This is a genomic window from Hydrogenivirga okinawensis, from assembly GCF_055385515.1.
This window is the reverse complement of the sequence record NZ_AP042386.1, coordinates 328,404-383,015: the sequence shown is the minus strand read 5'-3', so window position 1 is coordinate 383,015 and position 54,612 is coordinate 328,404. Positions and strand designations below refer to the sequence as shown.

Annotated in this window: 60 protein-coding genes, 1 tRNA gene and 1 pseudogene (2 of these 62 running past the window's edge); 31 read left to right on the top strand and 31 right to left on the bottom strand. The window is 49.0% G+C overall.

Annotated elements, in window-relative coordinates:
* Together ACZ483_RS02250 and ACZ483_RS02245 are read right to left on the bottom strand one after the other, a co-directional pair.
* On the bottom strand, window positions 1-1,415 hold the 5' portion of the coding sequence (locus ACZ483_RS02250) for a vWA domain-containing protein (protein ID WP_464324548.1). The gene continues 460 nt to the left of window position 1, outside the view; the window shows 1,415 of its 1,875 coding nt (coding positions 1-1,415); the start codon lies at window positions 1,413-1,415; the stop codon falls past the left edge of the window.
* A gap of 38 nt (window positions 1,416-1,453) precedes the next feature.
* Entirely contained in the window at window positions 1,454-1,999 is a 546-nt protein-coding gene (locus ACZ483_RS02245) for a phosphate-starvation-inducible PsiE family protein (RefSeq protein ID WP_464324547.1), read from the bottom strand.
* Window positions 2,000-2,024: 25 nt separating this feature from the next.
* Between ACZ483_RS02245 and ACZ483_RS02240 the strand changes: the two genes are divergently transcribed.
* Window positions 2,025-2,189, top strand: a complete 165-nt coding sequence (locus tag ACZ483_RS02240) for a hypothetical protein (RefSeq protein WP_464324546.1) — start codon at window positions 2,025-2,027, stop codon at window positions 2,187-2,189.
* A gap of 91 nt (window positions 2,190-2,280) precedes the next feature.
* Window positions 2,281-2,433, top strand: coding sequence for a hypothetical protein (locus ACZ483_RS02235; protein WP_464324545.1), 153 nt, complete (start codon window positions 2,281-2,283; stop codon window positions 2,431-2,433).
* Here ACZ483_RS02235 and merA read toward each other — a convergent pair.
* From merA to ACZ483_RS02210, 5 genes are read right to left on the bottom strand one after another with little or no spacing between them, the layout of a single operon-like run.
* A complete protein-coding gene (merA, locus tag ACZ483_RS02230; RefSeq protein ID WP_464324544.1) occupies window positions 2,408-4,039 on the bottom strand; it encodes a mercury(II) reductase in 1,632 nt (543 codons plus the stop codon). The two genes, ACZ483_RS02235 and merA, sit on opposite strands and share 26 nt — an antisense overlap.
* 11 nt (window positions 4,040-4,050) lie before the next feature.
* Entirely contained in the window at window positions 4,051-4,329 is a 279-nt protein-coding gene (locus ACZ483_RS02225; RefSeq protein ID WP_464324543.1) for a heavy-metal-associated domain-containing protein, read from the bottom strand.
* Between the two features lie 4 nt (window positions 4,330-4,333).
* Entirely contained in the window at window positions 4,334-4,702 is a 369-nt protein-coding gene (locus tag ACZ483_RS02220; protein WP_464324542.1) for a mercuric transporter MerT family protein, read from the bottom strand.
* A 1-nt stretch (window position 4,703) separates the two neighbouring features.
* Window positions 4,704-4,997, bottom strand: coding sequence for a metal-sensitive transcriptional regulator (locus ACZ483_RS02215; protein ID WP_464324541.1), 294 nt, complete (start codon window positions 4,995-4,997; stop codon window positions 4,704-4,706).
* An 11-nt stretch (window positions 4,998-5,008) separates the two neighbouring features.
* A complete protein-coding gene (locus tag ACZ483_RS02210) occupies window positions 5,009-5,380 on the bottom strand; it encodes a YHS domain-containing protein (RefSeq protein WP_464324540.1) in 372 nt (123 codons plus the stop codon).
* Window positions 5,381-5,455: 75 nt separating this feature from the next.
* Here ACZ483_RS02210 and ACZ483_RS02205 point away from each other — a divergent pair, with 75 nt between their 5' ends.
* Window positions 5,456-6,115: a methyltransferase domain-containing protein gene (locus ACZ483_RS02205; RefSeq protein ID WP_464324539.1), complete on the top strand. Its 660-nt coding sequence runs from the start codon at window positions 5,456-5,458 to the stop codon at window positions 6,113-6,115.
* Here ACZ483_RS02205 and pheS read toward each other — a convergent pair.
* Both pheS and rplT read right to left on the bottom strand, forming a co-directional pair.
* Window positions 6,102-7,115, bottom strand: a complete 1,014-nt coding sequence (pheS, locus tag ACZ483_RS02200; RefSeq protein WP_464324538.1) for a phenylalanine--tRNA ligase subunit alpha — start codon at window positions 7,113-7,115, stop codon at window positions 6,102-6,104. The two genes, ACZ483_RS02205 and pheS, sit on opposite strands and share 14 nt — an antisense overlap.
* A 1-nt stretch (window position 7,116) precedes the next feature.
* Complete coding sequence (gene rplT / locus ACZ483_RS02195) at window positions 7,117-7,467, bottom strand: 50S ribosomal protein L20 (RefSeq protein ID WP_464324537.1); 351 nt, start codon at window positions 7,465-7,467, stop codon at window positions 7,117-7,119.
* Window positions 7,468-7,598: 131 nt separating this feature from the next.
* Between rplT and ACZ483_RS02190 the strand changes: the two genes are divergently transcribed.
* From ACZ483_RS02190 to ACZ483_RS02165, 6 genes are all read left to right on the top strand, one after another.
* Window positions 7,599-8,903, top strand: coding sequence for a glutamate-5-semialdehyde dehydrogenase (locus tag ACZ483_RS02190; RefSeq protein ID WP_464325164.1), 1,305 nt, complete (start codon window positions 7,599-7,601; stop codon window positions 8,901-8,903).
* Window positions 8,900-10,099, top strand: coding sequence for an RNA polymerase factor sigma-54 (locus ACZ483_RS02185; RefSeq protein WP_464324536.1), 1,200 nt, complete (start codon window positions 8,900-8,902; stop codon window positions 10,097-10,099). Before ACZ483_RS02190 ends, ACZ483_RS02185 begins: the two co-directional genes overlap by 4 nt.
* A 231-nt stretch (window positions 10,100-10,330) precedes the next feature.
* Complete coding sequence (locus ACZ483_RS02180) at window positions 10,331-11,395, top strand: M24 family metallopeptidase (protein WP_464324535.1); 1,065 nt, start codon at window positions 10,331-10,333, stop codon at window positions 11,393-11,395.
* Window positions 11,392-12,303 carry a ribosome small subunit-dependent GTPase A gene (gene rsgA / locus ACZ483_RS02175; RefSeq protein ID WP_464324534.1) on the top strand — a complete coding sequence of 304 codons (912 nt, stop codon included), beginning with the start codon at window positions 11,392-11,394 and terminating at the stop codon, window positions 12,301-12,303. Before ACZ483_RS02180 ends, rsgA begins: the two co-directional genes overlap by 4 nt.
* Window positions 12,284-13,366, top strand: coding sequence for a 4Fe-4S dicluster domain-containing protein (locus tag ACZ483_RS02170; protein WP_464325163.1), 1,083 nt, complete (start codon window positions 12,284-12,286; stop codon window positions 13,364-13,366). The genes rsgA and ACZ483_RS02170 overlap by 20 nt, the downstream gene beginning before the upstream one ends.
* On the top strand, window positions 13,353-14,168 hold the full coding sequence (locus tag ACZ483_RS02165) for an FAD/NAD(P)-binding protein (RefSeq protein WP_464324533.1): 816 nt from the start codon (window positions 13,353-13,355) through the stop codon (window positions 14,166-14,168). The genes ACZ483_RS02170 and ACZ483_RS02165 overlap by 14 nt, the downstream gene beginning before the upstream one ends.
* Here ACZ483_RS02165 and ACZ483_RS02160 read toward each other — a convergent pair.
* Together ACZ483_RS02160 and ACZ483_RS02155 are read right to left on the bottom strand one after the other, a co-directional pair.
* Window positions 14,130-15,398 (bottom strand): Ni/Fe hydrogenase subunit alpha, encoded by a 1,269-nt coding sequence (locus ACZ483_RS02160; protein WP_464324532.1) that lies wholly within the window; start codon window positions 15,396-15,398, stop codon window positions 14,130-14,132. The genes ACZ483_RS02165 and ACZ483_RS02160 overlap by 39 nt on opposite strands.
* Window positions 15,391-16,143, bottom strand: coding sequence for an NADH-quinone oxidoreductase subunit B family protein (locus ACZ483_RS02155; RefSeq protein WP_464324531.1), 753 nt, complete (start codon window positions 16,141-16,143; stop codon window positions 15,391-15,393). The genes ACZ483_RS02160 and ACZ483_RS02155 overlap by 8 nt, the downstream gene beginning before the upstream one ends.
* Before the next feature lie 194 nt (window positions 16,144-16,337).
* Between ACZ483_RS02155 and ACZ483_RS02150 the strand changes: the two genes are divergently transcribed.
* Window positions 16,338-16,649 (top strand): ribbon-helix-helix protein, CopG family, encoded by a 312-nt coding sequence (locus tag ACZ483_RS02150; protein ID WP_464324530.1) that lies wholly within the window; start codon window positions 16,338-16,340, stop codon window positions 16,647-16,649.
* Here ACZ483_RS02150 and ACZ483_RS02145 read toward each other — a convergent pair.
* Genes ACZ483_RS02145 through ACZ483_RS02130 form a run of 4 tightly spaced genes read right to left on the bottom strand, consistent with a single transcriptional unit; the run spans window position 16,646 to window position 20,115 of the window.
* Window positions 16,646-17,182: a class I SAM-dependent methyltransferase gene (locus tag ACZ483_RS02145; protein WP_464324529.1), complete on the bottom strand. Its 537-nt coding sequence runs from the start codon at window positions 17,180-17,182 to the stop codon at window positions 16,646-16,648. The two genes, ACZ483_RS02150 and ACZ483_RS02145, sit on opposite strands and share 4 nt — an antisense overlap.
* A complete protein-coding gene (locus ACZ483_RS02140; RefSeq protein ID WP_464324528.1) occupies window positions 17,175-18,218 on the bottom strand; it encodes a succinate--CoA ligase subunit alpha in 1,044 nt (347 codons plus the stop codon). The genes ACZ483_RS02145 and ACZ483_RS02140 overlap by 8 nt, the downstream gene beginning before the upstream one ends.
* A 30-nt stretch (window positions 18,219-18,248) precedes the next feature.
* Complete coding sequence (locus tag ACZ483_RS02135) at window positions 18,249-19,028, bottom strand: YihY/virulence factor BrkB family protein (RefSeq protein ID WP_464324527.1); 780 nt, start codon at window positions 19,026-19,028, stop codon at window positions 18,249-18,251.
* Window positions 19,015-20,115, bottom strand: coding sequence for a KamA family radical SAM protein (locus tag ACZ483_RS02130; RefSeq protein WP_464324526.1), 1,101 nt, complete (start codon window positions 20,113-20,115; stop codon window positions 19,015-19,017). Before ACZ483_RS02130 ends, ACZ483_RS02135 begins: the two co-directional genes overlap by 14 nt.
* A 193-nt stretch (window positions 20,116-20,308) precedes the next feature.
* Between ACZ483_RS02130 and ACZ483_RS02125 the strand changes: the two genes are divergently transcribed.
* From ACZ483_RS02125 to dnaA, 4 genes are all read left to right on the top strand, one after another.
* Window positions 20,309-20,686, top strand: a complete 378-nt coding sequence (locus ACZ483_RS02125; protein WP_464324525.1) for a Sec-independent protein translocase subunit TatA/TatB — start codon at window positions 20,309-20,311, stop codon at window positions 20,684-20,686.
* Complete coding sequence (gene tatC / locus ACZ483_RS02120) at window positions 20,640-21,377, top strand: twin-arginine translocase subunit TatC (RefSeq protein ID WP_464325162.1); 738 nt, start codon at window positions 20,640-20,642, stop codon at window positions 21,375-21,377. The genes ACZ483_RS02125 and tatC overlap by 47 nt, the downstream gene beginning before the upstream one ends.
* Entirely contained in the window at window positions 21,374-22,384 is a 1,011-nt protein-coding gene (locus ACZ483_RS02115; RefSeq protein WP_464324524.1) for an aldo/keto reductase, read from the top strand. Before tatC ends, ACZ483_RS02115 begins: the two co-directional genes overlap by 4 nt.
* A gap of 86 nt (window positions 22,385-22,470) precedes the next feature.
* Entirely contained in the window at window positions 22,471-23,685 is a 1,215-nt protein-coding gene (gene dnaA, locus ACZ483_RS02110) for a chromosomal replication initiator protein DnaA (protein ID WP_464324523.1), read from the top strand.
* Here dnaA and fbp read toward each other — a convergent pair.
* The gene (fbp, locus tag ACZ483_RS02105) at window positions 23,682-24,827 is read right to left on the bottom strand and encodes a fructose-1,6-bisphosphate aldolase/phosphatase (RefSeq protein ID WP_464324522.1); all 1,146 of its coding nucleotides are present in this window, start codon (window positions 24,825-24,827) and stop codon (window positions 23,682-23,684) included. The two genes, dnaA and fbp, sit on opposite strands and share 4 nt — an antisense overlap.
* Window positions 24,828-24,875: 48 nt before the next feature.
* Here fbp and ACZ483_RS02100 point away from each other — a divergent pair, with 48 nt between their 5' ends.
* Both ACZ483_RS02100 and ACZ483_RS02095 read left to right on the top strand, forming a co-directional pair.
* On the top strand, window positions 24,876-25,853 hold the full coding sequence (locus ACZ483_RS02100; RefSeq protein WP_464324521.1) for an ABC transporter permease: 978 nt from the start codon (window positions 24,876-24,878) through the stop codon (window positions 25,851-25,853).
* On the top strand, window positions 25,850-26,701 hold the full coding sequence (locus tag ACZ483_RS02095) for a DUF58 domain-containing protein (RefSeq protein ID WP_464324520.1): 852 nt from the start codon (window positions 25,850-25,852) through the stop codon (window positions 26,699-26,701). Before ACZ483_RS02100 ends, ACZ483_RS02095 begins: the two co-directional genes overlap by 4 nt.
* Here the strand turns inward: ACZ483_RS02095 and ACZ483_RS02090 are convergent.
* Window positions 26,695-26,910, bottom strand: a complete 216-nt coding sequence (locus ACZ483_RS02090) for a cold-shock protein (protein WP_464324519.1) — start codon at window positions 26,908-26,910, stop codon at window positions 26,695-26,697. The two genes, ACZ483_RS02095 and ACZ483_RS02090, sit on opposite strands and share 7 nt — an antisense overlap.
* 125 nt (window positions 26,911-27,035) lie before the next feature.
* A complete protein-coding gene (locus ACZ483_RS02085) occupies window positions 27,036-27,920 on the bottom strand; it encodes a dienelactone hydrolase family protein (RefSeq protein WP_464324518.1) in 885 nt (294 codons plus the stop codon).
* 43 nt (window positions 27,921-27,963) lie between these two features.
* Between ACZ483_RS02085 and tgt the strand changes: the two genes are divergently transcribed.
* Window positions 27,964-29,094, top strand: a complete 1,131-nt coding sequence (gene tgt / locus ACZ483_RS02080) for a tRNA guanosine(34) transglycosylase Tgt (protein WP_464324517.1) — start codon at window positions 27,964-27,966, stop codon at window positions 29,092-29,094.
* Here the strand turns inward: tgt and ACZ483_RS02075 are convergent.
* Window positions 29,089-29,958: a class I tRNA ligase family protein gene (locus ACZ483_RS02075; protein WP_464324516.1), complete on the bottom strand. Its 870-nt coding sequence runs from the start codon at window positions 29,956-29,958 to the stop codon at window positions 29,089-29,091. The two genes, tgt and ACZ483_RS02075, sit on opposite strands and share 6 nt — an antisense overlap.
* 20 nt (window positions 29,959-29,978) lie before the next feature.
* On the opposite strand from ACZ483_RS02075, the gene kdsB reads away from it, so the two are divergent.
* A complete protein-coding gene (gene kdsB / locus ACZ483_RS02070; RefSeq protein ID WP_464324515.1) occupies window positions 29,979-30,710 on the top strand; it encodes a 3-deoxy-manno-octulosonate cytidylyltransferase in 732 nt (243 codons plus the stop codon).
* Here kdsB and ACZ483_RS02065 read toward each other — a convergent pair.
* From ACZ483_RS02065 to ACZ483_RS02035, 7 genes are read right to left on the bottom strand one after another with little or no spacing between them, the layout of a single operon-like run.
* Window positions 30,676-31,425 carry a prepilin peptidase gene (locus ACZ483_RS02065; RefSeq protein ID WP_464324514.1) on the bottom strand — a complete coding sequence of 250 codons (750 nt, stop codon included), beginning with the start codon at window positions 31,423-31,425 and terminating at the stop codon, window positions 30,676-30,678. The genes kdsB and ACZ483_RS02065 overlap by 35 nt on opposite strands.
* Complete coding sequence (secF, locus tag ACZ483_RS02060; RefSeq protein WP_464324513.1) at window positions 31,425-32,303, bottom strand: protein translocase subunit SecF; 879 nt, start codon at window positions 32,301-32,303, stop codon at window positions 31,425-31,427. The genes ACZ483_RS02065 and secF overlap by 1 nt, the downstream gene beginning before the upstream one ends.
* Before the next feature lie 3 nt (window positions 32,304-32,306).
* Window positions 32,307-32,909 (bottom strand): ribosome hibernation-promoting factor, HPF/YfiA family, encoded by a 603-nt coding sequence (gene hpf, locus ACZ483_RS02055; protein WP_464324512.1) that lies wholly within the window; start codon window positions 32,907-32,909, stop codon window positions 32,307-32,309.
* Between the two features lie 29 nt (window positions 32,910-32,938).
* Entirely contained in the window at window positions 32,939-34,546 is a 1,608-nt protein-coding gene (locus ACZ483_RS02050) for a dehydrogenase (RefSeq protein WP_464324511.1), read from the bottom strand.
* Window positions 34,543-35,355 carry an enoyl-ACP reductase FabI gene (locus tag ACZ483_RS02045; RefSeq protein WP_464324510.1) on the bottom strand — a complete coding sequence of 271 codons (813 nt, stop codon included), beginning with the start codon at window positions 35,353-35,355 and terminating at the stop codon, window positions 34,543-34,545. The genes ACZ483_RS02050 and ACZ483_RS02045 overlap by 4 nt, the downstream gene beginning before the upstream one ends.
* Before the next feature lie 25 nt (window positions 35,356-35,380).
* Window positions 35,381-36,181 (bottom strand): 2-amino-3,7-dideoxy-D-threo-hept-6-ulosonate synthase, encoded by an 801-nt coding sequence (locus ACZ483_RS02040; RefSeq protein WP_464324509.1) that lies wholly within the window; start codon window positions 36,179-36,181, stop codon window positions 35,381-35,383.
* 3 nt (window positions 36,182-36,184) lie between these two features.
* Entirely contained in the window at window positions 36,185-36,883 is a 699-nt protein-coding gene (locus ACZ483_RS02035; RefSeq protein WP_464324508.1) for an energy transducer TonB family protein, read from the bottom strand.
* 80 nt (window positions 36,884-36,963) lie between these two features.
* Here ACZ483_RS02035 and ACZ483_RS02030 point away from each other — a divergent pair, with 80 nt between their 5' ends.
* A complete protein-coding gene (locus ACZ483_RS02030) occupies window positions 36,964-37,944 on the top strand; it encodes an NAD(P)H-dependent glycerol-3-phosphate dehydrogenase (RefSeq protein WP_464324507.1) in 981 nt (326 codons plus the stop codon).
* Window positions 37,945-38,049: 105 nt separating this feature from the next.
* On the opposite strand, the gene ACZ483_RS02025 is transcribed toward ACZ483_RS02030, so the two are convergent.
* Window positions 38,050-39,501, bottom strand: coding sequence for a menaquinone biosynthesis decarboxylase (locus tag ACZ483_RS02025; RefSeq protein WP_464324506.1), 1,452 nt, complete (start codon window positions 39,499-39,501; stop codon window positions 38,050-38,052).
* A 128-nt stretch (window positions 39,502-39,629) separates the two neighbouring features.
* Between ACZ483_RS02025 and ACZ483_RS02020 the strand changes: the two genes are divergently transcribed.
* The 6 genes from ACZ483_RS02020 (at window position 39,630) to ACZ483_RS01995 (ending at window position 45,277) form a co-directional block, all read left to right on the top strand.
* Window positions 39,630-39,881, top strand: a complete 252-nt coding sequence (locus ACZ483_RS02020; RefSeq protein ID WP_464324505.1) for a hypothetical protein — start codon at window positions 39,630-39,632, stop codon at window positions 39,879-39,881.
* Window positions 39,882-39,907: 26 nt separating this feature from the next.
* Window positions 39,908-40,222 (top strand): nucleotidyltransferase family protein, encoded by a 315-nt coding sequence (locus tag ACZ483_RS02015; RefSeq protein ID WP_464324504.1) that lies wholly within the window; start codon window positions 39,908-39,910, stop codon window positions 40,220-40,222.
* Between the two features lie 105 nt (window positions 40,223-40,327).
* A complete protein-coding gene (locus tag ACZ483_RS02010; RefSeq protein WP_464324503.1) occupies window positions 40,328-40,600 on the top strand; it encodes a HepT-like ribonuclease domain-containing protein in 273 nt (90 codons plus the stop codon).
* Window positions 40,597-42,129, top strand: coding sequence for a YifB family Mg chelatase-like AAA ATPase (locus tag ACZ483_RS02005; protein ID WP_464324502.1), 1,533 nt, complete (start codon window positions 40,597-40,599; stop codon window positions 42,127-42,129). The genes ACZ483_RS02010 and ACZ483_RS02005 overlap by 4 nt, the downstream gene beginning before the upstream one ends.
* 945 nt (window positions 42,130-43,074) lie before the next feature.
* Window positions 43,075-44,064: a UDP-glucose 4-epimerase GalE gene (gene galE, locus ACZ483_RS02000; protein WP_464324501.1), complete on the top strand. Its 990-nt coding sequence runs from the start codon at window positions 43,075-43,077 to the stop codon at window positions 44,062-44,064.
* A gap of 10 nt (window positions 44,065-44,074) precedes the next feature.
* On the top strand, window positions 44,075-45,277 hold the full coding sequence (locus tag ACZ483_RS01995; RefSeq protein ID WP_464324500.1) for a ComEC/Rec2 family competence protein: 1,203 nt from the start codon (window positions 44,075-44,077) through the stop codon (window positions 45,275-45,277).
* On the opposite strand, the pseudogene ACZ483_RS01990 reads toward ACZ483_RS01995, so the two are convergent.
* The 3 genes and pseudogenes from ACZ483_RS01990 to ACZ483_RS01980 form a co-directional block, all read right to left on the bottom strand.
* A pseudogene (locus ACZ483_RS01990) lies at window positions 45,258-45,620 on the bottom strand (DUF234 domain-containing protein); the annotation flags it as partial. The gene ACZ483_RS01995 and the pseudogene ACZ483_RS01990 sit on opposite strands and share 20 nt — an antisense overlap.
* Window positions 45,560-45,754, bottom strand: a complete 195-nt coding sequence (locus ACZ483_RS01985) for an ATP-binding protein (RefSeq protein ID WP_464324499.1) — start codon at window positions 45,752-45,754, stop codon at window positions 45,560-45,562. The pseudogene ACZ483_RS01990 and the gene ACZ483_RS01985, both read right to left, overlap by 61 nt.
* A 38-nt stretch (window positions 45,755-45,792) precedes the next feature.
* On the bottom strand, window positions 45,793-48,585 hold the full coding sequence (locus ACZ483_RS01980; protein WP_464324498.1) for a [protein-PII] uridylyltransferase family protein: 2,793 nt from the start codon (window positions 48,583-48,585) through the stop codon (window positions 45,793-45,795).
* 41 nt (window positions 48,586-48,626) lie between these two features.
* Between ACZ483_RS01980 and ACZ483_RS01975 the strand changes: the two genes are divergently transcribed.
* From ACZ483_RS01975 to ACZ483_RS01950, 6 genes are all read left to right on the top strand, one after another.
* Complete coding sequence (locus ACZ483_RS01975; RefSeq protein WP_464324497.1) at window positions 48,627-50,204, top strand: CTP synthase; 1,578 nt, start codon at window positions 48,627-48,629, stop codon at window positions 50,202-50,204.
* A gap of 16 nt (window positions 50,205-50,220) precedes the next feature.
* Window positions 50,221-50,293: transfer RNA gene (locus ACZ483_RS01970), tRNA-Thr, on the top strand.
* 10 nt (window positions 50,294-50,303) lie between these two features.
* A complete protein-coding gene (locus ACZ483_RS01965) occupies window positions 50,304-50,633 on the top strand; it encodes a hypothetical protein (RefSeq protein ID WP_464324496.1) in 330 nt (109 codons plus the stop codon).
* 14 nt (window positions 50,634-50,647) lie between these two features.
* Window positions 50,648-52,267, top strand: a complete 1,620-nt coding sequence (locus ACZ483_RS01960; protein WP_464324495.1) for a 2-oxoacid:acceptor oxidoreductase subunit alpha — start codon at window positions 50,648-50,650, stop codon at window positions 52,265-52,267.
* A gap of 1 nt (window position 52,268) precedes the next feature.
* The gene (locus ACZ483_RS01955) at window positions 52,269-53,066 is read left to right on the top strand and encodes a thiamine pyrophosphate-dependent enzyme (protein WP_464324494.1); all 798 of its coding nucleotides are present in this window, start codon (window positions 52,269-52,271) and stop codon (window positions 53,064-53,066) included.
* Window positions 53,067-54,161 (top strand): efflux RND transporter periplasmic adaptor subunit, encoded by a 1,095-nt coding sequence (locus ACZ483_RS01950; protein ID WP_464324493.1) that lies wholly within the window; start codon window positions 53,067-53,069, stop codon window positions 54,159-54,161. It abuts the gene before it with no gap.
* On the opposite strand, the gene ACZ483_RS01945 is transcribed toward ACZ483_RS01950, so the two are convergent.
* Window positions 54,125-54,612: the 3' end of a cation-translocating P-type ATPase gene (locus ACZ483_RS01945; RefSeq protein WP_464324492.1), read on the bottom strand. It continues 2,065 nt past the right edge of the window; 488 of the gene's 2,553 nt are visible here — the last part of the coding sequence; its start codon lies off the right edge, out of view; the stop codon is at window positions 54,125-54,127. The genes ACZ483_RS01950 and ACZ483_RS01945 overlap by 37 nt on opposite strands.

Below are 54,612 nucleotides of genomic sequence, written 5' to 3'. Positions count from 1 at the left end.
ACCAAGAGGAGGGATCTGACCGCGTTCAGGATCTTCTCCTCCTTCTTCATTGAGGCGGAGACGTCTATCAGAAGTTCAAAGGCGAGCTCCTTCCTCTCCGGAATCTCCCTCCTCGTGTATATCTTCCCCCTCCTTATAGGAACCTCGGTGGGTATCCTCTTGAAGTTCAATCGCTTCCCCTTGAGGTAGCTTCCTCCCCACTTCTCCTCCTCTTGAGGAAGGAGGTTATCGAACTTCCTTCTGAAGTGTTCAACGTAGGGAAGGACGCTCCTCATCATGGCTCTGTATCTTCTGAACTCTTCCTCGGTGAGTCCGTGTTCCTTCTTGAACTTCCTATCCGTCTCGCTGAGCTCTTCCTCCTGAAGTTCCTGCTTCTTCAGAGAGTTGGAGGCTCCCCCTTCCTCTTCCCACCCCTTAAAGAGAAAGCTCAGGAAACCCCTGTGCTCTATGTCCACCTCTAAGGTTTTGGGCAGGAAGTTCCACAAGAAGGCTACGTCCTTCTCCAACATGTCGAGGTAGCTCATCTGCTTTATGTAGTCCCTCATCCAGTCAGGAAGGGAGGAGAGGGCTTTGAGGATCTCCTTCCTCTCAACCTCCGGTATGTCCGCCGAACTCTTATCCTTCAGCTCGTAGATAACTTCCCTGAGACCTTCGGGGAGCTTCTTCAAAACGTCGGTCATTATCCTTCCCCGATGGGCGTCCTCCCTTCTCTTTCCCCTCGCCTCTTCTAAGAGGAGGTCTACGTAGTTCATCTCCCTCGCTTCATCTACCAGAACCCTGAACTTTGTCCAGAGTTCCTCCATAAGTATGTCGTAGGCGGTCTGGTGATCCTTCTCCCTTATGTACTCGTAAAAGCTCCTTTCCATGCTGTCGGTGTAGTGCTTGACCTCCTGAGAGTAGGGAACCTCCTCGTCGAGCCACCGGTATATGAGCGAGAGGGCGAGCTGGTGGTGGGGGTATATAGGATTTAAAGAGAACAGGATCTCCCTGAGCCTCCCCTTGAGTCCGAATATGGCGGAGGGTATCTCCTCGGTGATCCTCTCGTCCGCCTTTAGAGTTTCAAGAACCGAGAAGAGGACTAAGAAGGAGGTGGGAACGTAGCCCGCTCTGAAGACCTCCCTCTGACCGAGCCTCCAGTGGGGGAAGTGGGTGCTCAGGAGGTAGCTTATCTCATGACGAATGGAGTTGAGAGCGTAGTCGTCCGTTCTCCTGAGGAAGTCCACCACGTTGAAGACCACACCCTTGGGTCTCATGACTCCCGGCGGGACCTCCTCCACCTCCCCCCTCGCCCACATCTCCAGGAGAGGAAGATACTTGGGATCCCAACCCGCACCCCATCCTTCGTAGGAGGGTTGAACCTCTATATCGAATTCGTCCTCTAAAACGTTGGCGAGGATCCTCCACCTTTCCTTCATAGGTCTTTAAATTACCGCCGGAGGCGGTCCTTTCCATGCTATTCCTCAATCTTTTTAACCTTCATCTTCTTATAGACTTGCTTTATTCCAGTGTCGAACTCCTTATCCGGTCTGTACCTCATAAACCGGACGAACTCGAACCAGCTTCTCTCCATAAGGATGTAGGTTACACCGAGGGCTATCAAAAGAACAGCGTATCCGATAAGATCGGTGTAAGTAAACCTGTGCTCGAACATCGCTATGACTATCTCTCTGACAACGAAGACGATACCCGCCTCCAACATCTGCCTTTTCCTTATCCTCTTGTATTCGATGACGTCGAGGAAGACCCTGAATAGCTCTATCAGAACGAAGAAGTTGAGAATGTTCTTTATAAGAAGCTTGAAAGCCTGCTCGTGCTCGAGTTTTAAATGCCCCTCTACTATATGAGCTGTAAAAAGCCTGAGGTCGTAGAGGATTATGAATATAGCCGCTATTAAGGTCAGGATTATTATAGGAACGGTCAGTATCACAAGCAGGTTTACGAACTTGTTGTAAAAGTTGAGAGCCTTCTTCGAGAACCTGTCTGAGAACAGAAACTTCATAGGTAAATTTTATTACCTTTGCCATATGGAAGGCTTCTCTAAGGTCTTTAAGAACCTCATATACATGATCGAGAACGGTAGGCTCCTGAGAACCATGAAGTGGGTACACTCCGTAAGTGTAGGGGTAAGGGACTATAGAAATTACAGGGAAGAAGGGGAGATAGACCTGACCGGGAGCAGATCGAGGTAGGCTAAGAAGGGTAAGGTACAGGGGTGAGCCGAGCATCGAGGGGATATACAGGCTAACGGGTGTAGAAAACGACGGGAAGAGGATCCCCTTCTTGAGAAGGACGGAGGTTTATCTAAAGAGCAACGCCTTCGGCGTTATTACGGAGAGAGTGAAGTTTCACGAGCTTATCATCGAATCGGAGCTCTGGAGGACTGTGGACGAGCACGAGTTCGTTCCCTTCACTCCGCGCAGCAGGAGAGCTTAGAAACGTCCTTTTTAAAGGTCTGGGCACAGAGCTTTATAGACTCGGAAAGAGTAGGATAGACGTCTACCGTCTGTATAACTTCGTCGAGGGTCACTCCGTACTTCACGAGGAGCACAGCCTTGTGAATGAGCTCAGCTCCATGGGGTGCCAGTATGTGAACTCCGAGTATCTTCTCACTCTCCCTCTCCACTATCATCTTGATCAAGCCCTCCGTTCTGAAACTCAGAGCAGCTCTGGGAACCTTCGAAAACTCCAGGATCCTCACGTCCACATCGATACCCTTCTCCTTAGCATCCCTCTCCTTCAACCCCACACCTGCGAGTTCTGGATCCGTGAATATGGCGTGGGGGACCGAGAGGTAGTCCATTTTCCTCCTGTTTCCCAGAAGAGCGTTTTCCGCCGCTATACCCCCTTCCATTGCGGCAACGGTAACGAGCATCATCTTTCCCGCACAGTCGCCCGCGGCGTAGATGTTCGGATTGGAAGTCTGCATAAACTCGTTCGTCTCTACGAAGCCCCTCGAGTCCGTCCTGACACCAATCACCTCTAAGCCTATGTCCCTCGTGTTCGGAGTCCTGCCGGTAGCCACCAAGAGGTCGGTACCCCTTATAACCTTCCTCTCGCCCTTATGTTCCACCTCAAGAACTATCTCATCTCCCTCCTCTTTGACCTCGGAAACGGTTGCATCCGTAAGTATGCTCATACCTTCTTTTTCAAGAAGTTCCCTGAGTCTCGTTCTCAGTTCAGGTTCCTCTCCCATGGCTATCTCAGGGAGAGCCTCTACTATAGTCACATCGCTTCCCATTCTCAGGAAAGCCTGCCCGAGCTCGAGACCTATCGCGCCTCCCCCGATAACTATCAAATGCTCTGGGACATGGTCTATGTTGAATATATCGTCGCTCGTGTAGTATCTGACCTTGTGGAGGTTCTTGATAGGGGGTATCCCAGGTCTCGATCCCGTAGTTATCACAGCCTTTCCGAAACTTACCTCCTCCTTGCCTACTAAAGCCTTTCCTTCCCCGAGAAACCTCCCCCTGCAGTCCCTGTAATCTATCTGCGGATAAGCGTCCAGGACGTTCCAGTACTTCTCCTTCCTGAGCTCCTCTAAGAGCTCCTCCTTAGCCTCTATCACTTTCTTTATATCTATCCTTCCCTCCTCGAGCTCCACACCGGGAAAGGGGTTCTTAATCGGTGTGTAAAAGGTGTTGGCTACGTCTATAAGATACTTGGATGGTATACAGCCCCTGTTCAGGCACGTTCCACCTATTATGTTGTCCTCTGTTATCAGAACCTTTGCCCCTAAGTCCGAAGCCTTTATAGCGGCAGCAAATCCGGCGGAACCTCCTCCGAGGATAAAGAGGTCATAGATACCCTCCTTTGGAATGTAAACCTCGGGAGACTCCCTTATCTCCTCCGCCCCGTAGCCCGATCTCCTGACAGCCTCTATAAGCTCATCAACAGAAACCTCATCTTCCGTCTCAATCTCGGCGTAGCCCTGGGGGAAGTAAACCTTCGCCTCCTTCACACCTTCGACATTTTCCAAAGCTCTCTTGACTGTCTGAGCGCAGTGCTCGCAGGTCATACCGGTTATCTTCAGCCTTATCATGATCCACCTCCCTAAAACTCGGCTTCGCCTATGATCTTCCCCTTGTAGTTCCCGGCGTTAGAAATAGCTCTTAGCACGCTCTCCTCCTTCACGTAGTCCTCGGTCACCACGACCGCTATACGGTTCTTCAGGGAAGTCTTGACCCACTTGACGCCTTTCACCTGAGAGATAGCCTTTTTAACCGCTATGGTGCACATCTCACAGGTCATGCCTTCGACGTCGATCACGAGAACCTTCTCTGCAAAGGTAAAACCTACAAGGACGAATAGAGACAGAAGCAACTTCCTCATAGCTCTAACCTCCGTAAATTTTCGTAAGAACGTAAGGGTAGAAGGTGGCAAAGACCAGAAGAACGAGGGCAGTCCACGTTATTCCCTTGCTCAGCTTTCTCGTCCAGCTCGGCTCCTCACAGGCACACTCAACTGCCGGTTTCTTGAAGATCTTCTCCTTTATCCAGCTCTTGAGGTAGAGGTTGTGGAGGGAGTAGCCGATGGCTATATATCCTACCGCTAAGAAGTACCACCTGTAAGGTTCCAGAGACTGGAGGAAACCGAGCCCTCCTGCGGATACGCCGAAGACCACGAAGAGGGTCGGAGCTATACAACAGGAGGCTGCAAAAAGCGATGCGATAGTTCCAACGATGCTTCCGATAGCCTCCCTCATATCAGCAACCTCCCTTTATCAGCTTCTTAACCGCATCTAAAAAATCCTCCAAAGCCTTTAGGTCTCCCGCTTCAACACTCGGCTTCACGCAGGACTGAACGTGATCCTCAAGGAGCTTCACGGCAACACCGCCAAGCGCGGACTTGACCGCCGAGATCTGGATCAGGATCTCATCACAGCTTCTCCTCTCCTCTATCATTCTTCTCAGACCTCTCACCTGACCCTCGATCCTCGAGAGTCTCCCTATCAGCTCTTTTGCGCTCTCCTCAGAGAGATAGACGTCACACTTTTCCATAACACACCTCCTTAACCACAGCAGAAGTCTTTACCAAAGACACCCTCGTAAGGCTCCTTGCCTTCGAGCCTTCTAAGGTAGTAATCCGGTTTTCTCCTGAACTCCTCCCGGCAGTGGGGACACCTGCAGAAGAGGATCTCTTCTCCCTCCCACTCAAACTTTACTCCCATACTTTTAGGTTTCTCTGCAAGACAGACAGGACAGACAAAGATATCCTTCCACTCGGCGAGGTATCTACTTGGATCTCTGAGAAACATATCCATACACTCCTTACAGCAGAAGTAGAGTTCCCTCCCGTCCACCACCTTGGAGGGAGCCCTGTCGATGGAAATTCCCAGCCTTATGAGAGAACAACCGCAGGTGGGACATACGTAACCTCTCATACCTATACCCCCTATAGGTATATCTTGGGAGTTCCCCTCCCTCCTGTCAAGTCTGAAAGGTTAAAATTTCCTTTCATGAACTACAGAACGGTTGCCGACATCTTCTCCCAGATAGGGAGGATCTACGACAGGTTCCTTGGCTTAGCTACAGCCGGACAGATCCACACATGGCAAAGGGATCTCATAGACACTCTCGGGAAGGAAGGAAACTGGCTCGACATAGGAACTGGAACGGGAGAGATACTCAAAAAACTCGGAGACGACTACAAAGGGCTCAGGATAGGTATAGACCCAGCTTTGGGGATGTTAGAAGTTGCTAAGGGAAAGTGTCCCGGATGCCACTTTGTAGTAGCCCTGGGCGAGAGTCTTCCCTTCAAGGAGAGTATTTTCTCGAGAATATCTCTCTCCTTGGTGTTCAGACACCTGCAGGATAGGGAGGCTTTTTTAGAAGAGGCGAATAGAGTCCTGAAGCCTGAGGGTAGGATAGGGATAATAGATATAGGAAAGTTCCGGGGAACGGGGATGATCCTATTTTTTATGAAAACTCTCCTCCTGCCCTTCGGACTTCTTATCTTTGGAAGAGAGAAGTGGAACTTCTTCATCCACTCTGTAGAAGAGAGCCTGAGCACCGACGAGGTTATAGAGCTCCTCTCAAAACACGGCTTTCAGGTACAGACGGTGGAGAAGAGATTTTTCAAGGCGGTTTACATAATGACAGCGGTCAAAACTGCCTGATGAACCTTATATCGTTCTCGTAGAAGAGCTTTATGTTGTCTATCCCGAAGAGGAGCATCGCGAGCCTCTCAACGCCCATACCGAAGGCGAAGCCCTGATATAGATCTGTGTCTATTCCACAGTTCTCAAGAACTTGGGGGTGGACCATACCGCATCCCATCACCTCGAGCCAGCCTGTCTCCTTGCAAACCCTGCACCCCTCCTGATTGCATATCACACAACCTATATCTACCTCCGCGGAAGGCTCGGTGAAGGGGAAGTAGGAGGTTCTGAATCTCACCGGGAGATCCGTCTGGAAGAACTCCCTCAGGAACTCCTCTATAACGTACTTCATGTGCCTGAAGTTGGCGTACTCGTTCACCACGAGACCCTCAACCTGATGGAACATGGGTGAGTGGGTGGGGTCGTCGTCCCTCCTGTAAACCTTTCCCGGAGCTATCATCTGTATGGGAGGTTTCTGCTTGAGCATGGTCCTGATCTGAACCGGAGAGGTGTGGGTTCTGAGAAGGTAGCCGGGTCTGTTCACGTAGAAGGTGTCCTGCATCTCCCTAGCAGGATGATCGGGAGGGATGTTCAGCTTATCGAAGTTGTAGTCTTCGAGCTCTACCTCGGGTCCCTCCTCGACGGTAAAGCCTATTCCCCTGAAGATCGTAACTATTCTCTCCAAGGTTATAGTGATCGGATGAAGATGTCCGACGGTGTTGCTAAGGGGAACGGTGAGATCCTTCCACTCACCAGCGAGCTTCTTCTCGAGCTCCTTTCTCTCTAACTCCCTCTCCTTACTGGACAGCGTCTCTTCCAGAAGCTCCTTTATCTCGTTTACCTTTCTCCCATAATCTCTCCTTTCCTCAGGGGGTATTTCTCTTATCCTCTTGAGAGCCTCGGTTATAAATCCCTTCCTTCCCAGATACTTGGAGCGAACCTCTTGAAGTTCTCTGAGATCTTTCGCAGAATTTATCTCTCTGAGAGCCTCTGCCTTTAATGCCTCAAGGTCGCTCATATCAGGCGAGGGCAGACTTAGCCTTTTCTACTATTTGGGAGAAGGCTTCTGGATCTCTCACCGCCATGTCGGCGAGAACCTTTCTGTCGAGCTCTATCCCCGCCTTTTTAAGACCGTTCATGAACCTGCTGTAGGAGAGTCCGTAGGGTCTCACGGCGGCGTTTATCCTCGCAATCCATAACCTCCTGAACTCCCTCTTCCTCAGTCTCCTATCCCTGTACTCGTAGTAGAGGGCTCTCATTACCGCTTCCTTAGCCCTCCTGTAAGAGGTGTGTCTCATTCCCCTGTAGCCCTTGGCGAGCTTCAGTATCTTCTTTTTGTGCTTCCTCGAAGAGGGTCCTTTGACTCTCATCTCCTTTCCTCCTTGAACTGAGCAGAGTATTTTAACACATTTTATGAGATCGTCCTCCTTGAAGGAGTCTCACTCCGAATGTAGAATTAAGCTAAAACAGGAGGTAGAGTATGGAAGGAGTTTCCGAGGAGATAAGAAGCTACGCTGAAGAGAAGGTAGAGAGAGCGAGGAACGTTCTTAGGGCTCTCATGTCTCTGAAAACCGATGTAAAGAACAGAACCCTCTTGAGAGCTGCAGAGCTCCTCGACGAGAGAAGGGATTACATAAAGGAAGAAAACAAAAAGGACATAGAGTACGCAAAGGAGATCGGGCTCAAGCCCGCCGTCATAGACAGGCTCGTCCTCAACGACAAGAGGATAGACGGAATGATAAAAGTTCTCAGGGACGTGGCGAGCCTTCCTGACCCGGTGGGTGAAGTGATAAAGATGTGGAACCTTCCCAACGGACTGAAGGTGGGGAGGATGAGGGTCCCCTTAGGAGTGATATTTATCGTTTACGAGTCGAGACCCAACGTAACCGTAGAAGCTGCTTCCCTCTGTATGAAGTCTTCCAACGCGGTCGTCCTCAGGGGCGGTAAGGAGGCGGTGAATTCTAACAGAGCCCTCGTTGAGATCCTCAAGGAAGCCTGCAGGGAAACGGGGTTTCCGGAGGAGGCGATCCAGTTCATAGACAGGACAGAGAGGGAGATAGTGTGGGAGATCCTGAAGATGGAGGGAAAGGTGGACGTGGCTATTCCGAGGGGAGGAGAGAGCCTCATCAGGGCGGTTGCGGAGCACGCGAAGGTTCCCGTTATAAAGCACTACAAGGGCGTGTGCAACATATACGTGGACGACAGAGCTGACCTTGAAAAGGCTTACGACATCGTTTATAACGCCAAGGTTCAGAGACCTTCGGTCTGCAACGCTATAGAAAACCTCGTGATAAACAGGAAGATCCTGGAAGAGTTTTTCCCGAAGATGGCTTACTATCTTGGAAAGGCAGGTGTGGAGCTCAGGTGCGACGAGGAGAGCCTTGAGATTATAAAGTCGGATCCCCAGCTTTCCTTCGTGAAGGCTATCCCCGCAACGGAGGAGGATTACTACGAGGAGTTCTTGGATCTCATCCTCGCGGTTAAGGTTGTCGAAGACGTGGACGAAGCGATAGCCTTCATAGAGAAGTACGGCTCGAAACACTCGGACGGGATAATTACTGAGGACTACTCGAGGGCTATGAAGTTTCTCAGAGAGGTGGACTCGGCGGCCGTTTACGTGAACGCTTCCACGAGGTTCACCGACGGGAATGAGTTCGGATTGGGAGCGGAGATGGGCATATCCACCGACAAGATCCACGCGAGGGGTCCGATGGCTTTAGAGGAGCTCACGATCCCGAAGTTCATAATCTTAGGTGAGGGTCAGATCAGAGACAACTTCGGTGTTCCGGAAGAGTTTAAGAGATGATGCTGAGACAGGACCTCAGATTAAAGGTAAAACTCAACCTAAACCTCCTTCTTAAAAATCAGGTAGAGATACTCCTCTATCCCGTTCAGGAACTCGAGCAGATCCTTAAGGAAGAGAAGGAGTCTAACCCTTTCTTGGAGGAGATCGTTATTTCGGAAAAGGCAAGGACTCTCTTTGAAGAGAGAAAGGTCCCCGAACCAAGCTACAAACCTCATTCCTTGGACACCCTAATGAAGAATCTGAGGGCTGAGTTGGAAGGTGTCGATCTGGACATAGCCCTGCACCTTCTCTCGGAGATAGACGAAAGAGGGTTCTACCGTGGGGACACAGGCAATGTGGCAGATAGGTTCGGAGTGTCGGAGGAGTATGTCGAGGACATAAGGAGATTCATAACGGAGCTCGAACCGATCGGGATATGCTCGAAGGATATAAGAGAGTTCTTCGAAGTTCAGGTGAGGGATCTATATCCGGAGGAACCTGAACTCCTGAAGGAACTGGAGAGGGCTCTCGAAGGTAGGAGCATAAGCGAAGAGGCGCGCCTGAAGCTTTCCCATCTTAGAACATCACCTATAGAGGAAGAAATCCCCATATCTAAGGTTTCGAAGGTGGACGCTGTCATAGAGCTTGACGATGGAGAGCTCGTTGGATACGTTTACGAGGAACTGATAGATATAAAGCCGAGCAGGTCCTACTTCGAATTAGCAAAGAAGGTGAAGGGGGAAGCCAGAGAGTTTCTGAAGGAGTACATGGAGAGGTTTGAAAACTTCAGAAAGATTCTCTCCATAAGGAGAGAAAACCTTAAGAAGATACTCGACGAGATAATAGAGGTTCAGGCTGAGTTTCTCAAAGGGGAGGGAAGCCTCAAAACCCTAATGGTAAAGGATGTAGCCAGAAAGCTTGAAATAAGCGAATCAACGGTAAGCAGGTTGATAAACTCCAAGTACGTCAAGACCCCACAGGGAACCTACCCCTTCAGGTTCTTCTTCGTGAGGGAAACGGCAGGTGGAGTTTCCCAGGAGGAGCTTATGAGGAAGATAAAGGAAATCGTCGGAAAGGAGGACAGAAGAAAACCTTTAAGCGATGACGAGATAGCAAGGCTCCTGAAGAGCATGGGCTACAGCGTGGCGAGGAGAACGGTAACCAAGTACAGGGAGATGCTGGGGATCCCCCCGTCGAGGGAGAGGAGAGAGAAGTGAGATTATACTCTTCAGTACATCAGGAAAAGCTGAATCTTAAACCTGTCTTTACAGGCGCCTTAGGTGTAGTTGCATTCTTCTTGTTCGGAGTTTACTTTCTACAAAAGAGGAGGAAAGGATGAGTCCTGAGCTTGTTGTATTGTTATTTACGTTTACCCTTCTGCTTATGGGATTATTCTCGGCCTTCCTCACAGAGCCATACGAAAAAGAAAAAAGTGTCAGATAAGTGAGATGAAACTAAAAGAGGTTCAAAAGCTCATAACACAGAAGGATCTCGACGCCTTCCTCTTCTCCTCTCAGGCTAACGTTTTCTACCTGTCCGGTTTCAGATCCACCCACGCCTACGTTATACTGACTCCCAACTCGAAGCACCTTCTCACGGATGGAAGATATTACGAGAGGGCCAAGGAGGAACTAAAGGGCTGGGACGTTGTTCTTATAGAGGGCAGAGCTCTGAGGTTTATCAAGAGGTTCCTAAGAGACTTAGGAGTCAAAAGGGTAGGCTACGAGAGCGACCGAGTCAGCTGTGAATTCAGAAAGGCACTCAGAAGCACAAGGATAAAGTGGGTAGGTTTCTCAGGATTCTTAAAAGATATCAGGGTTGTGAAAACCAAAAGAGAGATAGACGTAATGAAAGAAGGTGTAAAGAGGAGCGATCGAATATACAGGGAACTGCTCGAGTTCGTGAGACCGGGGCTTACGGAGTTAGAAGTTAGGGGCTTCATAGTTAGCAGGATCTTCGAGAACGGTTCCACGGGGGAGAGCTTTCCTGCCATAGTTGCTTCGGGTAAAGCATCCGCGGTGCCTCACTGGGAGACCTCAAACAATAAGATAGAGGCTAACTCTCCGCTCCTCATAGACATGGGGCTCATGTGGAAGGGCTACTGCACCGACTTTACCAGGACAATTTACATAGGTAAGCCTACCGAAGAGTTCGTAAAGGTATACAACATAGTCCGGGACGCACACCTCTTCGCCTTGGATAAGGTGAGAGTAGGAAACAAGATAGGAGATGTGGACAGGGAGGCGAGGAATTATATCAAGAAGAAGAGGCTCGGCAAGTACTTCAACCACTCCACCGGGCACGGGATAGGTATTGAGATCCACGAGTACCCGAGGGTTTACTACAAGGGGGAAGACGCGGAGAGGGTTATAGAGGAGGGTATGGTCTTCACCGTTGAGCCAGGGATCTACCTGCCGGGAAAGTTCGGCGTGAGGTTGGAGAATATCGTTGCGGTTATAGACGGAAGGGGAGAACCTCTCTCCGAAATAGATCTGGAGCTCGTAACCTTATGAGAAGAGGTCTCGTCGTAGATAGGGAGGCGCAACTCATAGGTGTTTACGTCTTTGAAGAGGATAGGGTTTTAAGAGGTATTCCGAGGGGAAAGGTCAAAGCTAAGACGAGGATTTACGCTGGCGACTACGTCTGGGGGAATATAGTGGACGAGAACACCTTTGCCATAGAGAGGGTGGAGGAGAGGAGGAACGTCCTAATAAGACCTCCCATAGCTAACGTCGACAGGGTTATATGCGTCATGACCATCAGGAATCCGGACTTCGATAACTACCTCCTCGACTCTTTGCTCGTTGTGTATGACCACGTCGGGTGCGATCCTGTGATAGTCTTCAACAAGGTGGATCTGTTGGACGAGGAAGGGAAGAAGGAGCTTGAGGGTTGGAGAGACATATACCTGGAAGCGGGTTACGACGTGGTTCTGGTGAGCGCTAAGACAGGAGAAGGACTCGAGAAGATAAAGGATCTCGTGGAAGGTAGGATATGTATCCTCGCGGGACCTTCCGGAGTTGGTAAGAGCTCTATTCTTAAAGAGCTGACTGGAGAAGAACTGAGGACGGGCGAGGTGAGTGAGAGAACGGGAAGGGGAAGACATACCACCACGGGTGTTAGACTTCTTCCCTTTGGGAGAGGTTCTTTTATAGGAGACACCCCCGGATTCTCGAGGGTGGAACCTCTCCAGTTCGTAAGGAGGAGGGATATAAGGAACTACTTCAGGGAGTTCCTGAGGTACGAGTGCCGGTTTCCCGACTGCACCCACACGAGGGAGCCGGGCTGTGAAGTAAAGGAAGCGGTTAAAAGGGGAGAGGTAAGTTGTGAAAGATATAAGAGCTACCTTAAGATGATCAAGGAATTTATAGAGGAGCTGAGAGAGATGTGTGGTGAGTCCGATGATAAAGGCTACACCTAAATCTGAGATATTTTCTCTCATCTCGCTTCTTAAAGACAGGGGCTATAGAGTAATCGGTCCGGTGTTCAGAGACGGTGTTGTCCTTTTCGAGGAATTAGAAAATCCGGAGGACCTCGCCGTGGGAGTGGTAGAGGAGCAGGAGGAGGGGAAGTATAGAGCCTTTAAGGTCGAAGGTGATGGGAGATTTTTCGGTTATACCCACGGACCAAACTCTCTCAAGCACTTCCTTCATCCTACGAATCGGAAGCTCCTTAAGATAAAACCAGACCTGTCTCAGGAGATAGAGCTCGAAGAGGAGAGATACGCTTTCATCGGCGTCAGGGGATGCGATCTAAGAGCCCTTTACATCCTTGACAATGTTTTCATAAACAAAAATCCTCATCCCGACGTCCACTACAGAGCTCTCAGAGAGAAGGTCTTCATAGTTGCCATAAACTGTACGAGTCCTGCGGACACCTGCTTCTGCACCTCGATGGGAACGGGTCCCTACGTAGAGGAGGGTTTTGACATAGCCTTAACCGAGCTGAAGGACGGTTTCCTCGCGAGGAGCGGGAGTGAAAGAGGGAAGGAACTACTGAACAGGTTGAAGGGAAGGGAGCCAAGGGAAGAGGATCTCAAAGAGGAAAGGAAGCTTATAGGGGAGGCTGAGGATAGGATAAAGAGGAGAGTTAATACCGAAGGACTGCCTCAGAAGCTTCTTGAGAGGCTCGAAGATCCTGCGTGGGAAGAGGTGGCGAGAAGGTGCCTCGCCTGCGGGAGCTGCACGATGGTGTGTCCCACCTGCTTCTGCTACGAGGTTATAGATGATATAGAGATGGACGGCTCCGAGTCCTCGAGAATTAGGAGGTGGGACGTCTGCTTTCGAACCGAGTTCTCCGCAATTCACGGAGTTCCCATAAGAGCGAGCGTAAAGGCGAAATATAGACAGTGGCTAATGCACAAGTTCTCTTACTGGGTGGGGCAGTTCGGGGAGTTTGGGTGTGTGGGGTGCGGGAGGTGTATAGCTTGGTGTCCGGTAGGTATAGACATAACGGAGGAGGTGAGGAGGGTTGTCGGCGATTGAAGCTCCTTTCAAACTTAGGAAAGCCGTTATAAGGAAGGTTATTGTCGAGAACGAGAACACAAGAAGGTTTCTCTTGGAGGTGGAAGATTTCCCTCCCTTTAAAACGGGGCAGTTCAACATGCTTTACGTTTTCGGACAGGGGGAGGTTCCTATATCTATTAGTTCCATAAGACAGGATCTCTTGGAGCACACGGTAAGGCTCGTCGGAGAGGTTACGGAAGATCTATTCAAGCTCGAAGAGGGGGACGTAATAGGCGTGAGGGGTCCCTACGGATCCCACTTCCCGGTGGAGGAGTATAAAGGATACGATATCGTTCTTGTGGCGGGAGGTCTCGGTCTTGCGGACATAAAACCGGTGGTGGAGCTTATCTTGGAAAGGAGGGAAGATTACGGAGAGGTTTACCTCCTTGTAGGAGCGAAGACACCTTCCGGTCTTCTATACAGGGACAATTACGAGAAGTGGAGGGAGAAGGTTAAACTGCTCCTTACGGTGGACAGACCCGATGAAAACTGGATAGGTCACGTGGGTGTTGTTACGGAGCTCTTTAAGTTCGTTAAGGTAGATCCGGAAAGGAGCGTCAGTATGATGTGTGGACCTGAGATCATGATGTACTTTACGGTTAAGAAGTTGCTCGAGCTGGGTTTTGAGAAAGAGAACGTATACCTTTCGATGGAGAGACACATGAAGTGTGCCGTAGGAACCTGCGGACACTGTCAGTTCGGATATACCTTCGTATGTAAGGAGGGTCCAATTTTCAGATACTCAACGATTGAACCCATCTTCGGGGTCAGAGAGCTCTGAGATCTCTATCGTGTGAGATGCGCAGGATATACAGGGATCGAAGGTTCTTATCGTTCTCTCGCTCAGACTTAACATATCCTCGTTCTTTAAAGTCTTGAGAGTTTCCAAAACCGTCCTCTCCACTATCCCCTGGTTCTGGGAGGTCGGCGGTATTATATTGGCTTCGAGAACTTTACCCTCAGAGTTTACCCTGTACCTGTGGTAGAGGATACCCCTCGGAGCCTCCGTAACACCCACACCCTCCCCTTCCTTAGGCTTCCAATCAACGTAGTGCTCCTTAAGATAAACCCTTTCTAAGAGTCTCTTTGTCTCCTTCAGGGAGTAAAGTATCTCCGCAACCCTCACTACTATGCTCTTAAAGGGATTCTTAGGTGGTTCCCCTACCTTCTCCTTTATTTCTTTTGGTAGGAGATGGAAGTTGTTCCTGAACCTCGCCATCGCTCCCACGAGGTAGAAGCTTCCTTCCCTTATCTTTGAATAGAGAGCGGTAGAGTGGGTAAGCTGATACTCCTCGAACTTACTCTCGAATTCACTCTTCTCTACACTCCAACCCTTAGAGGAAACTATCTTCCCCTCCGTGTAGGGGTAAAGGTCCGTTCCTCCAAGAGATATAAACTCGTAGTCGATATCCACCGAAGGGAAATCTAAGGAGAGAACGAGATCGAAGGCTTCCTCCGCCAAGGGTATTGATCCCTCGACAAGATCTATGATCTCCTCTACCCTGTTCTCAGAGGGGAGTTTGTAGAAGCCTCCCACTCTGAGGTTGACGGGGTGGATGTGCCTACCTCCGAGGATCTCTAATATCTTGTTTCCCGTTGCTCTCAGGCGAAGACCCATCTCGAGGATATCTTTGGGAAGTCCGAGGAAGCTATCCTTTCCGTAGAAATCGGGAAGGTGAAGAAAGAAGACGTGGGCGGAGTGGCTCGATATCCACTCCCCGCAGTAAATCACCCTCCTGAGATCCCTGATGTGATCGGGAACTGTTACCTCGAAGATGCTTTCAAAAGCCTCAAGGGCGCTCATCTGATAGGCTATGGGACAGAGACCGCAAATTCTGGCAACGGTGTCGATAACCTGATCCGGTGTTTTTCCAACGAGAAGTTTTTCGAAGAAGCGGGGGGGTTCGAATATCTCAAGTCTCACGTCCTTTATTTTGCCGTTCTCGGTAAATAGCTTTACCCTTCCGAGACCTTCTACCCTCGTAAGAGGATCTATCCTCAGCTCATCCAACCCTACCCTCCAGAAACTTCCTGAACTCCTCGGCATAGGCGTTTTCGTTCTCAAAAAGTAGCCTTATATCCTCATCACTCAAACCCATATTCCTGAACCAGCTGACGAGTGAGGAAATGTTAGGATCTTTACAGGGACCGAAGCATCCATAGCACCCCCTCCTGAAGGAAGGACAGATAGCTCCGCAACCGGATTTTACAACCGGCCCGAGACATGGAATCCCGTAAGCGTCCATGACACAGACGTTCCCTCTGAGCTTACACTCCATGCAAAGAGGATAATCGGGTATCATCGGTCTCTTATTGAAGAGATACGCCTTTATGAAGTTCTCCAAGATCGCTGGATTTATAGGACACCCGAAGATCTCGTAATCCACATTTACGTGCTCCTTTATCGCCGTGGACTTCCCCAAAGTCTCTATGAACTCAGGATGGGGATACACCGATCTGAACTCCTCGAACCTTCCGAAATTTCTCAGAGCCTGAATACCTCCCGAAGTAGCACATGCTCCTATCGTAACAAGGACCCTGGACTTCTCCCTAACCTCCTTTATAAAATCCTCTTCTCCCTTAGTTGATATAGATCCTTCCACAAAGGCTATGTCCACTTCTTCTAAATCCCTCTTAGTCTTTCCCAAAAGCCAGTACCTGACCTCGCAGAACTTCCAGAAAGACGGTAGATCTAAAATTATGGCCTGACATCCGTCACAGGAAGAGAACTTAAATATACCCACCTTTGGTTTCATCAATCCCCCTGTTTAAAGTTTAACTCCGTTTCAAGAGAATTCACCAAATTCGGTGGAAATTTGTTAATATAATCGCAATTATGTTATAACACTACAATGTAATACAAAATCTATAAACATTGTTATAGTAACTATTTGTGATGGAAGGGCTCTAAAGGTTAAGTAATACAAAAATTGTGTTAAAATTCCTACCCATGAAGGGGGTTATATCTCTCAGGATAGAACCCTCCCTCCTTGAGGAGCTTGACAGGGTTGCCCGGGAGGAAGGAAAGTCGAGAACAGGAATAATAAAGGAGGCAGTAAGATACTATCTCCAGCATATTCATCGTAAGAATAGTTCGGAAGGTTTTGTTCCTTTTTTAGAGTTCAAGAGAACCAACGACGAACTCAAGGAGTCCCTCAGGAGGATAGCCGAGCTTGAGGCGGAGGTTGCCAAACTTAGCAAGGAGAACGAAGCATTGAGAGAGGAGTTGAAGAGGACTAAAAAGAGGAGATGGATATTTTAGTGTTTCCTTCCCACGTAAGTTGTTATATTGGCAACTTCGCAGTAGTAGATGAGTTCCAGACCTTTAAAGCTATCCAGGAGTTCTCCCCTCCTCAGCAGGTATGATGGATTGAACTCTGGGTTTACTCCAAGGTGTTCTTGGTTATAAGTCTCAAAGATAAGAAGTCCCCCCCTCTTCAATGTCCTTAGTATTTTCGGAAATATCCTCCTCTCTAAAAAGTAGAAGTTTATTAAGAGGTCGTAGGTTTCCGGCTTGAAGGAAAACTTGGTCGCCTCGCAAATCTTGAAGTTCACCCTGACGCCTTCCTCTTTTGCTTTCCTCCTCGCTCTCTTTACGGCAACGTCCGATATGTCAAAGGCGTCAACCTTAAAACCTTTCTTCGCCAGAAATATCGAAGTTTCCCCAGTTCCACAGGCAACGTCCAAGGCTCTGCCTGAGGAGGCGAGGTGATAGAAGCGGACGAGGGTAGTGTGAAGGACAGACTCCCTACCTGCTCTGTACCTCTCGTTCCACCTTATTCGATCTTCAATCACCCTTGAACTCACAGGTGTCGGGGTCTATCGTGGAGTAGAGGGGTTGAACCCTTCCTTCCGGCGTTGAGTCTTCGAAGTCCCTCTCAACTCCGAGCTCCTCTATGCAGTTCACGAGATCGTGATAGAACTCTGCGACCTTTACGAGTCCAGTCTTCTTCCCCACCTCGTTGAAGAGTCTTATCTTGTCCGTTGCCTTACCCTTACCCCTCTCGACTATAGCTCCAGCATGACCAAAGGAAACTCCCTCCAAGCTCTCTTGAAATCTACCGGCTACAAAAGCAGCAACCGGTATGTTCCACTTACCCTCTTCGTATAGCCTCAGTATGGTCTCCGCAGCTTGCTCCTCGTAAGTTCCTCCTACCTCTCCCTGAATAATCACGCCCTTAACGTTGGGGTCGTCCTTTATCTCCTCGAGAACGTCTGCAAAGGTGGTGCAGGATATAATATCTCCGCCAAGGGCTAAAGCCATATAAACACCCCAGCCCCTGCGCATGAACATCTCAGCGGTCGTAGTGGTAAGACCTCCCGATTTGGAGAGTATTACGAGCCCTCCGTCTCTGTAAGCTATCGAGGGGTTCTTACCACCTATGGCTCCTATCCTCGCAGGTATTCTCGGAACTATACATCCGAGGGAGGTGGGACCGACTATCGTAACCCCCCTCTCCTTGGCGTAGTGGTAGAAGTAAACGGTGTCTCTTATGGGAACGTGCTCAGTGATTATGTATATAACCTTTATGCCGGCATCCACGAGCTCTATCACCGCGTCCCTGACTGAAGCGGGAGGAACGTATATGAGTCCCGTGTTAACATCCTTACCTTCGGGGGACTCAAGCGCCTCCTTAACGGTGTTGAAAACGGGAACTCCCGCCACCTCCTGTCCACCCTTTCCGGGAGTTACACCCACCTTTATTATCCCAGGATAGAGTGCTTCCGTCTCTGCTACAACCTGAGAGGCTTCCCTTCCAGTTATACCTATGACTATCACTCTGGTTCTGTCGTTGAGATACTTGGTACCTACGTTCCAGTTTCTTTCCATCGATCTCCTCCTGAAGTATAAAACGATATTTTAAAGGTTTTCCTCTCTGTAAATCAAGCGGGCTCCAAACAGAAGGGCGAGAAAGATAAGATTCATCCAAAGTAGAAATACAACGACCGAGCTAAGGGATCCGTAAAGTATGTTTCCCTTGAAGATCTTTGCCAAGTAAAAGCTGAAGACAAACTGCATTATGTATAGGAGCGTGGCTACGATAAAGGAAGAGAGAAGAAGGGAGAATAGATTTTTCTTCACTTTAAGAAAGCTCAGGTAGAGCAGGAATACTGTTACAGTTCCCGGTAGTATATAGAAGACCTCTATAAGAAGAGCAAAGCCCTTGGGTAGAATAAATTTAAGATACACACTCAGGAAAAAGGAAAGAGAGATAAGCGCAACCACACCCAGCAGGAAGACGGGCATGAAGACCCAGTAGAAAACCTCTCTCTTTTCTCCCATCTTACCCTCAGAAACTAAGGAGAAAGCTCTACCTATATGCTTCACGAATCCAACCGAAAAGAAGTAGGAGAGCAGAAGGGCTAAGGCGGAGGTCTCCTTACTTCTCCTCTGAACCTCTAAGATCTCGTGAACTATCTTGAGAGTATACTGGGGAAAAATCCTATCGGTTATCTCCCCTATCTTTCTCGGATCCATGGCAGGAAGCAGGCTCAGAAGGTTCACGAGAACTATCGTAAGCGGTGCAAGGGACAGAAGGAAGTGATAGGTAAGAGCTCCCGAATGATAGGTGTATCCTCCCCTTAAAATGTCGCCTGCTGTCAGGAGGAACGCTTTAAGAAATTTTTTAAACCGGTTCATCTATCTCATACTCCACCAAGCTGCCGTCAAAGGCTTCAAAGACGAACTTATTTTCCTGACGCTCCCTTATGTAGTTCGGGAGCAAAGGAACTTTCCCCTTCCCTCCGGGTAGGTCCACGGCGTAGGTAGGTATACCCATTCCCGATATCCTCCCTCTCAGATACCTCATAATCTCCAGCCCCTTATCCACTGTAGTTCTGAAGTGAAGGGCTCCCTTTATAGGATCACAGTGGAAGAGATACTGGGGCTTAATCTTTATCCTTAGAAGTTTCCTGAAGAGCTCGAGCATGGTTTCGGGATCGTCGTTCACCCCCTTTAGAAGAACAGTCTGATTGTTCACCGGTATGCCCCTTCTCAGGAGTTTATCCACAGCCTCCTCCGATAGCTCGGTTATCTCCTTCGGATGGTTGAAGTGGGTGTTTATCCATATCGGAGAATACCTTTCAAGTATATCGAGCAGTTCTTCATCGAAAAACCTCTGGGGTGCCAAGACAGGAAGACGAGTTCCGAACCTTATTATCTCGACGTGTCTTATCTCTCTCAACCTCTTAAGTATATACTTTATCTTCCCGTTGCTCAGACTCAGGGGTTCCCCCCCAGAGATCAGGACGTCCCTTATCTCTTCGTGCTTTTCTATATAATCGATCATCCTGTCTATTTCCTCCTTCGTCCTTGCCCTCTCCCCCTGAGAGAATATCCTCTTCCTCATGCAGTGCCGGCAGTATACTGCGCAGAAGGTAGTTACAGTGATGAGAACCCTGTCGGGGTACCTGTGGGTTAGTCCGGGGATCTCACCTTCCTCCTTCAAAGCGTCAGGCTCTCCCTTACTCTGAACCTTCTCATCCACCTCCACTACTCTGGGCACAGCCTGAAGCCTTATTGGATCGTCAGAATCTTTGGGATCTACGAGAGAAAGGTAGTAGGGCGTTATGGCGAGGGGGTAAATCCCTTCTGTCCTTTTGATACCCTCAACCTCCTCGCGGGTCAGATCAATAAACCTACGGAGCTCCTCGAGCGTCTTTATGCGATTCCTAATCTGCCAGCTGTAATCGCGCCACTCTTCCTTACTTACGTTGAAAGATATCATAAGAACATTTTAAGAAAGAGGGGCTGGCGGAAACCAACCCCCGTGCTGCCGAAGCTCCCCTCCCGTTGCGCTTATAAAAAATAAAACGCTGTTTTGTTTAAAATTTGCTCACACACTTTTCGGTATTATGATCTAAATCATACTTTCCGGTTGCAGGCTTCAACAACGCTTGAAGACCTATAATAATAAAGTTATGGAAATCCAACTCCTCATAGTTCTTATCATCGCCTTTGTGGTTCTCGGTCCTGAGAGGATGATGGACCTTGCTTACAAACTCGGGGAGGCTATGAGGAAGGTGAGGGAGATTTGGGACGAGGTAAGAATGCAGGCTTACATGGAGGAGATAAACAGGAAGGTTATGGAGCAGGAGAAAGAACTTGATGAGAGAACGGAGGACGAAACCTCCGATTATGAAGAGCCTGACGAACCTCTCCCCGACATAGAGACCGAAGATTATAATGAACTCTACCCAGAAGAGGAGGAAGAAGAGAAGGATGAGCACGGAGAACAACCAACTCCCGACGATGCCCCTGACAGAACACCTGAGGGAACTCAGAACAAGACTGATTAGATCCATAATAGCCTTTCTGATAGCGGCGGGAGCTTCCTTTTACTTTGCCAAGTATGTCTTCGAGTTCTTGAAAGAGCCAGTTATGAAGTCTTACCCCGACGTGGAGTTGATAACCCTATCCCCTACGGAGCCCCTATTTATCCTCATAAAGATATCTTTAACTGTCGGTTTGATACTCGCCTCCCCGGTCATACTCTTCGAGATCTGGAGGTTCGTAGAACCTGCCCTCTACCCCAACGAGAAGAGGATGTTTATTCCTTTGCTTTTATCCTCCATACTCCTCTTCGTTATGGGAGGGACCTTCGCCTACCTCGTCGTCCTTCCTATGGCTCTCAAGTTCCTTCTCGGTCTCGGCTTCTCTCAGCTCGCGGCTACTCCCTACCTCTCGGTGAACCTCTACATCAGCTTCGTCCTTAAGATGCTCATAGCCTTCGGGATAGCCTTCGAGATGCCCATATTCCTCTACATGCTTCAGAGGGCAGGTCTGGTTACAGAGGCTCAGCTCAAGAGGTTCAGGAGGTACTTTATAGTAGTCGCTTTCCTTGTGGGCGCCCTTATAGCTCCCGATGTTGCAACTCAGGTTCTCATGGCCATTCCCTTGCTTGTCCTGTACGAGGTCTCCATACTCCTCGGCAAGCTTGCAAGGAAAAAGTCTGAAGAGAAATCCATCGTTGAGGTGAAAGAGGAGTGAGATACAAGAAGTTCGGGGATATGGAGTTCTCCGAGATAGGTATTGGAACTTACTTGGGAGAGCTCGATGAAGAGACAGACAGAAGGTACTTCGAGACGATAAAGCTCGGAATGGAGCTTGGCGTGAACGTTGTGGATACAGCTATAAACTACCGCTACATGAAGAGCGAGAGGATCGTAGGCAGGGTCCTTGAGGAGATCGGAAGAGAAAGGTCTATAGTCTCAACCAAGGGGGGGTACATCCCCTTCGATGCAGACTCCCAGGAGGATCCAAAGGTCTTCTTCGAGGAGAACTTCCTCAAGACGGGAACAGTGGATCCCAACGAGATGACACCTCAGGGGCACTACTTAGGAGGGAAGTTCATAGACTGGTGTTTCGAGAAGAGCTTGGAGAACTTAAAGACTGACTACATAGACGTTTACTTCATCCACAACCCCGAGGAACAGCTCCTCTTTACCGAAAAGGATAGGTTCTATGATAAGCTCAGGGAGTGCTTCGAGGTCTTAGAGGGAAAAGTAAAGGAAGGGAAGCTCAAGTATTACGGACTCGCAACGTGGCATGGCTTCAGGATCCCCGAGGGGGCAAGGCAGTATCTGAACCTGTCGGAAATTCTTAACTTAGCCGAGGAGGTGGGAGGCAAGGATCATAGGTTCCGATTCCTTCAGCTCCCCTACAACCTTGGGATGCACGAAGCCTTCTCCCTGAAGAATCAGACCGTGGACGGAAAGAAGGTATCCACCCTCGAAGCCTGCATTAAGTTTGGTATCTACGTTTACACGAGTGCCTCCCTCTATCAGGGGAACGTCATAGGGAGGATACCCCAGAGCCTTAAAGAGAGGTTCGGTTTGGAAAAGGACGTGCACGTTGCCCTTCAGTTCGTAAGGAGTACGCCGGGTGTGGGGACTGCACTCGTTGGTATGAGCAGACCTGAGCACCTCAGGGAGAATCTGGAGATTGAGAGATACGAACCTCTCGGTGAGGAGGAATTTTTATCGCTCTTCAAATAACTTCCAATTTCAGGACTAAGTGTATGATAGTCAGGTATCTTTACGCCGGCGTCTTTGGAGAGACCCTTTTCAGAATATAAAAAGCTATGGAGGGGATAAATATAAAGACATTTCTGAAAAAGATAGAAAGAACGGACAGATCCCTCCTGAAGCTCCTCACCCACTTCAGGGTAGATCAGAGGGATAGCAGGATACTGCTTATAACGGAAAGCCCTGAGCTGAAGGAGAAGATGGAGCTGCTTTTAAGGGAGAAGTTGAAGAGCGGCCTCGAGAATGTTGAAATCCTTTTAGAAGGAGAAGAACGCATTAAGGAGGAGAAAAGGGATAGGGTTGAAGGGCTCAATCCGAGGTTCACCTTCGAGAACTTCGTCGTTGGGGAGGGGAACAGATTAGCCTATGAGGTGTCCGTAGAGGTAGCGCAAAATCCCGGGAAACTTTACAATCCTCTCTTCATATACGGCTCGGTGGGACTCGGAAAGACCCATCTTCTTCAGGCGATAGGAAACTACTGTGCCGAACGGGGGCTCAGCGTGGTTTACAGATCTGCCAACGACTTCTCCGAGGAGATGGTCGAGGCTATAAAGACTGGTAAGACGAGGGAGTTCAGGGAAAGATACCGAAACATCAACCTCCTTCTGCTCGACGACATTCAGTTTCTTTCAGGGAAAGTAAGAACCCAGATAGAGTTCTTCAACATCTTCAATCACATGTACCTCGCCGAGAAGCAGATAGTCCTCGCCTCTGACAGACACCCGAGGGAGTTAAGAGACGTTTCCGACAGGCTCATCAGCAGGTTCGAAGGGGGAGTCGTGGTCGAGGTCTGTATGGATGAGATAACGAAGTTAGAGATCATAAAGAGGAAACTCCAGGAGCTCAAACTTGAGGTTCAGGACAGGATAGTGGAGAGCATACTCAGGAACACCGCCGACAACGTCAGGGATATAGAGGGAACCATAAGGGGAATAAAGCTAAAAGGTGTTGACCATTTGAAGACAAAGGAGAGAGGGACGAGCGACTTAGAGAAGATAAAGCTTTATACCGCTCTCCACTTTGGAGTCAAGGTGGAGGATCTCCTCGGGGTTTCGAGATCGAAGAAGATAAACAGGGCGAGGCAGATAGCAATGTACCTGTGCAGGAAGCTGACGGGCGCTTCTCTGATAGAGATAGCGAGAGCTTTCAACAGGAAGGATCACTCTACGGTAATACACGGGATAAGGAAGGTAGAAGAGGAGAGGAAGAGGGACAGGAAGCTCAACCAGATAGTGAGCTTCTTAGAGAAGCATATAGGGGACAGGCTCTAATCCATGTCCTCCTTTTCCATGACCTGATCCTTCTCCAATCTCTGCTCCTCAACGTCGTAAAACCTGTTCTCCAACTTCTTTAGAACCTTGGGTAGCGTCGTGTACTCCATCTCCTCCGCCGGTAGCCTGTGGGGTTCGAATATACCCTGTCTCCTGAGGATATCCGCCATCGTCTGTGCTGTCTCCCTCGCCTTATCGAAGGCTGGGTCTCTGAACATATCCGTTGGACCTATGAGTTTGCCCTCCGCTATCTGGTATCCCGCGGCTATTACCCTCGGAGGTCCGTCGAACCTTGAGGGTCTCGCATCTTCAAAGGACACGGGCATAAGGGGTCCGTTGTGGGAACCCCTCATCCAGCCTTCCACTATCCAGGGTCTCGCGAAGGGCTCGAGTATCTCACCCACCGCGGGGAAACCACTCTGTGCCCTCACTATCATAACGGGGTCATCCTTACCCACATACTGCCCCGCCATGAGCGAGAGTCTCTGGGTGGAAGCGGTCGCACCTATCTCTCCGTCATAGTTCCTATAAACGTTTTTGACCACGTACTTCCCGACAGATCCTATGAGGGCGAGGAGATCGTAAACCTCCGCGGGCGTGTTGAGCTTCACCGCCTTACCCGTGTAAACGTCGAGAACCTCGAAGGTGAATCCGTCGTGCATCTTCGGGTCTATAACGAGTCCCGCCGTGTTCATAGGGTCGGCGAACATCTCGTAGAGGGGTAGGTTCCAGGCGCTCGGGGAAGTTTTGTCCGCAAAAAAGACGATCACAGGCTCGGAAGGTCTCTCCTCGAACTCCATTTCCGCCACGCCGGGTCCTAAACCCTTGACATTACCGCTGAAGGCATCGGTGAGAAGATCCTGTCCCGCTCCGTAGAGTTTTAACCTTTTCGCCACCTCCGTTCCCTTCTCGAAGGCGTTCCAAGCTATCCCGTGGACGAGCTCGCTGTCCACCCCGTGGGTGTGGGTCATTACTATCGCTATATCGTCTCCGCAGGTGAGTATGCTCGAGTCTATAAGATTTCCCTTCTTTACCTCGTTCTCCACCACCTCCTTAACGGTGCCAACGACCTCGGGGTGTGTGTCCGAGTGACCAACGTAACCACCTATATCTGCCTTTATCACGCTCAGGGTTATCTTCATGATTGAGCCTCCTCCGTTGTTCTTTTGAATTTAGAATGATTATATCACATGAACAGGGGCGTGAAATTCTCCCTAACCCTTATAGCTCTGCTATTCCTTTCTGCCATCTTTGCAGATTTTATAGCTCCCTACCCCTACGACCTTCAGAACAGACAGAAACCCTACCACCCTCCCACACAGATCCACTTCGTGAAGGACGGAAAGCTCGTATTTCCCTATGTAAACCTGTACGAACTAAAGGATCCCCTCTTCAAGGTTTACGAAGAAAATAGAAGCGTCTCCTGTAAGTTAAGGTTTTTCACAAAAACGGAGTTCGGCTTTAAACTTATCGGCGTAGATCCTCCCTGCAGGCTCTACCTTCTCGGTGGGGACAAGCTCGGGAGGGACGTCTTCTCAAGACTCCTTTACGGAGCCCGTTACTCTCTTGGGGTTGGAATTATCGGAACCTTCGTTACCTTCTTCATAGGAGCGATAGCTGGAGGCATATCTGGTTACTTCGGTGGTAAGGTAGACACCCTCACGATGAGGCTCGTGGAGATCCTGATGTCTATACCCACCTTCTACCTCCTCCTATCCCTGAGGGCGGTCTTTCCCTTAGAACTCTCGAGCGGTGAGATCTTCCTAATGATAGTTTTCATACTCTCCTTCTTGGGGTGGGCTGGTCTCGCGAGGGTGGTAAGGGGTATGGTTCTTTCCATAAGGGAGAGGGAGTTCGTTCTTGCTGCAAAAACTTATGGAGCCGGAACCTTCAGGATATTGAGGAAGCACATTCTGCCCAACACATACTACTACCTCATCGTCTCCGCAACCCTATCTATACCTGCCTACATACTCGGTGAAGCTGCGCTGAGCCTGCTGGGTCTTGGTATTCAGGAACCGGAGCCGAGCTGGGGCAATATGCTCTCGGAGGTCAGGAACACTAACGTTCTCGCGTCCTTCCCATGGATGCTCTCCCCCGGAATGGCGATATTCCTGACGATATTAGCCTTCAACATCTTAGGTGATAACCTTCTCAAGAAAAGATGAAGGTAAAGATAAATAGATCCGGAAGCATCTTCATAGGCGCTACGATCTTCTTAGGAGTTGCTGCCGCCAACACAGGAAACAATCTCCTCTACATAGTGGTCTCCTCTATGCTCGCGATGATGCTTATTTCTGGTATTTCCTCTATACTGAACATTAAAGGTATAGAGGTAAGATTGATCCCTCCTCCGGAGGTCTATGCTGGGAGCAAGTCATCCTTCAGGGTTATAGTAAGGAAGAGGTTTTCTTTACCCTCTTTTCTGGTCAAGATTTCATCGGTTGTAGATGAGATTATCTTTCCCCTGATCGATGCAAAATGGAGAGAGAATAAATTAGATTTTCTATTCTTAAAAAGGGGTAGAGTGGATAAAGTTTCCATCAACTTAAGTTCTGACTTCCCCCTCGGTATGTTTGTACGATTCGTAGAAGTAGAGCTCAACCTGAGCTTCGTAGTCTTTCCAAAACCGATACCGGCGAATTTTGTCCTGGACAGCTCTGAGAAGGAAGATAGAGGAATAGCTGACAGAGCCGTAATAAAGGGCTACGAAGAAGTAAAAAGCATAAGGAAGTATGCGGGAGAACCGATGAAATTGGTTCACTGGAAAGTGAGCGCGAAGAAAGGGAAGCTTATGGTAAAGGAGATGGTTGAAGAAGAGGAGAGGTCGGTAGTCCTATCTTTGGACATGGTCGACGGTGATATAGAAACCAGACTCTCAAAACTCACCTTCATGGTCTTAAGACTGATGGATGAAGGTTGTTCAGTTGGATTGAAATTAAAGGATAGAGAAATCCCCCCAGGTAGGGGGGACCATCATAAACGCTTACTCCTTAGGGAGCTTGCCCTTTACTGACCGTTGAGGATCACAACGTTCTTGGCTCTGGGACCTTTTACGTCCTCTTCTATCTCGAACTCAACCCTCTGCCCCTGCTCGAGAGTCTTGAAGCCCTCCTTCTGGATAGCGGTAAAGTGGACGAAAACGTCGCCCTGATTGTCGTCACGGGTTATGAACCCGTATCCCTTGTCCTTGCTGAACCATTTGACTGTGCCTGTGAGACCCATGGAACTAAAACCTCCTAAAAATTTCTGTGAACTTCGGAAAGCGAAAGGGTTAGGCGCCCTCCCCTCTCAGCAATCCTGAAGTTCGCCCATTAATATAGCTCCTGAAGACATCCAAGTCAAGAACTTTATTCGACTCCGAGCTTCTCCCTTATAAACCTCGCCGCCCTGACTACGGCGTCCTTTGCGGCAAGGTCATCTGCGAACTTCCTGTTGTTTCCATTCCTGAAGTCAAAGCCTCTTCCCACACCAGGATAAACAACTATGTATGCTTCCCTTCCTTTGGACTTTAGGTAGTCGATAGCCATAAGAGCAGGTCTGAGCCTTTGGTATTGCTCATCCCTTCCTACAAAGAACATTACGGGGACTTCTATCTTCTCCACATCCTCGTGGTACCTGTAAACCTGCATCGGTTCCGGTCTGTTGGGATCCTGAAGGTGGGGATAGTATCCCACGAAGCAGGCTATATCCTTCTTCTGTCTGTTTTTAGCCACGAGAAGCCTGAGGGAGTAGAAACCTCCCCTCGTAAGACCGTAAACGCACACCTTCTTTGGCTCTATATCTTTCCTCGAAAGGGCGTAGTCAAGAACAACGTTGGCGTCATCCTCAACCGCAGGATCGTGGTATATGGGAAAACGCTCTATGAACCTTCCCGTATAGAGGTCTGGAGCCACCACCACGAACCCTCTCGCCGCGAGACGCTTGACGTGGAGCTGGAAGAGGTCATCGAGCCCCCTCCTTCCATGGAGAAATAAAACACCGGGGAACTTCCCTTCCTTCTGCGGTCTTGCCACCATAACTGGAATCTCGACGTCCCCGTTCGCTACCGTTACCCACTCTACCTTAACCTTGTAGTTCCTCGGAGGTTCTATGTAGCCCTCGTTCCACCATCTCTCGTCCCACCACCAGGCTTTGTTACCCCTTTCGTCGAGCTTCCTGATCATGTTCTCGATAAACTCGTCCGCGAAGGAGAAGCTGAAGATCATAAGAAGCGGTAAGATAAACCATCTCATAGCTCGCCCTCCTCTTAGGTTTACGTAATAAAATAAATGCCTCATGTTCGAGTTCCAAGTCCTAAGCCAAGACGGAAAGGCTCGGAGGGGAAGGTTGAGAACACCCCACGGGGTTATAGAGACCCCCGTCTTCATGCCCGTGGGAACTCAGGGGACTGTAAAGGCTATGATCCACAGGCTCTTGGAGGAGCTCGGAGCTCAGATAATCTTAGGAAACACATACCATCTCTACCTCAGACCAGGGGTAGAGGTGATAAAGGAAGCAGGGAGTCTTCACGAGTTCATATCGTGGAACAAACCTATACTCACCGATAGCGGTGGTTATCAGGTCTTCTCCTTGGGGCAGGGGAGGTTCGGAGACAGGAAGTCTAAGGTTAGGGTTCTCGAGGAAGGGGTGGAGTTCAGGGATCATCTCGCGGGAGATCTCCACTTCTTCACACCCGAGAGGGTCGTAGAGATACAGGAGATCTTTGGCTCGGACATAATCATGCCCTTGGACGAGTGCGTCGAGTATCCGATAGATAAAAGCTACGCAAAGGAAGCTCTTGAGAGAACGCTCCGGTGGCTCGATAGGAGCATCAGAGCTAAGAAGAGGGAAGATCAGGCTCTCTTTGGCATTGTTCAGGGTGCTTTCTTCAAAGATCTGAGGATAGAGGCGGCTCTGAGGACAATCGAAAGGAACCTCTTCGGGTACGCGATAGGAGGTCTCTCGGTGGGGGAGCCGAAGGACATCATGTACGAGATGACGGAGCTCGTCTGCGATCATTTGCCTGTAGATAGACCCAGATACCTGATGGGCGTGGGCAAGCCCGAGGACATACTGAACGCCGTGGCGGTAGGGGTGGACATGTTCGACTGCGTGGTGCCGACGAGGAACGCCAGAACGGGGACCCTCTACACCTCGAGGGGCGTGGTGAATATAAGACATGAGAAGTACAAAAAGGATTTCTCACCCTTGGATCCCGAGTGCGACTGTTATACCTGCCAGAACTTCTCGAAAGCGTATCTGAGACACCTCTTCATTGCCGAAGAGATAAGCTCCTACGTTCTCAACACTATACACAACCTGCGTTTCTACCTGAGGATGATGGAGGAGATAAGGAATAGCATAGAGAAGAGAAGGTTTAGCGAATACAAGAAAGGTATGATTGAAAGGGTAAGCCAGAAGCTATGAAACAACTATGTTCAGGAGCCTGTTCTTGACGTAGATGACCTTTTTGATCTCCTTTCCCTCTAAGTGCTTCCTTATCCTCTCGTCCGACAGGGCTACTTCCTTTACCTTCTCCTCTTCCGCTCCGAAGGGAACCTTTATCCTTCCCCTCAACTTTCCGTTTATCTGAACGGGTATCTCCACCTCCTCGACCTTCAGGGCTTCCGGATCTACCTCGGGCAGGTTCTTTGTAACTATCAGTCCCTCACCCCCTATCCTGTGCCAGAGTTCCTCGCAGATGTGGGGTGTTATGGGAGAGAGGAGTAGCAGGAGAACCTCGACACCTTCCCTGAGAACTTTCAGATCTATGTCGCTCTTAACCTCAAAGGAGCTAAGCTCGTTAAGGAGCTTCATTATTTTGGCTATCGCCGTGTTCAGCTGGTACCTCTTTTCCATGTCAATCATGTAGTCCCTTATCGTTTCGTGGATCAGTCTCCTCAGCTCCTTTGCCCTTCCCTCCGCCTTTCTGACCTCATCCCGCGTGTACCGTATATCCCTTATACTCTTCTCTATCCCCGTCACGAAGTTCCAGAGCCTGCTTAGGAACCTGTAAGCTCCCTGAATTCCTTCGTCTGTCCACTCGAAGTCCTGCTCTGGAGGGGCGGCAAAGAGTATGTAAAGCCTCACCGTATCCGCACCGTACTTTTCTACCGCCTCTTCGGGGTCCACCACGTTCCCCTTCGACTTGGACATCTTCGCCGACTCACCGATCTCACCCTCAAGCCTCTTCAACAACTCGTCGTCTTTAATCCCGAGCTTCTCTAAGAGAAGGGCTATGTTATCTCCCACGGAGATCTGATTCTCTCTAAGGAAGTCTCTGATCTTCATCGAGGATAAAATTATACGCCATGAGAAGGTCGATAATAGTCCCCGCACGCCTCTCCTCCACAAGATTAAAGAAGAAGCCTCTCAGGCGGATTCTCGGCAAACCCCTGATCCGCTGGGTATTGGAAGGTTGTTTAAAGACGGGAGAGAGGGTAATACTGGCAACGGACAGCGAAGAGATTGCCAAGGTAGTAGCGGATATGGACGTTGAGATATTCCTGACCCCTTCCGACATACCCTCGGGAACGGACAGGGTTGCATACGTTGTCGAGAGAATGGAAGTCGATCTTATCCTTAACTATCAGGGAGATGAACCCTTCGTATATCCTGAGGACGTTGAGAGGATCTTCAAAGCCTTGGAGGAGGGAGAGGAAGCGGTTACCTTGGCGGTTAAGGATAAAAACGCTTACGGAAAGAGTTCCGACGTGAAGGTAGTTTTAAACAGGGACGGCTACGCCCTTTACTTCTCAAGATCTCCCATACCCTACTTCAGGGAGGAAACGGATAGCCTGTATCCCCTCAAGCACGTAGGGATATACGGCTTTAGGAGGGAAGCTCTGATGAGGTTCGTGTCCATGAAAAGGAGTGCCCTTGAAATAATCGAGGGACTCGAGCAGCTCAGGCTCTTAGAAAACGGACACAGGATAAAGGTCCTCCTGACAGAGAACTTATACCACGGAGTCGATACGGAAGAGGATCTCAGGATAGTGGAGAGGGTTCTCAGGGAGAGAGGAAGCGGAGAATATCGTCCTTAAAAAGTACTCCAAAGAAACACCCGAGGGAGAGGAAGGGACCGAAAGGAATAACAAACTGGACGTTCCTGTATCTGACAATAGAAGGGAGGGCGAAGAGGAGACCTACCACACTCCCGAGAAAGAGCGAGGCTAATACACCGTAAATCCCTGTTACTGAACCGATGAAAGTGAGAAGTTTCACGTCCCCGAAACCGAGACCTTCCATCTTCCTGATCTTGACATAGTAAAGGTAAATCCCCAAAGGTACGAGGAAGCCTACGACAGCTCCCGCAACGCTCCTGATAGGATCGATCTCTTCCCTGAAGAGGGAGCTCCCTATACCCAGCACTATCCCCGGTAGAGTTATGACATCGGGAATTATGAAGAACTTAAGATCTATCAGCGAGGCAACGAGGAGGGCTGAGAAGAAGAAGTAGTAAACGAAGGCATCAACTGAAGATCCCCACTTAACGTAGGAGAGAAGGGCAAGGATTCCGGAGGTGAGTTCTACGAGGGGATACTGAAGGCTTATCCTCGCACCGCAGTCTCTGCACCTTCCCCTCAATATCAGGTAGGAGATGAGGGGAATGTTGTCGTACCACCTTATCCTGCTCCCGCAGTGAGGACACCTGGACCTTTGGAAGGTTACCGAAATGTTCCTCGGAAGTCTGTATATCAAAACGTTGTAGAAACTGCCAAAGGCAAGACCGACTACAAATACGAAAAGATAATCCATCAGGCGGTCTCTTCCTGAACTTCTTCCTTAGTTTTGAAGAACCGGCTCATGTCGAGGACGAAGGCGCTCGCCACGAAGACCGAGGAGAAGGTTCCCACAACTATGCCTACAACGAAGGCGAACATTATGTTGGAGAGGGCGTAACCTCCGAGTATAAATAGGGTCAAGGCTGTTGCAAAGGTGGTAAGAGAGGTCATTATAGTCCTCGAGAGGGTTTGGTTTATGGAAAGATCCATAACCTCTTCAAGTGGTAGTGTTTTTCTAACCCTCAGATTTTCCCTTATCCTGTCGAATATAACAACCGTGTCGGCGACAGAGTAGCCTGCGACTATCAGGAGGGCTGAGACGACCTCGAGGTTCACCTCCCTGTAGGTCAGTGAATAGGCTCCGACGACGATGAGGACGTCGTGGATTAAAGCAAGGAGCGCTCCCACACCCCAGATAGGCTTGAACCTGAAGGCGAGGTAAACCAGAATACCGCCGAGGGCGGTCAGTATGGCTAAGATCGCCTTTCTCCTTAGCTCCTCGCTGATAACTCCCCCTATCCTCTCCTCCCTGATGAGCTCGTACTTACCGAGCTTTTCCAAAGACTTCCTCAACTCTGCAGACTTCTCAGCCTCTCTGACCTTAACTATGTAGGTTCCCTCCCTCGTCTCCTGAACGAGGAAGGACTCAAAGCCTGCCTCTTTGAGAGCTTTCCTCAGGTCCCTTATATCGACCTTCTTCTCGAACCTAAGCTCTACGACCTTACCGCCGGTGAAGTCCAGACCGAGGTTAAGTCCCTTGGTAAAGAGCAGAAAGAGGCTTCCGAAAACTAAGAGGAGGGATACGACGTAGGATACGAACCTGAAGCGTAAGAAGCGAAACCTGTATTCCATAGCTCACATAAGGCGACAGCTCGTGTTTATGAGACCGAAGTTCCCTCCCTTCTTCCTGTAGAGAATTCTGAGGTGTCCCGTCTCTATGTCCACAAAGGGAAGGAAGAAGGCTCCCGACTCCTCGAGCTCAAACATAGCGTCCTCAACGCTCATAGGCTTTTCTACCGCAAGATCCTCCTCCACTATAAGGGGCTTTTCCCTCTCCTCCGGAGGCAGGGGTTCGGGGGTGTGCATCTGCTCCTTTATCTTCGCCGATACCCTCCTCTGTTCTATCCTCCTCTGCTTTAGCTTTATCAGCTGTCTCTCTATCTCGTCGAGCACCTGATCTAAGGCGGTGAAGACGTCTACGTCCTCCTCCCACGCGTGGATAGAGCCGTGGGGAACGTTCTTCAGATACATGTGCATATCGACCCTGTAAACTATAGGCTTGCTGTCACCCGCGTAGTCCTTGTGTCTCGAACGCACCGCCGAGATGGAAACTATCACCTCGACCTGATCCTCTCCTGCTTCCTTGAGATACCTCGAGAACCTCTTGAGCTTTCCTTCGATGAAGCTCTTCATCGCGTCGGTTATCTGAACGTCCACGCCCCTGAACTCTATGTTCATCCTTCTACCTCCGTTCTGTTCTATCTATTTTAGCGGATTGCCTCTATCCTATGAGAGGGGTTCTCCAAGAGCCTCCCCGGTCTTACCCCCGGATTGAAGGGCTGGGTCTCTTCAAAGGAGGAAGGTATGTAGATCACATCGTCCGCTATGTTCTCGCTGATCTTAACCCTTAGCTTAACTCCCCTTATATCAAGTTCATCCCCAACTCCCATCTTCCGTGCGGTTTTTCTGTTCATATAAGCAAATTGTTCCCTCTCAAGCTCGTGGGTCCAGACGTTCCAGTGTCCGACCTCGTCCACGAGGTAGTTGTCGCAGAGGAGATACACTCCTTCATACTCAACAGGAACGATCTCGAACTTACCTTCCCACTCCTCGATAGGCGGAAGATCTATGTCCACACCACCTTCGGACTCCCTCAGGTTCCTAATATCCACGTCCACTTCAGAAAGAAGTTTCTCAAACTCTCCCTTTACCCCCAAACTCCTTTCAATAAGCTCGTTCAGGGCTATAGACTCCTCCCTTTTCCCTATCGTCTGAGGAGAATAGGCGATAAAGCCGAAGCCGTTCTTGAAGTTTATAAACTCCCTCTCGGTGAATAGTGCAGACGGGATCACGAAGCGTGAGTGGTTTGCGGTCAGGTTCGGAAAGGGGGTAAGAGTAAAGGAGTTCTTTTTTTCAAGGATCCTTAGCTCCTCCTCCGAAAGGTAGAGAGCGGGGTTTCCCGTCAGGATCAGGTTGTCGAAGGAGTGTACGTCTTCAAGGAAGTCTCCGAGCTCTTTTACTTCGAAAGGGGACACGTTCCCCACGATCGAGTAATTCACCCTAACCTTTCTTCTAATTCTCCTAAGAGCTTCAGGAACGTTTCCTCTCCAGGGTGATCTTAGTAAAGTTTCTCCGATTAAAAGGAGTGACTCCTTGACCAGAGATATAGCCTTTGCGATCTTTTCTACCTTATTCTTAAACAGGTATTCTTTCTCCTTTCCTTCCAGGAAGTCCGCAAGCTCCTGAAGGAAGCGAACAACGAGGGGAGGTTTCACCAGCAGTCTTTCGGTTGCCTTTGCGGACGTGGTGGCGTATCTCGATGATACGGAGAGTATGTAGGCAGACCTTTCAAAGGCGTCCACGAGCCAGCGGGTAGCCATAACCTCCGAAAAGACCGGATCGCACTCCAAGGCGACGATAACCTTCTGTTCCCTCCACTCCTGGGGTCTCAGTGTGGAAGCTCGGAAAGGCAAGTAGATCGAGTCCGAATAAACATAATCCGTAAACTTCCTCGCCGTCGCGTAATCTTTGAGATCCGTTATCCTGTCAAGGAAGATTGCGGTTTTCCCTTTCAGATCTCTGATCTCCTTAAAGACCTCCTCCAAGCCTATCTCTCTGAAGTCCTCACCTTCCTTCCTGAGAGCTTTCGACATTCTCAGGGGATTGTCCCTCGCCTCCTGAATTAGAGCCAGCCCTTTGCTACAGAGACTCCCTATCCCGTTGGGGTCGTGGGGATGACCGTATAGGTCTGCTATCTCACCCCCCCTCAGGTAAAGGATGTATCCACAGGAGCAACCACAACCTACACAGACGCCACACCTTACCTCGTCGAAGTCCTTTACTGTGAGGGGGACGTTGGTAGGTCTGAGGCTCACTTCTTAAATACCTCTTCCTTTATCTCCTCCTCCCTTCCAAAAACGCCCATGATGTGGTAGCCGTTATCCACGTGGACAACCTCACCCGTTATCCCCCTCGACCAGTCGCTACAGAGGAAGACTGCAGTATCTCCAACGTCCTCTATAGTTATAGGCTTACCGAAGGGGTTCACCTTAGTGGTGTGTTCCATCAGGAGATGAAACCCTGTGATACTGTAAGCCGCGAGGGTCTTCACCGGTCCGGCGGAGATGGCGTTTATCCTGTGACCGTGCTTCGCTATATCGTAGGCTAAGTACCTGACCGTGCTCTCTAAAGCCGCCTTTGCTATACCCATAACGTTATAGTGGGGGACAACCTTCTCCGCCCCGTAGTAAGAGAGGGTAATTATCGTGCCGTTCCTTCCCTCCATCAGAGGCAGGAGCTCTCTCGTCATAGCTATCAGTGAGTAAACGGATATGTCCATCGCCACCTTGAAACCTTCCCTTGAAGTGTCTATCACACCCCCCTTGAACTCCTCCTTGGGGGCGTAGGCGACCGAATGAACGAGTATATCGAGAGTTCCCCACCTCTCGCTAAGGAAATCCTTGAGAGCCGTTATGTCCTCGTCTAAAGAGACGTCGCATTTGAAGACTAAATCGCTTCCGAACTCCCTCGCTATCTCCTCAACCCTCTTCTTAAGTTTCTCGGTCGCGTAGGTGAAGGCGAGCTCAGCCCCCTCTCTGTAAAAGGATTTGGCTATGCCGTAGGCTATGCTCCTCTCGTTGGCAACTCCAGTGATGAGAGCTTTCTTCCCCTCTAAAAGACCCATTCAGAACCTCCTGACTGGATTTAGATCAAGAACCTTTGAGAATCTCCAAAGCTTCCTCCACCGTTCCCCCCTCGTGGACTATCTTCGCCATAGCCCTGACCATGAGTGCGGGATCCTTAGCCTGGAATATATTCCTTCCTATGGACAGACCGGAAGCTCCTGCCTTTATAGCTCCGTAAACCATCTCAAGAACGTCCCTCTCAGATTTCATCTTTGGACCGCCAGCTATAACGACGGGTATAGGTGATCCTTCCGTCGCCATCCTGAAGCTCTCGGGATCACCAGAGTAGGGAACCTTAACTATATCGGCTCCGAGTTCAGCTCCTATCCTCGCACAGTGGGCCACCACCTTTGGATCGTACTGGTTCTCTATCTTAGGACCCCTTCCGTAAACCATGGCGAGCAGGGGTATCTGCCACTCCTCACAGGCTCTCGAGACTATACCGAAGTCTCTGAGCATCTCCCTCTCCATCTCTGCACCTATGTTTACGTGGATCGAGACCGCGTCAGCTCCAAGTCTTATCGCCTCCTCTACGGAACAGACAAGAACTTTGTCATTCTTAGAGGGTGAGAGATCGGTCGATGCGGAGAGGTGAACTATGAGACCTATATCCCTTCCTCCTCCCCTGTGTCCAGCTCTTACCATTCCCTTGTGGAGGACTACCGCATTTGCACCTCCTTCCGCAACTCTGTCCACCGCTTTTTTAATGTCAGCTATTCCTTCTATAGGACCGGAGCTAACCCCGTGATCCATGGGGACTATGATCGTCCTCTTTGTACTTCTGTTCATTATCCTCTCAAGCCTTACCGCCTTTCCGATACCCATCTCTCAACCTCCTCGGAAGCTAAAGCTTATCTCTCCCACCTGAACCTCCTGATCCTCCACCTTCTCGAACCTTATACCCCTCACGTAAGCCAAGAGGATACTATCTATATTAACATTTCCGCTCCTCTGAAGCAGGAGAGCCCTTATCACCTTTCCGTCAGGGGAGACCCATATCCTCACCCTGACCCTGCTCGGAAACTCGGTGGTGATCAGTTCTGGGGCGGGAGGAGTATAGACTATCTTCCGTGTCCCTCCTTTTATACGAACCTCCTTGCCAGTCACGACTGCAGAGAGTGTCCCAACCTCCTTCTTAGTATCCTTTTCCCTCTTCCTTAGCCTGCTCTCTATCTTTTTCTCCAGCTCTGCAAGAACTGAAACGTCCTCCTCCTTCTGAACAGGAACCTTGACGTCCCCCTTCTTCAGGGGTGCGCTCACTCCCGCTCCTACTCTTCTTTTCTTAGAAACTCCCTCAGCCTTCTTAGACACTGTTTTCTTAGCCCTCGATTCAGCCCTAACAACAGATTTAGGCTTTTTTGGCTTCTTCTTAACGGCGATCTCCTTTATCTCTACCTTAAGAGGATAGATTTCGGGGACCTCTTTGACCTTAACGATGAAAACGGTGGTGAGAAAGGTAAAGAGGATAAGGTTTATTAGTATGGAAGCAGTCCAGAAAAGGAGTTCCTCTCCGATAGACTTGAGCATCCCTTTAGCCTTTTCTTTCCCTCAGAATGTCGAGTCGGTAATTTGTGCGCTTTCTAACCATGCTTATAATATAGCACGTCATGGAGTTTGCGATAGTAGGCGGAGGTAGGTGGGGGACGGCTCTCGGGATACATTTAGCAAGAAAGAAACACCGTGTTCTTATCTACGATATAAACCCGGGGGTAGTAAATAAGCTTAATAGGAAGGAAAGTCCATACTTCGAGGGTGTAGAGATACCCGAAGGTATAAAAGCTACTACCGATCTGAAGGAAGTAGAAGATTTTAAAGACATCATCTGTGCCCTTCCCACCCAGACTGTCAGGGAAGTCTTTTCAAAACTCAACCTTAAAGGCAAGCGGGTCATAAACGCCTCGAAGGGACTGGAGGTAGGAACCTTTAAAAGGGTGAGCGAGATAATCAAGGAGACAAATCCCGATGTGGATGTCTTCGCCCTCTCGGGTCCCTCCTTTGCGGAGGAAGTTTCTAAGGGTCTTCCGACCGCTGTGGTTCTTGCCCACAACGGGAGCGAGGAGTCTGCAAAAGAACTCCAGAAAGTTATAAACTCAGAAAACTTCAGGGTTTATATAAACGACGACATAGTAGGAGTTGAGCTTGGAGGAGCTCTTAAGAACGTTATAGCCATAGCCTGCGGTGTCTCCGACGGCCTCGGATTCGGCTACAATGCGAGAGCTGCCCTTATAACGAGGGGTCTTGTAGAGATTACGAGGATAGGGGTGAGGCTCGGAGCTAAGAAGGAGACTTTCTTCGGTCTCTCCGGCGCCGGAGACCTGATCCTTACAGCCACTTCAGACCTCTCGAGGAACAGGACCTTCGGTCTGCTTCTTGGAAGAGGATATACGCCTGACGAGGCTCTTGCGAGGATAGGTCAGGTGGTCGAGGGTGTTAAGACAGTCGAGGCTCTGAAAGAGCTCGTGGACAGGGAAAACATCTACGCCCCCATCACCGAGGCGGTTTACAGGGTTGTGATCCTTCGGGAGGATCTTCGTAAGGTTCTAAAGGAGATGCTTCTGCGTGTTCCCCGTGAGGAGTTTCTTCTATAAGCTCCCCGTAGTAGAAATACTCACCGCAACCCTCACACCTCCAGATCCCCCCACCGCAACACTCTATTATCTCAAGCAGGTAACCGCACTTGGGACATCTCTCCATCACCCTATACCCAATTTATCCCACAGCTCGTCTATCTTCCTCTTCACCTCCGGACTCATCCTGATGACCTCGGGCCATTCCCTCGTGTAGCCCTCCTCTTTCCACTTGGTTGTCGCGTCCACTATCATCTTGCCTCCGAATCCAACCTCGTTCGTAGCGTGGTCGAGGACGTCTATCGGACCCTTCAGAATTAGCACATCCCTCGCTGGATCCACGTTGTTCCCCCAAGCCCAGAGGACCTCTCCAATATCCTGCACGTTTATCCAGTCGTCGAAGACCACTATATGCTTTTCCAAAGACATGAGTCCAAGACCGAGGAGAGCGTAAGCTACCTTGAAGGCGTGTCCGGGAAAACGCTTCTTTATAGATACGAAGCAGAAGTTGTGGAAGCATCCTTCGGCGGGTAGGTGGTAATCTACAACCTCCGGAAGGTTGAACTTTATCAAGGGCAGAAATATTCTCTCCGTAGCCCACCCCAAGTACTTGTCCTCCTGAGGCGGTACACCCACTATCGTGTGAAGGTAGATGGGTTCCTTCCTCCTCACTATTGCGGTAATGTGCATCCTTGGATACTTATCGACCGGTGTGTAGTAACCCGTGTGGTCCCCAAAAGGTCCTTCGTCCACAAGCTCTTCCTTCGGATCGACGTATCCCTCTATGACTATCTCGGCGTTGGCAGGATACTCTACGTCGATCGTCACTCCCTTAACCAGCTCGACCGGTCTTTCCATTATTATTCCTGCAAAGAGGTACTCGTCCACCTCAGGCGGTAGAGGTGCGCTCGCAACGTAGGGAAGAGGGGACTCACCCCCTATCGCCACCGCCACCTCAAGCTTCCTACCGAGTTTCTTAGCCTTCCAGAAGTGATGGCTCCCGTCCTTGTGGATCTGCCAGTGAACCGCAAGGTGTTTTACATCCAGAACCTGAAGCCTGTAAAGTCCCACGTTCCTCACACCGCTCTCCGGATCCTTCGTTATAACCTGACCGAAGGTTATATATCTCCCTCCGTCCTTAGGCCAGCACTGAGGAATAGGAAGGGATAGAAGATCAGGGTCCCTGTCCACAACCTCCTGAACGGGAGCTCTCCTTACCACCTTCGGTATGGCGTCGTTAAGTTTTTTTAGCTCCGGGAGTCTCTTTAACTTCTCCAGGAAAGTCTGAGGAACCTCTGGTCTCAAAATCCTGTAAAGTTTCCAGCCTATATCCTCGAGGTTCTCGTATCCGAGGGCAAGCTTTATCCTTCTCTCCGAACCGTAAAGATTGGCAACCACAGGGATTTCATAGCCTTCGACATTTTCAAATAGGAGAGCCTTCCCCCCTCCGGGCATCTTGGAGACCCTGTCTATTACCTCGGTGAGCTCAAGTATTGGAGAAAGGGGCTCTTTTATCCTTACGAGTTCTCCCTTGTTTTCAAGATCTTTAATAAAATCCTGAAGATTCTTGAAGGGCATGAGTTTATTATAGAGCTACATGAAGGTTGAAATCTGAGTCACATCTACTCAATCTCAGACGTGAGAGCTCTCTTGAATACTTGATTTCTGCAATTTATAATATTCTGCAACCAAGGGGGGAGTGTGCGATGAGAATCCTAATAACTGTTCTGCTCGCCAGCTCTAGCTTTGCGGGAAGCTATTACGATTGTATAAGAACAGCCGTAGATATAGAAAGGGCTATAGATATAGCAAGGGATTATGTAGGTAAGCCCTTCAAGGTGTGGATAGGACAGTCAAAGAGAACGGGCGAATGCTACTGGAAAGTTAAGGGAACGAAAGGGTATCTCATGCTCAAAGCGGAAACTGGGGAGATCATTAAGTTTTACAGAAACAGATGATCTCTACAGAAGTCAAAGATCAAATTATGCAAATCCTCTCTGAAAACCTACCAATAGAAAGGTGTATAGTCCTACTTTTTGGCTCGGAAGCCCTCTCGGAAGCTACTCCCCGCTCGGACATAGATATAGGGGTAGATTGTTTAGATGGCATTCCCGACGATGTATTTCTCAAACTTCAGGAAAAGCTCAATACTGAAGTTAATACGCTTAGAAAAATAGATCTGGTCGAGCTCAAAACTCTCAATGAGGACTTTCTCGAGTTTGCTTTAAAAGGTGCAGTTATATGGAGTGTGGGGAAAGACTACTTAAAAAGCTGGATCAAGCGGAAAAGGCGTTTATGAACCTTAAAGAGGCCCCCGCCCTGGAAGGAAGCCTGGAGAAGAAAATACTCGAAGAAAATACTCTACGAAGTATCTGCCAAGAGGTTCGAATACACTTATGAAGTTTTGTGGAAGACCGCAAGGCTCTTCCTTCTGGAACAGAAAGGCGTAGAGTGCAACACTCCTATGGATTGCTTTAAAGGTCTCTACTCGGCCGGGCTAATAGACAAGAGATTTGAAAGTATTATTCCCAAAATAGTCAGGTTCAGAAATCAGATAGTTCACATCTACGATTTTTCCTTAGCGGAATATGTTTACGATTTCATCGTCAGGACCGTTATAGAAGCCTTCGAGCATATAATTAGAAAGCTCAGAAGAGCTTGTGAGGAAAGAGAATGACCTTCGTAAAGATAAAGAGCGGAGGAATATGGGGGATTGATGGCTACGAGGTAGATGTAGAGGTTGATATTTCAGCCGGTCTCCCCTCATTCAACATTGTCGGACTCCCAGACTCGGCTATTAAGGAGTCGAAGGATAGGGTCAAGAGTGCGATAAAGAACCTTGGCTTTTCCTTTCCCCAGAAGAGAATAACGGTGAACCTCTCCCCTTCCCACATAAGGAAGCAGGGAACCCTATACGACCTTCCGATCGCGATCGGAATACTTCAGCTGAGCGGTTACGTGAATCCGGATAGATCTGAAGAGTTCGTATTCTTGGGAGAGATCTCGCTCGACGGAAAACTAAGCAGAGTTAACGGTGTTCTTTCCATAGTCGCATCTCTGAGAGCGCTCGGATACAAAAAGTTCATCCTTCCTATCGAAAACGCTATAGAAGGTGCGGTAGTTGAAGGAACGGATATATACGGCTTTGAGAATCTTAAAGAGGTAATAGAGTTCTTAAATGAAGAAGTAAAAGCAGAACCCGTAAACGTTAGCTACAACGAACTCCTGAAGAGAAGAGAGTACGATATAGACCTCGGGGAGGTTCTCGGACAGACCATGACAAAGAAAGCCCTCGAAATATCCGCTGCGGGAGCACACAACCTCTCGATGACAGGAACTCCTGGCTCAGGAAAGTCTATGCTCGCTAAGAGGATAGTCACTATCCTACCACCCATCAAGTTCGAGGAGATGTTAGAGGTGAGCAGGATATACAGCGTCGCAGGAATGCTGGACGATGGTCTAATAACCGAGAGACCATTCCGCTCACCCCACCACACTGCTTCCGAGGTAGCCCTTATAGGAGGTGGATCCATTCCCATGCCCGGTGAGATCTCCTTGGCCCACAAGGGAGTCCTTTTTTTAGATGAACTTCCCGAGTTCCCGAGAAAGACCCTCGAAGTTCTCCGCCAACCGATGGAAGATGGATACATAAACATCTCGAGGGCTCAGGGAAGGGTAAAATTCCCTGCGAAGTTCACCCTCATAACAGCCCAGAATCCCTGTCCCTGCGGAAACTTTGGAAATCCCTACAAGGAGTGCACCTGCACAAAAAATCAGATAAGAGCTTACAACTCCAAAGTCTCCCAGCCAATAAAGGACAGAATAGATCTGAGCGTGTGGGTCGATCCTGTAAAAAACGAAGAGCTTTTAAAAGGAAGGGAGGGAGAAACTTCAAAGAAGGTAAGGGAAAAGGTTCTCAGAGCCTATGAGATCCAGAAGGAAAGGTTCAGGAACTCAAACACAGACTTCAACGGAAGGATGACCAACAGCGAGGTAGAGAGGTTCTGCCTTAACATGATAGAGCCGGATGCCAAGAATTACTTGAAGAAGGCTCTCGACAGGTTCAACCTTTCTGGAAGAGGATACTTCAGAACCCTAAAGGTGGCAAGAACCATAGCAGACCTTGAAGAGAGTGAGACCATAAAAACTCATCATATAGCTCAGGCTTTTCAGTTCAGAGTGGAGGAGAACACATGGGGAATGTGAAAGATCTAAGACCCTATGGAGAAAGAGCTTAAGCTATGAAACAGAGGAAGAAAAAACTTGTTAACTTAATGGTGGATGGGAAGAAGGAGAGGAGCTACTTCATAAAACTACTAAGTATTTAAAATACCTTCAGATCTCCTATCGCTCTGTATGTGATTTAGAACTCTTAGCCGTGGGAGCCTTTCCCCTTTAGCTAGATTCATAGGGGAAAGGATTACAGGTTTGTTGTAAAGGAAATGAGGCTTAAGTATTACCTTTCGGGAGAACTCAAAATCCTCCAGCTCCCAAGCACTATGATTTCCCTGAATACAGAAAGACGCCTAAACAGGTTGGGAAAGAACTTTCCGATCTTGGAAATGTCAAGATAAGAGGAGAGGTAAAAGTATAAAGAGGGGAAATAAGAAATTATGGGAGTATAGAAGCACTGGGACAGTATATACGCAAAATATACCACAGGAACGAGATCTCACCAAGAGTGAAGGCAAAAGCTGTTCTTCTATACCACTGAGGCATAGCTCTAAAAAGGTAGAAAAGTTCATAAAAGTCTTTTGGACTAAGAGGCTCCAGAAAAGCAATAAGGCATCTGTGGTTTGCAGTGAATAAGGAGGGCAAGCCCCGCTTTGTTTATCTTTTACCACGAAGAGACACATGAACAATTAAAATAATTCTTAAAGCAAGGGGAGGTATAAAAAGGCATGCAGAGAACTCGCGCTTGGGTGGAGACATGAAACCTTTGGTGGCAGGAATGCAGTGGAGAGGGCTTTCTTCCCGATAAAACACAGGCTTAAGGGTTTTTACAATAGGTTCCCCTAAAACACTAAGTTTGAAACTATTTCAAGCTTTCTCAGGGCTTTTATATTCCTCCATTACACTCTGGAAGGCTTATCTTGACATGGCCTTTCAACATGCTTTCGGAACTTGTTGAAAAATTGAAGGGAAACAAATATGGTTAAAATCTTCGTAACAGGCGGAGCGGGCTACATAGGTTCTCACGTTGTCAAGCTCTTGGGAGAAAGAGGTTATGAGGTTCTGACCTATGACAACCTTTCAACGGGACACGAGTGGGCTGTTCTTTACGGTCAGCTTGTTAGGGCTGACTTAGGAGATAAAGAAACTCTCAGGAAGGTTTTTAAGGAGTTCAAACCTGATGCCGTCATGCACTTTGCTGCATACATAGTGGTCCCTGAAAGTGTTAAAGAACCTCTGAAGTATTACAGAAACAATGTGATAAATACCATAAATCTCCTTGAGGTAATGGAAGAGTTTGGAGTTGATAAGTTCATCTTCTCTTCGTCGGCAGCTGTTTACGGAATTCCGAAAAAGATTCCCGTCCCCGAAACCGAACCCATGGACCCAATAAACCCTTACGGAGAAACGAAAGCAACTGTTGAAAGGATCTTAAGGGATTTGAACAACTCCGGAAAGAACTTCAGATACGTATCTCTCAGGTACTTTAACGTTGCAGGAGCTGACCCTGAAGGTAAAATAGGATTTGCCTATCCGAATCCTACCCATCTGATAATAAGGGCAATAAAAACTGCAAAGGGAGAGTTTGATAAGCTTGAGATATATGGAACGGACTATCCTACTCCTGATGGAACCTGTATAAGGGACTACATACACGTTACCGATCTTGCGGAAGCGCACATAGTGGCTCTTGAGTACCTCCTTGAAGGAGGAAGGAGCGATGTTTTCAACTGCGGTTACGGACACGGATACTCCGTGAGGGAAGTTGTTGATGCAGTTAAAAGGGTTACCGGTGTCGATTTTCCTGTGATAGAAGCTCCTCGAAGAGAGGGGGATCCTCCAATTCTGGTAGCGGACAATGAGAAGATAAAGAGTGTCCTTGGTTGGAAACCAAAGTACGACGATCTTGATTTCATTATAAAAACAGCTTGGGAGTGGGAAAGGAAGGCAAAGGCTTTTGAGAGGTGAAGTTATTCACTTGATCCTCTTTATAGGAGTCTGTCTTTTTGCTTACATGAGAACATATCTTCCCGATTTTGAAGAAAAGGAGGTCTATGTAAGAGGAAAGATCATGGGAGATATAGTCGGGGAAGGGGGTTACGTTCAGACAAGACTCAAGATAGAAGAAAGTGAAGTTGAGGACATAGAGGGAAGAACGGCTCTCTTAAAGATCTACGGTTACATCCCTTCAGAGATCAGGGATCTAGCCCTTATAGGGAACTTGAAAGTGAAGGATAACAGGATCTACGTTTATGCAAGATCGGAGGACGTTGATTTTATAAAAACGGAGCAAAGTATAAGAGATCTTCTCATGGAGCGATACAGAAAGGCATCGAGAGATAAATCGGTCGTTCCGCTGGGGCTTTCTTTCCTTTTCGGCGAGCCAAGGGAACTTCTTCCCTCTTCGATTCAAAGAGATTTTCTTCAAACCGGTCTGGTTCATATCCTTGTGATAAGCGGACTTCACGTGGGGATGATAGCTTTCGTTCTTTCAAAGATATTGCCTCGGTTCTGGGGACTTAAGTTAGCGCTGTTTGGAGTTCTACTTTATTCCCTCTTCATCGTTCCTCACAACCCTCCGGTTCTGAGGGCTTCACTGATGTTCGCTTTTCTCATCCTCTCGGCACTTACTTTCAGACAACCCAACTCTTTGGCAATACTCCTCTTTTCGGGTACCTTGATACTTCTCGTATATCCCAGCTACGTTTTTTCTTATTCCTTCTGGCTATCTTTCTTAGCAACAGCCTATATAATTCTTGCACTCAAAGACCTTGAAGTTGGAAAGATAGAAAAGACTTCGATAGTTTCCCTCTCCGCTTTCACGGGAACTGCTCCTTTGGTGGCGACCTTTTCCTACCTGTCTCCTCTTTCCGTTGTCTTTACCCCACTTTTGGCTCCCGTGGTTCTTGTCTTCTCCTTCTTTGGGGTCCTCTCGCTCCTGACCTTAGTGAGTTTTCCTCCCTTTGTAGATCTATTCAATCTGAGCGGAAGGATCTTTCAGGGAACTGTCTCCTCACTCGAAGATTTTTCCTTCCAGATCTATCCCCGAGTAGGTTTCCATGAATCTCTATTTTTGAGCACCGCCGGTTTGATCTCTCTCTACTTCCTCAAAAACAGACAGAAGCTCATTCCCCTTGTCCTCATAAATGTCTGGCTTCTGCTCAGATCAGATCTTCTATAGTAAAGAGAAGAACACCGCTCTCCTTTTGGGCGATCTTCCTTAGCTCTTTAGTAAAACCGGATCTCGAAAAAAGGGTGAAGATCTCCTCCTTACCTTTCCTATCCAGAACTACCTTCTTTGCTTTGTTTTTAAGATCCATTAAAACCTCCGGTCCGACCTTTGAATCCTGATACTTGCACTCCCCGTACAGTATTTCCCTTTCGCCGATCGCTAACACATCTATCTCTATATCTTTGTCCCACCACCTTCCTATTCTCTCCGCTTTCACAATCTTTCTATTTTTTAAAAACTCGATGCCAACGTCCTCAAATATCCTTGAAGCGTAAAGGTTGAAGATGGTTTCTCTTCTATAAACCTCTTGATCAGGGTTGTCTTTCCCGTTCTCCTTCTCCCATAGATAACCACGAAAGAGGATCCCTTTCTTCTATATTCCTTCTCTAAGCTTTCAAGCTCTCTTTCTCTGTTTACAAACCTCATTTTTCGTTTCTCGATTATTATAATCTGGAAACGAGAATCTACCCAAGGAACTCCAGAAAGATTTCCCTCAAGGATTTCATACTCTTTTTTAGCTCCTCCTCGAACTCCTCCTCCTCCATGTTAAGGGATCTCGCAAGCCTCGGGATGTCTTCAGGGTGAACAACCGAACTTCCCCTTTCCTTAACGAGTCTGAGGTGGGTCTCCACCATCCTGAGGAACATAAAGGAGCTGTAAGCCTCCTCGAGGGCTGGATACTTGGGTGTTAGCCGTCTAAATCCCTCTATCATGGAACTCTCTCTGAGCCTCTCCTTTATCAGTAGATACTGAATTAGAAACTCTCCGTCCACTATACCTCCCGCTCCGAATTTCAGATCTACTATTCCCCTTCCTCTCTTCGCCTGCTCCTGAAGTCTCATCCTCATGTCGTAAACTTCCTTCCTCTCCTTCTCTCCCCAGGACTTTTCAAATAAGAACTTATCTATTTCCCTTTCCATATCCTCTTTCAGTTTTTCGTCTCCCGTTATAAACCTCGCTCTCGTCCAGGCGAGCCTCTCCCAAGTTCTCGCCTCCTTTTCAAAGTAGTGCCTGTAAAAGTCCAAGGTCGGGACGAGTTCACCCTTAGATCCCATAGGTCTGAGTCTGAAGTCCACCTCGTAGAGGTATCCCTCCGAAGTGTGGGCGGTCAGGAAGCGGACGAGCTTGTGTATTTTCTTAGTCACTTCCTCCTTTTTTTCCTGATCTCCCACTCCGAAGACGAGGTCGAGGTCGGAACCAAAGCTCATCTCTCTACTTCCGAGCTTCCCGAGAGAGTAAAGGAAAGCAGGATCGTGTAGCAAGGTGAGCTTTTCCCAGAGCTTCTTGAGTAAGAAATCTGCCAAGAGACTCAGGGACTTAAAGAGGGATATAAGGTTTTCATAACTCCTCCCTCCCATCAGATAGACAAGTCCTATTCTTATCTCCCATACCTTTTTGAACCTCCTGAAGAGGTTTTCCATGGAAAGGTTCAGTGTTTCCTCGTACTTGAGGAACTCTTCCTCAAGCCGTTCTTCGGTCGGGTAGTCCCTGTAGAGAGTGAGAACGTCCTCCACGAGGTCTGGGTTCTTGCTTATCAATGAGGAGAGAGTGGAAGAGAGGGAAAAAACGTTGAAAAGATCCTTTAAAAAGTCCTCCTTCGGATCGCTCAGGATCACCTTTCTTCCCGTGGGGTTTGAGAAAAACTTATCGAAGTTCTTTAGAGTCTCATCGGGATCGTGGGAGCGGGAGGAGAGGTCTATTATCCTCGGTATCAGGTTGAGGAGCTTTTCCCTGTCTCTGTCGGAGAGCTTCATCCCCTCCTTCCCATAAAAGTATCCCATCAGAAGTGTAAAGGACTGCTTCGGACTCCTGAAGTTCATCTCTTTAAGGAGATACTCTCCGTAATCTGTGTCTTCCGTTATCAAGGCGATCTGGATCGGTGCAAGTTCTTCCTCTTTCCTCTCGGGTATAAGGCTCTCGAAGATGTTCTTAACTCCGCCTCTGACCTCCTCAAGTTCTCTTAGAAACTCCTCCTCACTCCCGTATCCCATAGCTTTCGACAGAAAGGGGACATCCTCCTCCCTAAGGGTCTGGGTCTGGACACATTTCCTTAACTGGATTCTGTGCTCGAGTCTCCTCAGAAAGGTGTAAGCTCTTTCCAAGAAGAGGGCTTCCTCGTCCGAGAAGACTCCCTTCTGGTTCAGCTTCCATACTGCCCTGAAGGTATTTCGCTCCCTTACGAAGGGGGACTTACTTCCCAAGAGTATTACGAGGGACTGAACGGTGAACTCTATCTCCCTTATACCTCCCTCTCCAGTCTTTACGTTGTAGCCTTTTAAAAACTTCTTCTTTGCCTCCGCTTCTATCCTCTGCTTCATATGCTTTATCTCCTCGACGAGCTTGTAGTCCGCGGAGGAGTAAACGAAGGGTTTTACCACCTCTTTCATAAACCTCCCGCCGAGCTCCATATCCCCCGCTATGGGTCTCGCTCTCAGAAGGGCGAACCTTTCCCACACTCTTCCGTAGGACTCATAGTATAGCTCCGCACTTCTGAGGGACATGGAGATGGGTCCTGTCTTCCCGAAGGGTCTTAGATCAAGATCCACCTCGTAGGGCTTTCCCTCCGGCGTCTGGGTGGTCATGAGCTTGTAAACCTTCTTAAAAACCTCGGCAAAGAACTCGTTAAGGGTTTTCTTCCCGGCCCTTCCTCTGTCGTCGGAGTGGAGGAATATAAGGTCAATATCCGAGTAGAAGTTGAGTTCCTCACTTCCGAGCTTTCCAAGTCCTATTACCACCGCACTTGCCACACTTCCGTCTTCTGTTAAGGGTTCTCCGATCTTTTGCCTCATCTCCTCAAAGGCTCTCTCGTAGGAAACTTCGAGCATCGCGTCGGGGAGGTAGGAGTACTCCCTGAGGATGTCCTCCGGCTTTACAGCTCCCAAGATGTCCTTAGAGAGTATTCTCAGAAGCTCTCTGTGGCGGTAGTAGGTGAGTTTTTCGGAGAAAGCTTCGTCGCTCATACTCTTACTCACGAGATCGCTCAGCTCCCTCAGGTAGTCTTCCTTGTCCTTGAAGACGTACCACAGGTTTGGGATCGTTCTCTCGAAGTCTTCGGGATGTCTGAAGAGGAAGTTTCTCAAACACTCCGACTGCTCAAGGATCTCTAAGAGGAGGACAAACCTTCTCTCGTTAAGGTATTCCAAGAGACTCTGGGGATTTGGATGCAATCTCAGGAGTTTCTCGAAATGCTCCTTAGTCTCATTGAGGTTATAAAGCTTCCTCTCAGCAGCGTTCCACCATGAGCTCGGGATGCTCAACCTATCTCACCTCGTAAATATTGAAAGTATAATCTTCTCACATGAGCAAGTTCATCTTCGTTACTGGAGGGGTCCTATCATCCCTCGGAAAGGGTGTAACCTCGGCGTCTATAGGAGCTATCCTCGAGGGGATGGGATACAGGATAACTCTTCAGAAGCTCGACCCTTACCTTAACGTTGATCCAGGGACCATGAGCCCCTATCAGCACGGAGAGGTTTACGTCACCGAGGACGGGGCAGAGACCGATCTCGATCTCGGGCACTACGAGAGATTCACAAACGCAGTAATGACAAGGGACAACAACGTCACCGCGGGTAAGGTTTACTTCAACGTTATAACGAGAGAGAGAAGAGGGGACTACCTTGGAGCCACCGTTCAGGTTATCCCCCACATCACGGAAGAGATAAAGGAGCTGATAAAGAAAGTCTCCGACGATAACGACGTGGTGATCGTGGAGGTTGGAGGAACGGTGGGGGATATAGAAGGGTTACCCTTCTTAGAGGCTATAAGACAGCTCTCCCTCGAGCTCGGGAGAAAGAACGCTATGTTCATTCACGTCACTTACGTTCCCTACATACAGACGGCAGGGGAGCTAAAGACGAAGCCTACTCAGCACTCGGTGAAGGAGCTGAGAGCCATAGGTATCCAGCCCGACGCACTCATATGCCGGGCGGACAGGGATTTGCCTAAGGGAATAAAGGCTAAAATAGCCCTCTTCTCCAACGTGGAGGAGGAAGCAGTAATCTCAGCTCCCGACTTGGACTACATCTATGACCTTCCTAACAAGTTTAAGGAGGAAGGACTTGACAGAATAGTGGCTCGGAAACTCGACCTCGAGCTCAGGGATAGCAATCTAACCAAGTGGAAGAAGGTGGTGAACATACTGAGAACAGCGGAGAGATCGACGAAAATAGCGGTGGTTGGAAAGTACGTTGAACTCAGGGACGCCTACAAGAGCATAATAGAGGCTCTCACCCACGGAGGGATAGCGAACCATGCGAAGGTTAGCATAGAGTGGATAAGCTCCGAGAGAGTCGACATGGAAAGGCTAAAAGGCTCGGACGCCATACTTGTCCCAGGAGGTTTTGGAGAGAGAGGAACCAAGGGGAAGATAGAGGCTCTCAGGTTAGGAAGGGAGGAGGGGATTCCCACCTTCGGTATATGTCTCGGAATGCAGCTCATGGCAGTGGAGTTCGCCCGCGATGTCCTCGGGCTCAAGGAAGCCAACTCGACAGAGTTCGATCCCGACACACCCTATCCCGTGATAGACCTGATGGAGGATCAGAAGAACATAGACAGACTCGGAGGGACAATGAGGCTCGGAGCCTATCCCTGTGTCCTTCAGGAAGGGACGAGGGCGAGGGAGATATACGGGAAGGAGGTTGTCCACGAGAGGCATAGGCACAGGTACGAGTTCAACAACAGATTCAGGAGACTTTTTGAAGAGAGGGGAGTCGTTTTCTCAGGACTCTCTCCCGACGGAAAACTCGTAGAGATAATGGAGCTTAAAGATCACCCCTGGTACATAGGATGCCAGTTCCACCCCGAGTTCAAGAGCAAACCTTTTGATCCACACCCTCTGTTCGTTTCCTTTATAAAAGCAGCACTGGAAAAGTAATATAATTTTACCTACAGCCGGCGTAGCTCAGTCGGCAGAGCGAGGCACTCGTAATGCCTAGGTCGCGGGTTCGAGTCCCGCCGCCGGCTTTGATATGCGATGACGAAAGGTCAGAAGTTGTTTCTTGGAGTAGTTTCAATCGTCCCCCTAATCTATGTTTTAGCTCTCATCTTCACACCCCTTAAAAAGACCTTTTCTTTAGACTTCACCTCCCCCGATACACCTGACTGGCTCCTTTACTTTACAGCCTTTCATTTCCTCATGTACCTCTACACCGGCCTCCTGATAGCTTTCTATTTAATACATCTGTTTGGTAATCCGGGAATGAAAAGGGAGGAAAAGATCGCCTGGGCATTCTTTCTGATAGTGGGCTCGGTCTTTACGATCCCACTCTACTGGTTCTTTAAGATATGGAAGTATGGTAGATAGAGGGAGGTTTTAACATGGATATGAACATCATAATAGGAGGAAAGGCAGGGGCCGGGATAAAAGAAGCGGGAAGGATGCTCGCCGGAGTTCTTTCCAATCTCGGTTACTACACTTTTACCTACGTCGATTACCCTTCTCTCATAAGGGGAGGACACAACTTCGTCACCGTAAGATTCTCCGAAAGGCCTGTCTTCAGCACCGACAGGAAGGCTGACATAATAGTGGCTACCGACGGGAGAAGTATAAAGGCTCACTTAGAAGATGCAAAGGAGGACACCCTCTGGATAATAAACGAGAAGGAGGTTCTCCAGGGTGCCCTGAAGGCTCCCTTCAAGGAGGTAGCTCCCGGTTTCTTCAAGAGTTCTTCCGTTTTAGGTGTGGTTCTGAAGCTCCTTGGCATTCCTTTGGAAAAGGGTCTTCCTTTCATACTCAGCCTCCCCCAGAGGGAGAAGAACGAAGCGATTTACAGGGAAGCATACAGCTCCGTTCCCCAGAAGTTCGAGGTTAAAGATCTTGGAAAGAAGGCAGGGGAGATACTCACGGGGAACGAGTGCATAGCCATCGGCGCTGTCGACGGAGGTCTCGATTTTTACATAGCTTATCCCATGACACCGGCTTCGCCGGTCCTTCACTACCTTGCTAAGAAGAAAAAGGAGTTCGGTATAAAGGTGATCCATCCTGAGAATGAGATAGGTGCTATAAATATGGCTGTCGGTGTTGCCTTTGCGGGGAAGAGGGCTATGGTGGGAACCTCAGGAGGGGGCTTCGCCCTTATGACGGAAACTCTCAGCCTGATAGGCATGAGTGAGACGCCGGTGGTGATATACGAGGCTCAGAGGGCAGGACCCAGCACGGGCGTTCCAACCTATACCGCTCAAGCGGATCTGCTCTTCGTTCTCTTCGCAGGTCACGGGGATTTCCCCCGGGTGGTGGTTGCTCCCGGGTATGCGGATGAGGCTTACAGGCTCACGAGAGACTCCCTGAACATAGCCTGGAAGTTTCAGGTTCCCGTCCTTATCCTGGGGGATAAACACCTCGGCGAGAGCTACTTCACGGTTAGCTTCGAGAGGGAAAAGATTATGGAGGAGCCGAAACTCTGGAAGGGCAACGGAGAGTACAAAAGGTACGAGATCACAGAAGACGGGATCTCCCCATTAGCTTTCCCCGGAACGGAAGGTGTGGTTGTTAAGGGAACGAGCTACGAGCACGACGAGAGGGGTATAACGGTTGAGGACGCTGTCTCGGTAAAGAGAATGCAGGAGAAGAGGCTGAGGAAGTGGGAGATACTGAGAGAGTATATCCTCTCGAGGGAGGATGCGCTGATCGTCTCCGGAGACATAAACTCTAAAAAAGCTCTCATAACCTGGGGGTCAAACGCGGGTGTTGTCGAAGAGGTGGGTAAGGAGCTCGGCTTCAAAGTTCTCCGTCCCTTGTTCCTCGATCCCTTCCCCGAAGATAAGTTGAGGAAAGAGCTCGAGGGGGCTGAATTTATCGTCTCCTTGGAGTGTTCCGCTTCCGGGCAGTTCGAGAAGCTCCTGAACATGTACGGGATGAGGTCTCACAGGAACCTTAAGAAGTACGACGGGCGACCCTTCTTCAGGGACGAGCTGAGCGAGCTATTAAGGGAGGTTTGAGATGGCTGTAGCTAAGAGGAGCTTGTACACCGGCGCCGAGATCACATGGTGCAGGCTCTGTGGGAACTTCGGTCTCATGAGCGCTTTCGCTTGGGCTGTCGAGGAGCTGTCCAGGGGCATACCCTTAGAGAAGTTCGTGATCCTTTCGGGGATAGGGTGTCACGGGAAGATAGTGGACTACATAGATCTCAACAGCTTCTACTCCATACACGGAAGAGCTCCTGCTACCGCAACGGGTATAAAGCTGGCTAATCCCGACCTTAAGGTCGTGTGCTTCGTGGGGGACGGGGACATCTACGCGGAGGGAATATCCCATCTTATCTTCGCAGCAAAGAGGAACACGGACATAACGGTTATAGTCCACAACAACAGGGCTTACAGCCTTACCACGGGGCAGTTCACCCCAACGAGTCCCTCCATCTTCAGGGGTAGGTCCACACCTGAGGGACCCCCAGAGGATCCCATGAACCCCATGGCGCTGATGCTCGAGGCTGGAGCCACCTTCGTAGCAAGGGGATATGCAGGTTACACAAACCATCTGAAAGACATAATAAAGGAGGCGATACTTCACAGAGGCTTCTCCTTTGTAGATGTCCTACAGCCCTGTGTTGTCTTCTACAACACCTACGACCTCTACAACAGACAGACCTACCGCTTAGAGGACGAGGGGCACGATCCCACCAATTACGAGGAGGCGTACAGGAGAGCTAAGGAGTGGGATTACAACAGGGAGGATGTCAGGATACCTATAGGTATCTTTTACAAGACCGAGAAGCCAACCTACGAAGAAAGGATCTAAATGAAAGGTTTTTTTGTAAGTCTTTTGCTTTTCTCTCTCCTCCTTCTCCTGTCCTTTAACCTTAGCGGGGAAAAGAACGAAAAGTGCAGAGTGGAAGCGAAGGAGGTGATAAGGAGTGTTTACGGATCGGGGAGGGTTAAGGGTGAGAAGCAGGTCCTCATCAAAGCCTCGGTATCGGGATATGTAAAGAAGGTCTTTGTAAAGGAGGGTGAAAGGGTAAGGAAGGATCAGCTCCTTATAGTCATCGACAGTGGCGGGCTCAAGAACAGGATCAGGTCTGTGGAGGAGAGAATCTATCTCCTGAAAGAAAAGCTCGATCCGAACTCTCCCTTTCTTAAATCGCTTTATGCCCAGCTGGAAATGAGGCGGGAGAATATGAAGATTGCTCGAAGGAAGTTTTTGAGGAGAAAGAGGCTTTTTGAAAAAGGAGCGTTGCCGAGAGAAGCTATGGAGGAGGCTAAGAGACTTTACGAAGTGACAAGAAGGGAGTACGAAGCTTTCAAGAGTTCCTTGGAGGATAAGGTAAAGGAGATGGAGAGGGAGCTGTCGTCCCTCGAGGAGGAGAGAAACTCGTTACTGAAAGAGCTTGAGAAGTACAGGATCAAAAGTCCCATGGACGGCGTGGTTCTCGGTGTTTATGTAGAGGAGGGAGACTTCGTGAACCAGCTTAGAGAAAACGATCTGCTGTCTTTGAGCTCTCTTAAGAAGAAGGTCGTTTTGGAGATAGACGAAGAATTTCTACCCTTAATAAAGGAAGGTCAGAATGTCTTTATAACCACCGACGCAGTACCCGAAAAGGTCTTCGAGGGAAGAGTAAAATCCTACGATCTTGAGAGCGATCCGGCAAGGAGGATCGTGCGGGTGGAAGTGGAAGTCTCCCTTCCCGATAGGATTCCCGTAAACTCCGTGGTGGAGGGGAATATACTCATAAGCCGGTTTAAGACGACAGTCGTTCCCATAAGAGCAGTAAAGGAGGGATATGTGCACCTCCTTGTGAACGGAGAAAGGAGAAAAGTTAAGGTCGAGAGGATTTTCGATAACTACGCTGAGGTTATAGGTTACCCTGTAGGAACACCCTGTCTCGTCGAGGACTGATACTTTCTCTCGAACAGAAGCCAGAGTATCTTTCTGAGTTCTATGGTCAGGAAGGTGAGACCGCAAGTTATACCTACGTATGCCCATTCCCTTACTGAGAGCGGGGAAGCATGGATATACTCTGGAAAGATATAGATCGCCGCACTCTGGAGCCCGAGTCCGATGAGCACGCCCATAAAGATATACGGATTCATCATAAAGTTGCGCCACGGTTTATAAAGGAACGGAAGATCCCTCACGGATTGAATCCCTATGATCCACTGATTGGCAACGAGAGAGGTGAAAACAACGCTGACTGCCAAGGTGTAATCGTAGTTTGAAGAGAGCAGGTGAATGAAGAGTATAAGATTTATAGCGCTGACAAATAAAGCTGTAATTACAACGTTAAGAAGCTGAACCCTATCAAAGAACACCATTTCCGGTCTTTTAGGCTTTTCCTTCATAAGATCCC

Bases quoted from the DNA above. Each gene is read 5' to 3' on its own strand.
- ACZ483_RS02170 (WP_464325163.1), top strand. From the start codon at position 12,284: ATGATAAAGGCTACACCTAAATCTGAGATATTTTCTCTCATCTCGCTT.
- hpf (WP_464324512.1), bottom strand. From the start codon at position 32,909: ATGAACATAGAGTTCAGGGGCGTGGACGTTCAGATAACCGACGCGATG.
- ACZ483_RS02045 (WP_464324510.1), bottom strand. From the start codon at position 35,355: ATGGGTCTTTTAGAGGGGAAGAAAGCTCTCATCACTGGAGTTGCCAAC.
- pheS (WP_464324538.1), bottom strand. From the start codon at position 7,115: ATGAGCGACCTTGAGGCATTAAAGGCAGAGGCTCTCAGAGAGATAAAT.
- ACZ483_RS02020 (WP_464324505.1), top strand. From the start codon at position 39,630: ATGAGAATCCTAATAACTGTTCTGCTCGCCAGCTCTAGCTTTGCGGGA.
- ACZ483_RS01955 (WP_464324494.1), top strand. From the start codon at position 52,269: ATGGCTGTAGCTAAGAGGAGCTTGTACACCGGCGCCGAGATCACATGG.
- ACZ483_RS02075 (WP_464324516.1), bottom strand. From the start codon at position 29,958: ATGAAGATCAGAGACTTCCTTAGAGAGAATCAGATCTCCGTGGGAGAT.
- tgt (WP_464324517.1), top strand. From the start codon at position 27,964: ATGTTCGAGTTCCAAGTCCTAAGCCAAGACGGAAAGGCTCGGAGGGGA.
- ACZ483_RS02140 (WP_464324528.1), bottom strand. From the start codon at position 18,218: ATGGAAAGAAACTGGAACGTAGGTACCAAGTATCTCAACGACAGAACC.
- ACZ483_RS01960 (WP_464324495.1), top strand. From the start codon at position 50,648: ATGGATATGAACATCATAATAGGAGGAAAGGCAGGGGCCGGGATAAAA.
- ACZ483_RS02100 (WP_464324521.1), top strand. From the start codon at position 24,876: ATGAACAGGGGCGTGAAATTCTCCCTAACCCTTATAGCTCTGCTATTC.
- kdsB (WP_464324515.1), top strand. From the start codon at position 29,979: ATGAGAAGGTCGATAATAGTCCCCGCACGCCTCTCCTCCACAAGATTA.
- galE (WP_464324501.1), top strand. From the start codon at position 43,075: ATGGTTAAAATCTTCGTAACAGGCGGAGCGGGCTACATAGGTTCTCAC.
- ACZ483_RS02185 (WP_464324536.1), top strand. From the start codon at position 8,900: ATGATGCTGAGACAGGACCTCAGATTAAAGGTAAAACTCAACCTAAAC.
- ACZ483_RS02150 (WP_464324530.1), top strand. From the start codon at position 16,338: ATGAAGGGGGTTATATCTCTCAGGATAGAACCCTCCCTCCTTGAGGAG.
- tatC (WP_464325162.1), top strand. From the start codon at position 20,640: ATGCCCCTGACAGAACACCTGAGGGAACTCAGAACAAGACTGATTAGA.
- ACZ483_RS02015 (WP_464324504.1), top strand. From the start codon at position 39,908: ATGCAAATCCTCTCTGAAAACCTACCAATAGAAAGGTGTATAGTCCTA.
- ACZ483_RS02085 (WP_464324518.1), bottom strand. From the start codon at position 27,920: ATGAGATGGTTTATCTTACCGCTTCTTATGATCTTCAGCTTCTCCTTC.
- ACZ483_RS02220 (WP_464324542.1), bottom strand. From the start codon at position 4,702: ATGAGGGAGGCTATCGGAAGCATCGTTGGAACTATCGCATCGCTTTTT.
- ACZ483_RS02005 (WP_464324502.1), top strand. From the start codon at position 40,597: ATGACCTTCGTAAAGATAAAGAGCGGAGGAATATGGGGGATTGATGGC.
- ACZ483_RS02065 (WP_464324514.1), bottom strand. From the start codon at position 31,425: ATGGATTATCTTTTCGTATTTGTAGTCGGTCTTGCCTTTGGCAGTTTC.
- fbp (WP_464324522.1), bottom strand. From the start codon at position 24,827: ATGAAGATAACCCTGAGCGTGATAAAGGCAGATATAGGTGGTTACGTT.
- ACZ483_RS02025 (WP_464324506.1), bottom strand. From the start codon at position 39,501: ATGCCCTTCAAGAATCTTCAGGATTTTATTAAAGATCTTGAAAACAAG.
- ACZ483_RS01965 (WP_464324496.1), top strand. From the start codon at position 50,304: ATGACGAAAGGTCAGAAGTTGTTTCTTGGAGTAGTTTCAATCGTCCCC.
- ACZ483_RS02225 (WP_464324543.1), bottom strand. From the start codon at position 4,329: ATGAGGAAGTTGCTTCTGTCTCTATTCGTCCTTGTAGGTTTTACCTTT.
- ACZ483_RS02130 (WP_464324526.1), bottom strand. From the start codon at position 20,115: ATGATATCTTTCAACGTAAGTAAGGAAGAGTGGCGCGATTACAGCTGG.
- ACZ483_RS02155 (WP_464324531.1), bottom strand. From the start codon at position 16,143: ATGAAACCAAAGGTGGGTATATTTAAGTTCTCTTCCTGTGACGGATGT.
- ACZ483_RS02035 (WP_464324508.1), bottom strand. From the start codon at position 36,883: ATGCTCAAGTCTATCGGAGAGGAACTCCTTTTCTGGACTGCTTCCATA.
- ACZ483_RS01950 (WP_464324493.1), top strand. From the start codon at position 53,067: ATGAAAGGTTTTTTTGTAAGTCTTTTGCTTTTCTCTCTCCTCCTTCTC.
- ACZ483_RS02135 (WP_464324527.1), bottom strand. From the start codon at position 19,028: ATGAACCGGTTTAAAAAATTTCTTAAAGCGTTCCTCCTGACAGCAGGC.
- ACZ483_RS02040 (WP_464324509.1), bottom strand. From the start codon at position 36,181: ATGGGTATCGGAAAGGCGGTAAGGCTTGAGAGGATAATGAACAGAAGT.
- rplT (WP_464324537.1), bottom strand. From the start codon at position 7,467: ATGAGAGTCAAAGGACCCTCTTCGAGGAAGCACAAAAAGAAGATACTG.
- ACZ483_RS02240 (WP_464324546.1), top strand. From the start codon at position 2,025: ATGGAAGGCTTCTCTAAGGTCTTTAAGAACCTCATATACATGATCGAG.
- ACZ483_RS02030 (WP_464324507.1), top strand. From the start codon at position 36,964: ATGGAGTTTGCGATAGTAGGCGGAGGTAGGTGGGGGACGGCTCTCGGG.
- ACZ483_RS02215 (WP_464324541.1), bottom strand. From the start codon at position 4,997: ATGGAAAAGTGTGACGTCTATCTCTCTGAGGAGAGCGCAAAAGAGCTG.
- ACZ483_RS02210 (WP_464324540.1), bottom strand. From the start codon at position 5,380: ATGAGAGGTTACGTATGTCCCACCTGCGGTTGTTCTCTCATAAGGCTG.
- ACZ483_RS02090 (WP_464324519.1), bottom strand. From the start codon at position 26,910: ATGGGTCTCACAGGCACAGTCAAATGGTTCAGCAAGGACAAGGGATAC.
- ACZ483_RS01985 (WP_464324499.1), bottom strand. From the start codon at position 45,754: ATGAGGTTTGTAAACAGAGAAAGAGAGCTTGAAAGCTTAGAGAAGGAA.
- merA (WP_464324544.1), bottom strand. From the start codon at position 4,039: ATGATAAGGCTGAAGATAACCGGTATGACCTGCGAGCACTGCGCTCAG.
- ACZ483_RS01975 (WP_464324497.1), top strand. From the start codon at position 48,627: ATGAGCAAGTTCATCTTCGTTACTGGAGGGGTCCTATCATCCCTCGGA.
- secF (WP_464324513.1), bottom strand. From the start codon at position 32,303: ATGGAATACAGGTTTCGCTTCTTACGCTTCAGGTTCGTATCCTACGTC.
- ACZ483_RS02095 (WP_464324520.1), top strand. From the start codon at position 25,850: ATGAAGGTAAAGATAAATAGATCCGGAAGCATCTTCATAGGCGCTACG.
- ACZ483_RS02125 (WP_464324525.1), top strand. From the start codon at position 20,309: ATGGAAATCCAACTCCTCATAGTTCTTATCATCGCCTTTGTGGTTCTC.
- ACZ483_RS02205 (WP_464324539.1), top strand. From the start codon at position 5,456: ATGAACTACAGAACGGTTGCCGACATCTTCTCCCAGATAGGGAGGATC.
- rsgA (WP_464324534.1), top strand. From the start codon at position 11,392: ATGAGAAGAGGTCTCGTCGTAGATAGGGAGGCGCAACTCATAGGTGTT.
- dnaA (WP_464324523.1), top strand. From the start codon at position 22,471: ATGGAGGGGATAAATATAAAGACATTTCTGAAAAAGATAGAAAGAACG.
- ACZ483_RS02180 (WP_464324535.1), top strand. From the start codon at position 10,331: ATGAAACTAAAAGAGGTTCAAAAGCTCATAACACAGAAGGATCTCGAC.
- ACZ483_RS02245 (WP_464324547.1), bottom strand. From the start codon at position 1,999: ATGAAGTTTCTGTTCTCAGACAGGTTCTCGAAGAAGGCTCTCAACTTT.